At 45.5% G+C, this 55,697-nt stretch carries 61 protein-coding genes and 1 pseudogene; 31 read left to right on the forward strand and 31 right to left on the reverse strand.

The genetic code is table 11. The features are described from left to right. Nucleotides 1–187 precede the first annotated feature (187 nt). Nucleotides 188–1,378, reverse strand: a complete 1,191-nt coding sequence (locus QUB26_RS07425; protein WP_333317317.1) for a WD40 repeat domain-containing protein — start codon at nucleotides 1,376–1,378, stop codon at nucleotides 188–190. A 381-nt stretch (nucleotides 1,379–1,759) separates the two neighbouring features. On the opposite strand from QUB26_RS07425, the gene QUB26_RS07430 reads away from it, so the two are divergent. The 3 genes from QUB26_RS07430 to QUB26_RS07440 are packed head-to-tail and all read left to right on the forward strand — an operon-like array spanning nucleotide 1,760 to nucleotide 3,249. Next, nucleotides 1,760–2,134, forward strand: coding sequence for a DUF1257 domain-containing protein (locus QUB26_RS07430; RefSeq protein WP_333317319.1), 375 nt, complete (start codon nucleotides 1,760–1,762; stop codon nucleotides 2,132–2,134). 46 nt (nucleotides 2,135–2,180) lie between these two features. Continuing rightward, complete coding sequence (locus tag QUB26_RS07435; protein ID WP_333317321.1) at nucleotides 2,181–3,041, forward strand: DUF6920 family protein; 861 nt, start codon at nucleotides 2,181–2,183, stop codon at nucleotides 3,039–3,041. Continuing rightward, nucleotides 3,025–3,249 (forward strand): hypothetical protein, encoded by a 225-nt coding sequence (locus tag QUB26_RS07440; protein ID WP_333317323.1) that lies wholly within the window; start codon nucleotides 3,025–3,027, stop codon nucleotides 3,247–3,249. Before QUB26_RS07435 ends, QUB26_RS07440 begins: the two co-directional genes overlap by 17 nt. Here the strand turns inward: QUB26_RS07440 and QUB26_RS07445 are convergent. Genes QUB26_RS07445 through QUB26_RS07460 form a run of 4 tightly spaced genes read right to left on the reverse strand, consistent with a single transcriptional unit; the run spans nucleotide 3,237 to nucleotide 4,538 of the window. Beyond that, nucleotides 3,237–3,584 carry a type II toxin-antitoxin system PemK/MazF family toxin gene (locus QUB26_RS07445; RefSeq protein WP_333317326.1) on the reverse strand — a complete coding sequence of 116 codons (348 nt, stop codon included), beginning with the start codon at nucleotides 3,582–3,584 and terminating at the stop codon, nucleotides 3,237–3,239. The genes QUB26_RS07440 and QUB26_RS07445 overlap by 13 nt on opposite strands. Beyond that, nucleotides 3,584–3,790 carry a hypothetical protein gene (locus QUB26_RS07450; RefSeq protein WP_333142592.1) on the reverse strand — a complete coding sequence of 69 codons (207 nt, stop codon included), beginning with the start codon at nucleotides 3,788–3,790 and terminating at the stop codon, nucleotides 3,584–3,586. Before QUB26_RS07450 ends, QUB26_RS07445 begins: the two co-directional genes overlap by 1 nt. Before the next feature lie 23 nt (nucleotides 3,791–3,813). Next, entirely contained in the window at nucleotides 3,814–3,969 is a 156-nt protein-coding gene (locus tag QUB26_RS07455) for a type II toxin-antitoxin system HicB family antitoxin (protein ID WP_333317328.1), read from the reverse strand. Between the two features lie 53 nt (nucleotides 3,970–4,022). Continuing rightward, nucleotides 4,023–4,538: a hypothetical protein gene (locus QUB26_RS07460; RefSeq protein ID WP_333317330.1), complete on the reverse strand. Its 516-nt coding sequence runs from the start codon at nucleotides 4,536–4,538 to the stop codon at nucleotides 4,023–4,025. A 355-nt stretch (nucleotides 4,539–4,893) separates the two neighbouring features. Between QUB26_RS07460 and QUB26_RS07465 the strand changes: the two genes are divergently transcribed. The 5 genes from QUB26_RS07465 to QUB26_RS07485 all read left to right on the forward strand — a co-directional run bounded on the left by QUB26_RS07465 (nucleotide 4,894) and on the right by QUB26_RS07485 (nucleotide 7,538). Further along, on the forward strand, nucleotides 4,894–5,316 hold the full coding sequence (locus tag QUB26_RS07465) for a hypothetical protein (RefSeq protein WP_333317331.1): 423 nt from the start codon (nucleotides 4,894–4,896) through the stop codon (nucleotides 5,314–5,316). A gap of 64 nt (nucleotides 5,317–5,380) precedes the next feature. Next, on the forward strand, nucleotides 5,381–5,680 hold the full coding sequence (locus QUB26_RS07470) for a hypothetical protein (protein WP_015177438.1): 300 nt from the start codon (nucleotides 5,381–5,383) through the stop codon (nucleotides 5,678–5,680). Nucleotides 5,681–5,912: 232 nt separating this feature from the next. Continuing rightward, nucleotides 5,913–6,794: a hypothetical protein gene (locus tag QUB26_RS07475; RefSeq protein ID WP_015177437.1), complete on the forward strand. Its 882-nt coding sequence runs from the start codon at nucleotides 5,913–5,915 to the stop codon at nucleotides 6,792–6,794. Between the two features lie 247 nt (nucleotides 6,795–7,041). After that, a complete protein-coding gene (locus QUB26_RS07480; RefSeq protein ID WP_333317334.1) occupies nucleotides 7,042–7,272 on the forward strand; it encodes a hypothetical protein in 231 nt (76 codons plus the stop codon). Further along, nucleotides 7,269–7,538 carry a ParE family toxin-like protein gene (locus QUB26_RS07485; protein WP_333317336.1) on the forward strand — a complete coding sequence of 90 codons (270 nt, stop codon included), beginning with the start codon at nucleotides 7,269–7,271 and terminating at the stop codon, nucleotides 7,536–7,538. Before QUB26_RS07480 ends, QUB26_RS07485 begins: the two co-directional genes overlap by 4 nt. 56 nt (nucleotides 7,539–7,594) lie before the next feature. On the opposite strand, the gene QUB26_RS07490 is transcribed toward QUB26_RS07485, so the two are convergent. Beyond that, nucleotides 7,595–7,765, reverse strand: coding sequence for a hypothetical protein (locus QUB26_RS07490; RefSeq protein ID WP_333317338.1), 171 nt, complete (start codon nucleotides 7,763–7,765; stop codon nucleotides 7,595–7,597). A 49-nt stretch (nucleotides 7,766–7,814) separates the two neighbouring features. On the opposite strand from QUB26_RS07490, the gene QUB26_RS07495 reads away from it, so the two are divergent. Next, a complete protein-coding gene (locus QUB26_RS07495) occupies nucleotides 7,815–8,171 on the forward strand; it encodes a hypothetical protein (RefSeq protein WP_333317340.1) in 357 nt (118 codons plus the stop codon). A 7-nt stretch (nucleotides 8,172–8,178) separates the two neighbouring features. Here the strand turns inward: QUB26_RS07495 and QUB26_RS07500 are convergent, their stop codons facing one another. From QUB26_RS07500 to QUB26_RS07515, 4 genes are all read right to left on the reverse strand, one after another. After that, nucleotides 8,179–8,787 carry a Uma2 family endonuclease gene (locus tag QUB26_RS07500; protein WP_333216945.1) on the reverse strand — a complete coding sequence of 203 codons (609 nt, stop codon included), beginning with the start codon at nucleotides 8,785–8,787 and terminating at the stop codon, nucleotides 8,179–8,181. 5 nt (nucleotides 8,788–8,792) lie between these two features. Next, nucleotides 8,793–8,990, reverse strand: a complete 198-nt coding sequence (locus QUB26_RS07505) for a hypothetical protein (RefSeq protein WP_333317342.1) — start codon at nucleotides 8,988–8,990, stop codon at nucleotides 8,793–8,795. 206 nt (nucleotides 8,991–9,196) lie between these two features. Beyond that, nucleotides 9,197–10,708, reverse strand: a complete 1,512-nt coding sequence (gene ilvA, locus QUB26_RS07510; protein WP_333317344.1) for a threonine ammonia-lyase, biosynthetic — start codon at nucleotides 10,706–10,708, stop codon at nucleotides 9,197–9,199. Further along, entirely contained in the window at nucleotides 10,690–10,857 is a 168-nt protein-coding gene (locus tag QUB26_RS07515) for a hypothetical protein (RefSeq protein ID WP_333243625.1), read from the reverse strand. The genes ilvA and QUB26_RS07515 overlap by 19 nt, the downstream gene beginning before the upstream one ends. A gap of 303 nt (nucleotides 10,858–11,160) precedes the next feature. Between QUB26_RS07515 and QUB26_RS07520 the strand changes: the two genes are divergently transcribed. Further along, entirely contained in the window at nucleotides 11,161–12,390 is a 1,230-nt protein-coding gene (locus QUB26_RS07520) for a transposase (protein WP_333243622.1), read from the forward strand. Nucleotides 12,391–12,412: 22 nt separating this feature from the next. Beyond that, the gene (locus tag QUB26_RS07525) at nucleotides 12,413–12,967 is read left to right on the forward strand and encodes a GNAT family N-acetyltransferase (protein WP_333243619.1); all 555 of its coding nucleotides are present in this window, start codon (nucleotides 12,413–12,415) and stop codon (nucleotides 12,965–12,967) included. A gap of 193 nt (nucleotides 12,968–13,160) precedes the next feature. Here the strand turns inward: QUB26_RS07525 and QUB26_RS07530 are convergent, their stop codons facing one another. The 5 genes from QUB26_RS07530 to QUB26_RS07550 all read right to left on the reverse strand — a co-directional run bounded on the left by QUB26_RS07530 (nucleotide 13,161) and on the right by QUB26_RS07550 (nucleotide 17,672). Next, the gene (locus tag QUB26_RS07530) at nucleotides 13,161–13,730 is read right to left on the reverse strand and encodes a hypothetical protein (protein ID WP_333243616.1); all 570 of its coding nucleotides are present in this window, start codon (nucleotides 13,728–13,730) and stop codon (nucleotides 13,161–13,163) included. A 188-nt stretch (nucleotides 13,731–13,918) separates the two neighbouring features. Then, nucleotides 13,919–14,776 (reverse strand): bifunctional class I SAM-dependent methyltransferase/HIT family protein, encoded by an 858-nt coding sequence (locus tag QUB26_RS07535; RefSeq protein WP_333243613.1) that lies wholly within the window; start codon nucleotides 14,774–14,776, stop codon nucleotides 13,919–13,921. A 109-nt stretch (nucleotides 14,777–14,885) separates the two neighbouring features. Next, nucleotides 14,886–16,583 (reverse strand): Hsp70 family protein, encoded by a 1,698-nt coding sequence (locus QUB26_RS07540; protein WP_333317347.1) that lies wholly within the window; start codon nucleotides 16,581–16,583, stop codon nucleotides 14,886–14,888. Between the two features lie 82 nt (nucleotides 16,584–16,665). Continuing rightward, nucleotides 16,666–17,448 carry an XRE family transcriptional regulator gene (locus tag QUB26_RS07545; protein ID WP_333317349.1) on the reverse strand — a complete coding sequence of 261 codons (783 nt, stop codon included), beginning with the start codon at nucleotides 17,446–17,448 and terminating at the stop codon, nucleotides 16,666–16,668. 11 nt (nucleotides 17,449–17,459) lie between these two features. Next, on the reverse strand, nucleotides 17,460–17,672 hold the full coding sequence (locus QUB26_RS07550) for a DUF2997 domain-containing protein (protein WP_333243604.1): 213 nt from the start codon (nucleotides 17,670–17,672) through the stop codon (nucleotides 17,460–17,462). Between the two features lie 82 nt (nucleotides 17,673–17,754). On the opposite strand from QUB26_RS07550, the gene QUB26_RS07555 reads away from it, so the two are divergent. Continuing rightward, entirely contained in the window at nucleotides 17,755–18,777 is a 1,023-nt protein-coding gene (locus QUB26_RS07555) for a low specificity L-threonine aldolase (protein WP_333243601.1), read from the forward strand. 298 nt (nucleotides 18,778–19,075) lie between these two features. Here the strand turns inward: QUB26_RS07555 and QUB26_RS07560 are convergent, their stop codons facing one another. Both QUB26_RS07560 and QUB26_RS07565 read right to left on the reverse strand, forming a co-directional pair. Next, nucleotides 19,076–19,474: a DUF4112 domain-containing protein gene (locus tag QUB26_RS07560; RefSeq protein WP_333243598.1), complete on the reverse strand. Its 399-nt coding sequence runs from the start codon at nucleotides 19,472–19,474 to the stop codon at nucleotides 19,076–19,078. A 70-nt stretch (nucleotides 19,475–19,544) separates the two neighbouring features. Continuing rightward, entirely contained in the window at nucleotides 19,545–19,883 is a 339-nt protein-coding gene (locus QUB26_RS07565; protein ID WP_333243595.1) for a helix-turn-helix domain-containing protein, read from the reverse strand. A gap of 116 nt (nucleotides 19,884–19,999) precedes the next feature. Here QUB26_RS07565 and QUB26_RS07570 point away from each other — a divergent pair, with 116 nt between their 5' ends. After that, the gene (locus tag QUB26_RS07570; protein WP_333243592.1) at nucleotides 20,000–20,698 is read left to right on the forward strand and encodes a pirin family protein; all 699 of its coding nucleotides are present in this window, start codon (nucleotides 20,000–20,002) and stop codon (nucleotides 20,696–20,698) included. Between the two features lie 107 nt (nucleotides 20,699–20,805). On the opposite strand, the gene QUB26_RS07575 is transcribed toward QUB26_RS07570, so the two are convergent. Next, complete coding sequence (locus QUB26_RS07575) at nucleotides 20,806–21,153, reverse strand: DUF2442 domain-containing protein (RefSeq protein ID WP_333243590.1); 348 nt, start codon at nucleotides 21,151–21,153, stop codon at nucleotides 20,806–20,808. A gap of 189 nt (nucleotides 21,154–21,342) precedes the next feature. Here QUB26_RS07575 and QUB26_RS07580 point away from each other — a divergent pair, with 189 nt between their 5' ends. The 3 genes from QUB26_RS07580 (at nucleotide 21,343) to QUB26_RS07590 (ending at nucleotide 24,112) form a co-directional block, all read left to right on the forward strand. Further along, a complete protein-coding gene (locus QUB26_RS07580; RefSeq protein ID WP_333254278.1) occupies nucleotides 21,343–21,549 on the forward strand; it encodes a hypothetical protein in 207 nt (68 codons plus the stop codon). Nucleotides 21,550–21,710: 161 nt separating this feature from the next. Continuing rightward, nucleotides 21,711–23,354, forward strand: coding sequence for a WD40 domain-containing protein (locus QUB26_RS07585; protein ID WP_333317351.1), 1,644 nt, complete (start codon nucleotides 21,711–21,713; stop codon nucleotides 23,352–23,354). A 113-nt stretch (nucleotides 23,355–23,467) separates the two neighbouring features. After that, the gene (locus QUB26_RS07590; RefSeq protein ID WP_333317353.1) at nucleotides 23,468–24,112 is read left to right on the forward strand and encodes a Uma2 family endonuclease; all 645 of its coding nucleotides are present in this window, start codon (nucleotides 23,468–23,470) and stop codon (nucleotides 24,110–24,112) included. A 73-nt stretch (nucleotides 24,113–24,185) separates the two neighbouring features. Here QUB26_RS07590 and QUB26_RS07595 read toward each other — a convergent pair whose 3' ends face one another. Next, the gene (locus QUB26_RS07595; protein WP_332970604.1) at nucleotides 24,186–24,383 is read right to left on the reverse strand and encodes a helix-turn-helix transcriptional regulator; all 198 of its coding nucleotides are present in this window, start codon (nucleotides 24,381–24,383) and stop codon (nucleotides 24,186–24,188) included. A 172-nt stretch (nucleotides 24,384–24,555) separates the two neighbouring features. On the opposite strand from QUB26_RS07595, the gene QUB26_RS07600 reads away from it, so the two are divergent. The 11 genes and pseudogenes from QUB26_RS07600 to QUB26_RS07650 all read left to right on the forward strand — a co-directional run bounded on the left by QUB26_RS07600 (nucleotide 24,556) and on the right by QUB26_RS07650 (nucleotide 39,772). Beyond that, nucleotides 24,556–24,765, forward strand: a complete 210-nt coding sequence (locus QUB26_RS07600) for a hypothetical protein (RefSeq protein WP_332999805.1) — start codon at nucleotides 24,556–24,558, stop codon at nucleotides 24,763–24,765. Between the two features lie 323 nt (nucleotides 24,766–25,088). Further along, on the forward strand, nucleotides 25,089–26,414 hold the full coding sequence (locus tag QUB26_RS07605) for a transposase (protein ID WP_333243578.1): 1,326 nt from the start codon (nucleotides 25,089–25,091) through the stop codon (nucleotides 26,412–26,414). A 201-nt stretch (nucleotides 26,415–26,615) separates the two neighbouring features. Next, nucleotides 26,616–27,677 (forward strand): annotated as a pseudogene (locus QUB26_RS07610) (ABC transporter ATP-binding protein); the annotation flags it as partial. Nucleotides 27,678–30,195: 2,518 nt separating this feature from the next. Beyond that, nucleotides 30,196–30,996: an ABC transporter permease gene (locus tag QUB26_RS07615; protein ID WP_333052732.1), complete on the forward strand. Its 801-nt coding sequence runs from the start codon at nucleotides 30,196–30,198 to the stop codon at nucleotides 30,994–30,996. A gap of 114 nt (nucleotides 30,997–31,110) precedes the next feature. Continuing rightward, the gene (locus QUB26_RS07620; protein ID WP_333243575.1) at nucleotides 31,111–32,013 is read left to right on the forward strand and encodes an Rpn family recombination-promoting nuclease/putative transposase; all 903 of its coding nucleotides are present in this window, start codon (nucleotides 31,111–31,113) and stop codon (nucleotides 32,011–32,013) included. A gap of 44 nt (nucleotides 32,014–32,057) precedes the next feature. Continuing rightward, nucleotides 32,058–34,088, forward strand: coding sequence for a Gldg family protein (locus QUB26_RS07625; RefSeq protein WP_333317355.1), 2,031 nt, complete (start codon nucleotides 32,058–32,060; stop codon nucleotides 34,086–34,088). Between the two features lie 154 nt (nucleotides 34,089–34,242). Continuing rightward, nucleotides 34,243–34,881, forward strand: a complete 639-nt coding sequence (locus QUB26_RS07630; protein WP_333243568.1) for a DUF4340 domain-containing protein — start codon at nucleotides 34,243–34,245, stop codon at nucleotides 34,879–34,881. A gap of 321 nt (nucleotides 34,882–35,202) precedes the next feature. Beyond that, entirely contained in the window at nucleotides 35,203–36,333 is a 1,131-nt protein-coding gene (locus QUB26_RS07635) for an ABC transporter ATP-binding protein (protein WP_333317358.1), read from the forward strand. Nucleotides 36,334–36,519: 186 nt separating this feature from the next. Further along, nucleotides 36,520–37,650: a spermidine/putrescine ABC transporter substrate-binding protein gene (locus QUB26_RS07640; RefSeq protein ID WP_333243563.1), complete on the forward strand. Its 1,131-nt coding sequence runs from the start codon at nucleotides 36,520–36,522 to the stop codon at nucleotides 37,648–37,650. A 227-nt stretch (nucleotides 37,651–37,877) separates the two neighbouring features. Continuing rightward, nucleotides 37,878–38,789 carry an ABC transporter permease gene (locus QUB26_RS07645; protein WP_333052726.1) on the forward strand — a complete coding sequence of 304 codons (912 nt, stop codon included), beginning with the start codon at nucleotides 37,878–37,880 and terminating at the stop codon, nucleotides 38,787–38,789. A gap of 137 nt (nucleotides 38,790–38,926) precedes the next feature. Further along, the gene (locus QUB26_RS07650; protein WP_333052725.1) at nucleotides 38,927–39,772 is read left to right on the forward strand and encodes an ABC transporter permease; all 846 of its coding nucleotides are present in this window, start codon (nucleotides 38,927–38,929) and stop codon (nucleotides 39,770–39,772) included. A 114-nt stretch (nucleotides 39,773–39,886) separates the two neighbouring features. On the opposite strand, the gene QUB26_RS07655 is transcribed toward QUB26_RS07650, so the two are convergent. Both QUB26_RS07655 and QUB26_RS07660 read right to left on the reverse strand, forming a co-directional pair. After that, nucleotides 39,887–40,705, reverse strand: a complete 819-nt coding sequence (locus QUB26_RS07655; RefSeq protein ID WP_333052724.1) for a fatty acid desaturase — start codon at nucleotides 40,703–40,705, stop codon at nucleotides 39,887–39,889. A gap of 358 nt (nucleotides 40,706–41,063) precedes the next feature. Further along, nucleotides 41,064–41,876, reverse strand: coding sequence for an acyl-CoA desaturase (locus QUB26_RS07660; RefSeq protein WP_333052723.1), 813 nt, complete (start codon nucleotides 41,874–41,876; stop codon nucleotides 41,064–41,066). A gap of 80 nt (nucleotides 41,877–41,956) precedes the next feature. On the opposite strand from QUB26_RS07660, the gene QUB26_RS07665 reads away from it, so the two are divergent. Then, nucleotides 41,957–43,192: a methionine gamma-lyase family protein gene (locus QUB26_RS07665; RefSeq protein WP_333243560.1), complete on the forward strand. Its 1,236-nt coding sequence runs from the start codon at nucleotides 41,957–41,959 to the stop codon at nucleotides 43,190–43,192. Between the two features lie 348 nt (nucleotides 43,193–43,540). Here the strand turns inward: QUB26_RS07665 and QUB26_RS07670 are convergent, their stop codons facing one another. Then, complete coding sequence (locus QUB26_RS07670) at nucleotides 43,541–44,173, reverse strand: Vat family streptogramin A O-acetyltransferase (protein WP_333317360.1); 633 nt, start codon at nucleotides 44,171–44,173, stop codon at nucleotides 43,541–43,543. A gap of 362 nt (nucleotides 44,174–44,535) precedes the next feature. On the opposite strand from QUB26_RS07670, the gene QUB26_RS07675 reads away from it, so the two are divergent. Beyond that, the gene (locus tag QUB26_RS07675; protein ID WP_333317361.1) at nucleotides 44,536–44,997 is read left to right on the forward strand and encodes a GNAT family N-acetyltransferase; all 462 of its coding nucleotides are present in this window, start codon (nucleotides 44,536–44,538) and stop codon (nucleotides 44,995–44,997) included. Between the two features lie 49 nt (nucleotides 44,998–45,046). Then, the gene (locus tag QUB26_RS07680; RefSeq protein WP_333317363.1) at nucleotides 45,047–45,418 is read left to right on the forward strand and encodes a DUF2237 domain-containing protein; all 372 of its coding nucleotides are present in this window, start codon (nucleotides 45,047–45,049) and stop codon (nucleotides 45,416–45,418) included. Nucleotides 45,419–45,782: 364 nt separating this feature from the next. Here QUB26_RS07680 and QUB26_RS07685 read toward each other — a convergent pair whose 3' ends face one another. Next, entirely contained in the window at nucleotides 45,783–47,000 is a 1,218-nt protein-coding gene (locus QUB26_RS07685) for a leucine-rich repeat domain-containing protein (RefSeq protein ID WP_333317365.1), read from the reverse strand. 181 nt (nucleotides 47,001–47,181) lie between these two features. After that, nucleotides 47,182–48,381, reverse strand: a complete 1,200-nt coding sequence (locus QUB26_RS07690; protein ID WP_333238138.1) for a Coenzyme F420 hydrogenase/dehydrogenase, beta subunit C-terminal domain — start codon at nucleotides 48,379–48,381, stop codon at nucleotides 47,182–47,184. Between the two features lie 518 nt (nucleotides 48,382–48,899). Between QUB26_RS07690 and QUB26_RS07695 the strand changes: the two genes are divergently transcribed. Next, nucleotides 48,900–49,460, forward strand: a complete 561-nt coding sequence (locus QUB26_RS07695) for a hypothetical protein (protein ID WP_333317367.1) — start codon at nucleotides 48,900–48,902, stop codon at nucleotides 49,458–49,460. Nucleotides 49,461–49,620: 160 nt separating this feature from the next. Here QUB26_RS07695 and QUB26_RS07700 read toward each other — a convergent pair whose 3' ends face one another. From QUB26_RS07700 to QUB26_RS07730, 7 genes are all read right to left on the reverse strand, one after another. Then, entirely contained in the window at nucleotides 49,621–49,881 is a 261-nt protein-coding gene (locus tag QUB26_RS07700; RefSeq protein ID WP_333151551.1) for a hypothetical protein, read from the reverse strand. 2 nt (nucleotides 49,882–49,883) lie between these two features. Continuing rightward, nucleotides 49,884–50,069, reverse strand: a complete 186-nt coding sequence (locus QUB26_RS07705; protein ID WP_242725046.1) for a hypothetical protein — start codon at nucleotides 50,067–50,069, stop codon at nucleotides 49,884–49,886. A gap of 91 nt (nucleotides 50,070–50,160) precedes the next feature. Further along, a complete protein-coding gene (locus tag QUB26_RS07710) occupies nucleotides 50,161–51,627 on the reverse strand; it encodes a DEAD/DEAH box helicase (protein ID WP_333317369.1) in 1,467 nt (488 codons plus the stop codon). A 773-nt stretch (nucleotides 51,628–52,400) separates the two neighbouring features. Beyond that, nucleotides 52,401–53,711, reverse strand: a complete 1,311-nt coding sequence (rimO, locus tag QUB26_RS07715) for a 30S ribosomal protein S12 methylthiotransferase RimO (protein WP_006633596.1) — start codon at nucleotides 53,709–53,711, stop codon at nucleotides 52,401–52,403. Between the two features lie 257 nt (nucleotides 53,712–53,968). Beyond that, nucleotides 53,969–54,604: a Uma2 family endonuclease gene (locus QUB26_RS07720; protein ID WP_333317371.1), complete on the reverse strand. Its 636-nt coding sequence runs from the start codon at nucleotides 54,602–54,604 to the stop codon at nucleotides 53,969–53,971. 91 nt (nucleotides 54,605–54,695) lie between these two features. Next, a complete protein-coding gene (locus QUB26_RS07725; RefSeq protein ID WP_333317373.1) occupies nucleotides 54,696–54,830 on the reverse strand; it encodes a hypothetical protein in 135 nt (44 codons plus the stop codon). Nucleotide 54,831: 1 nt separating this feature from the next. Beyond that, nucleotides 54,832–55,467, reverse strand: coding sequence for a Uma2 family endonuclease (locus tag QUB26_RS07730; protein WP_333317376.1), 636 nt, complete (start codon nucleotides 55,465–55,467; stop codon nucleotides 54,832–54,834). Between the last annotated feature and the right edge of the window lie 230 nt (nucleotides 55,468–55,697).

Genomic DNA, 55,697 nt, shown 5'->3' on the forward strand with positions numbered 1-55,697 from the left:
GCCCGTCCTTTTTGGACGGGCGGGACGCCCATCCCACAAACTTGTGGAAGTTATTTAATTCTCATTCCTTAATTGCACTTGTCCCATGCGTATCGCCTCTGCCTTCTTCCTTCTTCTTTCTGCCTTCTTCCTTTTTCCCTCTTCCCTCTTTCTTCCATCCGTTACATAATCCGTTGCCGAACTTCCTTCAATTAATTCCCCAAATTTTGACAGTTTTGTCGATACTGCCACTGATAATAGTTTCACCATCGCTGCTAAAAGTAAGACAAGTAACAGAGTTTTGATGTCCGCTGAGAGTATGAATATGTTCGCCGGTACTGGCATTCCAAAATTTGATATTACCATCGGCACTAGCACTGACAACAGTGAGTCCGTCGGGACTAAAGGCGATCGCATTTATCGAGTTAAAATGCCCGGCCAAAGTGATTGGACTATCTGGATTCGATAGCTGCCGCAGTTGAATATTTCTGTCCCAGCCGCCAGTAGCCAAAGTCTGCCCGTCTGGGCTGAAAGCCAGACAATTCGCGTAACCTTTAATTGTTTGAAAGCATTCTCTGCTGCGGAGGTTCCACAGCTTAATTGTACCGTCAGAACTGCTGCTAGCGAGAGTTTGTGCGATCGGGCTAAAAGCAAGACTAACAATTCCTGCTTTATGAGCTCCCCAAGTTAAAAGACTGCCAAAAGTACAGATTAACTTTCCCGTCTCTAAATTCCAAACTTTGATAGTAGTATCTGCCGAACCGCTGGCGATAACTTGACTGTCGGGACTGATAACAATTGCGCTAATTTCCCCTTCATGTCCGAGGGAAGTATGCCGCAATTCTCCTCCTTGCCAAATTTCGATCGCACGATGTTTCGGAGTATTTCTGCTCCTTACAAAAACTTCGCTTTCTTGGCAAAGGATAAAAGTTTCTTGAGCGCGGGGATACTTGTCAACAGTATAGAGTATTTCTCCTGTATCTACATCGCAAATTCTAATTATTTTGCCGTGCAAAGTAGCCGTGCAAGATCCTCCGGGACTAATCGCAACATTTGTCCCAGTTTTCACAGTGCGGATGCAGTCAAAAAGCTTGTAAGGCACGAATTCTTTTAAAGCTTGGCGGACTAGAGGTTCTGTCCTCGATCGCAAAATTAAATAAGCAACTCGCTGCACTTCTGGTGCGGGGTCAAGCAGCGCCTCAATTGCTAAATTTAAACCAGCGCCTCCGTATTTAGGAGCATCTTTAACAGCGGCAATCCGAGCCTCGATACTAGGACTGTTGAAGCGCTGCTTGACTCCGGCGATGCCTCCCAAAACTGCGGCGGCGATCGGGATTTGACTTTGGCCGCCGAGGACGGCATCATATTCTCTGGGTTGGTTAGAATTGTCGGACATCATAGGATTTTAGATTTTAGATTTTGGATTTTAGATTTGAAGAATTGGAGGATTGAAGAAAGCGAACTCACGGATCAATCGGGGCAATTGTTGTCGGATATATCGTATTGTTTAGGTTGCTTACAATTATCGGCTATCATACGATTTTAGATTTTAGATTGAAGAATTGGAGGATTGAAGAAAAGGAACTCAGGGCTCAATCGGGGGAATTGTTATCGGATACTATGATTTGAATTTCTGCACAGATAAATCCGGTGGCTTGTAACCGGGCTGCTTTCGCTGACGCTCAAGCCTGGTTTAATATCGCAACTTATAACTTATTGACTGTTGCAGTTTATAGTATTATAATCAAATTAGCGTTTCACACAAAAATCCGAAAGTGATATGTCACACTTCACAACTATCAAGGTTCAGATCAAGAACGGCGAACTGCTGCATCAAGTGTTGGAAGAGTTGGGTTATCAAGTAGAGTGCAATGTGCAGGTGCGGGGTTATATGGGCGACGAAACTAATGCCGAGTACGTGATTCGGCAATCCAATGGTTACGATTTGGGTTTTCGCCGCAGCGGAGAGGATTACGAATTGGTGGCGGATTTTTGGGGCGCTCGAATTAATCAGCAGGAATTTGTCAATTCAATCAGTCAAAAATACGCGCGAAAAAGTTTGATGGCGGCGGTGCAGTCAGAGGGTTTTCATGTTGAAGAAGAGGAAACTTTGGCAGATGGAACGCTGAGAGTTGTAGTCGGTAGATGGGTTTAAGACTCGCGCTTGATTAGCTCGTTTTTACCTACCAAGAGGAATCACCATGTGGCGATCGGCGATCGTACTAATTATCCTGGCGCTTGTAGTTGGCATTGTTGCCGCGATCGCCCTTGGAACATACCGCTGGCATCTCGGTACCAAGGAACTGCGAGCGAATCTGGAAGCTGCGCGATCACCGATTAAACTTCTGACATTTGATGCGCGGGAAATCGCCGATTTACCCCAGCCCGTGCAGCGCTACTTTCGCGCGGTTCTCAAGGATGGACAACCGCTAATTGCAGCAGCGCGGGTTTCCCACGAAGGCACATTTAACATGAGCGAAACCGCAGAAAAATGGAGCGCCTTTACCTCAACTCAACTGGTAATTACTCAGCGCCCTGGCTTTGACTGGGAGGGGCGAATTGCCATGATGCCCGGTATCAATGCGTTTGTTCATGATGCCTACATTTCTGGCGAAGGCATCCTCCATGCGGCGCTGCTTGGCCTGGTGACTCTGGCGGATATCCGCGGCACTCCAGAAGCGGCACAAGGGGAACTGATGCGCTTTTTCGCGGAGGCTGCTTGGTATCCGACGAGACTGCTGCCGAGTCAGGGTGTTCGCTGGGAGGCTCTTGACAATTCTTCGGCCAGAGCAACGCTACAGGATGGCGACACCGCTGTTTCCCTGGATTTCCGCTTTGATGAAGCAGGGCTAATCGCCAGTATCCGCGCGGAGGCCCGCGCCCGTACAGTTAACGGGGGACTGGTGTTTGCGCCCTGGCAGGGCCGTTTCTGGGACTACGAATTGCGAGACGGTATGCGGATTCCGCTCTCCGGCGAGGTGGCGTGGCAACTGTCTGATGGCTCGCTATTGCCCTACTGGCGAGGCCGCATCACGAATATTGCTTATGAGTTTGCACGATGATTCTAGTTTGTGTTGTGAAGTTGCTTTGCGATTGTTAGATGAGTACGATCGCGCGGATGGCGAATGGATAGATTCTGTACGAGTGAAGATAGATGCTGCTGTTGCCATGTCCGAACATACTCCACCGATAGATGGCGAAACTTTTATTGCAGGGATTTGCGATCGTTTCCGGCAAGTACGCAAGAGTAAACAAGGCTATACTAATTGAAATGCTTGTATGATAGTTGTATTCAATTGCTGCATTTGCTGACTTCCTAACTCGCCCAATCGTCTCAGTATTAATCTCTGTTCAAGGCTGACAATCCGAGTCACTCTAACTTTAGAAGATACTCTTAATCCCGTGCTATAAAATTCTGGATCTGAAGCATTTAAAGCAAATTCATCTAAACTTAGGCTAGTGACATTTTGCGAAGAAATGAAGCAGATCGTAATTTCATCTATGGTTGAACTTGCCCACAGCACTAAAGCCGGACGTAACTTTTTCTGACTCAAATCTGTAAATGGAAATTCAGCTAAAACAATATCTCCTTTTTTTAGCTTCACTAAATTGGCTCTCCATCTTCAAGGGTGTAAATATCAGGTTCGTCGTGCAGGAATTGAAATGCTCCTCCGCTTTGGGCTAACTGGGCTATTTCCGCAGTAGAAGGATAGGGGATGTTACTAAATAGTTTTGCTTTGATTAGCAATTGCTCTTCTTCTGAGAGTGTCTGGATGATTTGTACTAAGGATTCAATGAGTTTTGTGTTCATAGCTGAAAAAATCTGGGGATATTTTATCTTGCTTCAACAAGGCAACCTTCGATCGCTTCATAGAGGTTTTGCAGAAATTCCTCAACAGTTTCTCCCTCAGTTGCACAGCCAGGAATAGCAGGAACTTCTGCCCAGTATCCGCCTTCTTCTGCTTCGTGAATAATAATTTTGATTTTCAATTGATTCTCCTAATTTATTCTCAAAACTTACCTTTTCATTACTGTAGCAGACTTTACTCCTCCAAGTCCACCTGTTTAACCTGCTCTAAAGGTATATCTAGCGCTTCTGCAATTTGTTCGTCGCTCAAGCCAAACTGCCGTAATTTATCAATTGTTTCAATCTTAGTTTGATTTTTGCTTTTCTGCTGCGAGTCGGGATTTTTAGGCTGACTTTTATCGCTGGTAGGAGTGGAAGGATTAGGACAATTGTTAATGTAACTAATACCAATAATTTTTTGATTATTTTTATTACCCAGAGTTGTTATAGTCTGATTTATATGCCGTTCTAGCACGGATTCAAGATTACTTTTCCTAACTGGTTCGCCAAACACTTCAGATAACATTTGTAAAAGTTCGTGACTAGCCTTTTTAACGTGCTGGGAGCTATAATCATAACTTTCTGCAACATCAGCATATCTTTGACGCTTCAGTATTCCCGAAATAATTTTTCGCTGCAAGTTATTTAGACGTTTACCTGTGTTGGTATAGACAGCTTCATCGACAAATTGCAATATCTGAGGACTGTCCATAGGTGGGATGGTGAGATAGGTATGGTTACTATAACAAACTTTTTCCCACTTTTTCCAACTTTTTTGGGCTTCGCATCGGATGTTTAGGAAGTTCCCACTTTTTCCAACTTTTTTTCCTTTACAGTTTTTGTGCGATCGGTCTAGCATGGATGAGTCTGCCATCAGCATCCTACTAGAGTTTTTGCAAATCACCTTAAACCATTTTCTAGCTAAGCCTTCACGCTGCTTGTTACTTCGTCAGCAACCATGATTTTACTGTACCACAAATTAACTCTCGAAAAGTTCGGAAATGCAGTTGGCGGCGATGTATGGATATTTAAGGCCTGATAAAAATTCGTTAGAAGGAAGCAACTCTGTGAAATCTAAGTGGACTGTTTATATCGGTATTTTGCTCTCTGTCTTGGCTATTATAGTAGCTGTCACCACTCCCGAAGTTCGTTATGGTTTGGGACTTGAGACTAATCCATCTCCTAAAAATGCTGAAATCAAAGAGGTTCCTGCTCCTAAAGATGCTGAAATCAAAGAGGTTCCTGTCATCGTTAGAACTGAATCTTCAGCACCTCTTGCAGGTGTTAACGTTGAATTCACATCTCAGAGAGGAATAGCCGCGACAGCAGTTACTGAGTCAAATGGCTACGTCATGGTGAAAATACCTAGCACAAGAGATTTACAAATCACGCTGAGGAAAGAGGGATTTGAAACAATTAGTGAGATAGTAGATCTAAAAGGAGGTTCAGTCGTAACAAAGACATATATATTAAAAAAAAAAACAAGCTGATTTAGGAAATTGCAAAGCAGAGAGTTGCACAGGACGTGCTCCAAAAAATCTTTGCGATCAAGATATGAGTATTTACACTACCGAACTCGTTAGTTTTCCAGAGTTAGGGGAAAAGTTCAAGAATCTGAATCTTGAGATAAAATACTCCGCTAAATGTCATGCTCGTTGGGTCAAACTGCCAACCGTGCCTGGTGCAACTATTTACTTTGAGGGCAAAGATAAAAAACGATTCCAGCCTCTGCGTATGCAAGATGATTATCCAGAACCTCAAGTTACGGGTATGTTGTCTGCAGACATAACAGATATTCGAGCTTGCGTAAGTCGTCCAGGAAAAGAGCCTCTATGCACAGGTTTGGTCAAATAAAGATGGTCGATCGCCCTTAGTTTTTTTAAAGAGCGATCGACTGCTTCTATGTTTGTGAAGCCTATCTAATTAAACCCTTTGCTAGCTTAGATTTTACGCTACTTGTTGCCCCGTCAGCAGCCATAACTTTCCTGTATAACAAATTAATTATCGGAATGTTCGGAAATGCAGTTTGCACCGATGTATGGATATTTAAGGCACGATCAAAAATTAGTTATAAGGAAATAACTCTATGAACTCTAGGTGGACTGTTTATATTGGTATTTTGCTCTCAACTTTAGCTATTATAGTAGCTGTCACCACTCCCAAAGTTCGTCAAATTTTCGGATTTGAAACTAATCAGTCTTCTAAAGATGCTGAAATCAAAGAGGTTCCTGTCATCGTTAGAACTGAATCTTCAGCACCTCTTGCAGGTGTTAACGTTGAATTCACATCTCAGAGAGGAATAGCCGCGACAGCAGTTACTGAGTCAAATGGCTACGTCATGGTGAAAATACCTAGCACAAGAGATTTACAAATCACGCTGAGGAAAGAGGGATTTGAAACAATTAGTGAGATAGTAGATTTAAAAGGAGGTTCAGTCGTAGCAAAGGCATATATATTAAAGAGTACCTCAAAGAGTACCTCATTCTCAACACCGCCAATATCTGCTGATAAACCAACTCCAGTCCCTGTTGGTGCTACTCCTACGGGACTTTCACCCACTCAAATCTCTGCAAAGGAGCCGAAGCCACCAAAAGTCGAGTGTAAAAATTTTGGTGGGACCTTAGCCAATGAGGGTGAATACACAGATATAATTCCTGTTGCAAATAAAGCTGCAAAACCAGTATCAAGATTCTATATTACTAGAAACAGTCCTCGGTCGATTGTGTGTGAAATTCAGAAAAATTTTGGTGAGCTTCCTTTAGCATATGCCTTACCTGAAAATTCGGAATTGGATAGCATAGTAGCTAAAATATACGTTGACGGAAAGTTACGAAAGAATATTGATTTAAATCGTGGTGAAGCATTGAGAGAAAACATAGACATCACAAATGCTTCCACATACAAAGTGGAATTTACTGTGACAGATAAGTCCGACAAAAGTGACTATATTTATGTTCTTCAAAAGTAGCATACTTATCTAACCAGAAGCTAAAAGTAAACAGTTTGTAACTACAAAGGCGATCGCCCTAACCAGAAAACCCAAGTGCGATCGCCCGCAACTACCAAATCGTTTCAACATTAGGAATATCATACCGCCGCGCGATCGCAACTAAAATGCGATCGATCGCGCCTATCTTTCTCAAGCTCCCCTGGAAGTTGCAATTACTACGTTAACCTGCTACCGTTAACATAGACGCATCGTAGGAAAACAACCGATGACACTAACAGAATTACTCCCTACCATTAGACAACTGTCTGCGATCGAGAAACGAGAGTTAATCCGCATTCTAATGGAGGAAGAGGATATCAGTGATGAACAGGTGTGGAAGGATCAATTTGAAGCTACAACAGACGCTCAGTGGGATAGTCTAGCTGAGATAGTACGCCAGGAAATCGCTGCTGGCGAGATTACACCTTTGGCTGACATTTTTCCATCAGAGTCATGAAATCAAGTGTTACTAACGCATTTCGCAAGAAACTTGACCAGCTTCCTGCATCTGTTCAAGAGCAAGCTGCCAAAGCATACGCGCTTTGGAGTTCAGATCCTTACCACAACAGTCTTCAATTTAAACGAGTCAGTCAGCGTCAACTTATTTATTCAGTTCGCATAGGACTAAATTACCGAGCTCTTGGCTTACTAGAAAACGATCGCATCTATTGGTTTTGGATTGGCGCACATACAGAGTATGACGAGTTGCTTCAACGGTTGTAGGTTCGCAATCGACATCCAACAATTAATACGCTCTTCGTCTGCAAATATCCTACGCATCAAGACTGTTTATCCTGCCCAATCGCCTCTCGCTCCGCTTCTAAACCCGACAATAAATCAGTCAAACCTACATTTTCATTTTCCATAATCGTTGCCATCCGATCGATTAGTTGGGGAGCTTGAGGTTGTTTGGGAGCAAGTACAATTAGATTACCTATTTGGAGTAGCACCAGCATATCTCCCTGATTAACATTGAGAGAATCTTGTAATAACTGGGGAATGGTAATTTCCCCTCCCTGTCCTAGAAGAATCGGGAATTGTTTAATTTATACATCCGTTTCTTGTGAAGTTATTGTCACGACTTTAACCTCAGCCTTTAGTGTTAAGTTTCTAAGATTCCTGATTATAGCAAGTTTTAGGCGGTGTAGGTTTTTAGCGATCGCCCTTACCAGACAAAAGTGCGATCGCCCGCAACTACCAAATCGTTTCAACGTAAGGAATATCATACCGCCGCGCGATCGCATCTTAGTTTCGATCGCGCGGCAATTGCTCGATCGCCTGGATGATGCAACTATCAGTCCAACAACCGGACTCACTATTGAGGATGTGCGGAATTTGCGATCTGCTCGAAATTAGAGCCAAGTTATCCACCTGCTTTCAGCCACCCAAAAACCTGCTCCACAGTCAAATCTAATGTTAAAAAACTTGGCACGGGCAACCGATCTTGTCCCGTTAACTCAACTGGTTCTCGTCCGGGAATAAATGCTAAAATAAACCGTTCCTCTGGATCGATTAACCATCCGAGCTGAGTCCCGTATTTCAAACAGTGTAAAATATTACTAATCACCTTAGTTGCTTTCTGGTCTGGGGATAAAATTTCTACTGTCCAGTCGGGATGAATTTCAAAGGAATTCGGAACTTCGCCATCCGCTTCAAAAGTGATTCTATCCCAAGCAAATACTGTAGCATCAGGTACAATAGAACGCCCGCCAAAAGTACAGCGCAATTCGGGAAAAGCAAGAGCAATTCGTTCTGTTTCCCCAACTAGATTAACAGCGTTGCAAAACTTGAGTTGCAAACGAGAATGTTTGCCTTGAGGCATAATCTTTTGGTGAATGCGTCCGTTAATAAATTCACTCGCAGGTTGAGTTTCCGGTAGTTTGAGGAAAGCTTCGAGAGTGAGAGAAATGGGAAGTGCTGCTGTCATCGCTTTGAATTCGGTGTCATTGCCACTCTGCCATAATTTTATCATTAACTCTATTCTGTGTTTGTAGACCGATCGACCTCACCCTCACCCTCATCCTCCAAAATCTCACCCAAATAGCGCTGCACAAACTCCCGCGCTGCATCTATATCGAGCAACTTTAACGCCACAACCATCTTCACAAGCGTGTTGACCGTTGGATCTATCAACTCATTAAACCAACGATAGACAACAGAACTTCGCACACCCATTGCGATGCCAATTTGTTTTGGCTAATGCCATAGGTGTTCAGCACATCTCTCAAAACTCGACCAGCTTTTCCCATGCACCCCATGATGCCATACCAAGTCCGGCTTAAATACTCCCTTTATTTCTTAGTCTGCGGAGGCAGACTTCGTTTGACAAGAAGCGGTTTCAACCGCCTCCTTCATAAACCAAGTAACTTTCCCAAAAACCCCTACCTCAAAAACAACTTATAAGCCGGATTTTGACTCTCATCCCCATACTGATAGCCCAGCGTATCCAAAAAAGCCTGCCATTCCTGCATCTCATCGGGCGGCACCTGAATTCCCACCACAATTCGCCCGTAATCTGCGCCGTTATTTCGATAGTGAAAAACGCTGATATTCCAGTTAGGGCTCATCGAACCGACAAACTTCATCAACGCACCGGGACGTTCGGGAAATTCAAAGCGATAAAACAATTCATGATTCGCTAGCATCGAACGCCCGCCCACCATATGCCGGACGTGCAATTTCGTTAATTCATCATCAGTTAAATCCAAAGTCTTGAAGCCACAATCTTCAAAACTTGCGGCTATCTTCACCGCATCGGCACGGTTTTGAATTTGTACACCGATAAAAATATGTGCTTCTTTTTCATCCGCAATTCGATAGCTAAATTCAGTTAAATTGCGCTTTCCAAGACACTCGCAAAACCTGCGGAGACTGCCAGCTTGTTCGGGAATTGTGACTGCAAAAATGGCTTCGCGGCGTTCACCAAACTCTGCTCTTTCTGCTACAAAACGCAGCCGATCGAAATTCATGTTTGCACCGCAAGCAACAGCAATTAATGTTTCTCCTGCGATTTGTTCCCGTTCGACGTAAGCTTTCGCACCTGCGATCGCCAAAGCGCCAGCAGGTTCTAAGATCGATCGCGTATCTTCAAAAACATCCTTAATCGCCGCGCAAACATCATCCGTATGCACCAAAATAATCTCATCCACATACTCCTGACACAACCGAAAAGTTTCCTCCCCCACTTCCCGCACAGCAACGCCGTCAGCAAATAAACCCACCTGCGACAAACGCACCCGTTTACCCGCTTTCAGCGATTGATTCATTGCATCGGAATCCACTGGTTCGACGCCAATAATCTTAATTTCCGGCCGCAACCGCTTGACATAGGCCCCAATTCCCGAAATCAATCCACCGCCGCCAATTGCCACAAAAATCGCGTGAATTGGTTTTTGATGTTGCCGCAGAATTTCCATGCCGATCGTACCCTGTCCAGCAATCACGTAAGGGTCATCAAAAGGGTGAATAAAAGTCATACCTTTTTCCGCCTCTAATTGGCGCGCAAAGGCGTAGGCATCATCGTAAGCATCCCCATGCAAGACTACCTCTCCACCACGGGCTATCACCGCATTTACCTTCACCTGCGGCGTCGTTACGGGCATGACTATAATCGCGCGAGTGCCCAGGTGGCGGGCGGCGAGGGCGACTCCTTGGGCGTGGTTGCCGGCGGAAGCTGCAATCACACCTTGTGCTAGCAAATCCGGCGACAGTTGCGCCATTTTGTTGTACGCACCCCGCAGTTTGAAGGAAAACACCGACTGCATATCCTCTCGCTTCAGCAAAAGTTTATTGTTGAGCCGTGCTGATAGATTCGGGGCGCATTCTAGGGCTGTTTCTTGAGCAACATCGTAGACGCGGGCGGTGAGGATTTGTACTAGGTAATCGCAAAGCATGGGGTTAGCAGGTTGGTTGATGCCGGATGGTGGGATAATTGTACGGCACTTGTGTTAGTATTTTGCGGGGAATTGGCGATCGAATAGCTGCAAGCTTCACTAACGGGCGATCGCAAGTTTTCAATAATAACTTTTCGCTTTGGGAACATAAGGAGCCTGAAGACTATGAATAATATTTCGTTTTTGCCGTTTACCCCGGTTATAAAATCCAGTTTGTGAGCGTATTAGTCCGTAATCCTTGATTTAGCTAAACAGACGGGAATCCCCACACGCTTGTCGCTTCGATTAGTGTGGGATGAAAGGCGCGGTAGGCGGGTGGATGACTCGTTAAACAAACTCTTTGTTTAACGAGTCTATTTTGTACTTCAATATACTTTACTCATGCACTTGACAGTAAATAAAGTATTCGGGTACAGTAACACTAATTGATATGTACCGACCACGCCCAAGGAATGAGAAGCTCTTACCAATATCGATTACGTCCAACAAAGTTACAAGCCATTGAAATCGACAGATGGCTGTCAATGTTATGCGCTCAATACAATTACTTGTTGGCTGATAGATTCAATTGGTACGAGCAAAACCGTTCTGCCATCAATGCGTGTCGGCTAGTTTGCCATTTACCCGAACTGCGGGATAATCCAGAATATTACAGTCAGAAAAAAACGTTACCTCAACTCAAGAAAACTCATCCTTGGTATGCCGAGATTTACTCTCAAGTTCTTCAAGATGTAGTTAAGCGAGTTAAGGTATCTTTTGATCGTTTCCTAAAAGGTGATAGCAACGGAAAGCGTAGTGGCAGACCTCGATTTAAACCACGCAGTCGTTATCGCACGTTCACTTATCCTCAAGTTAAAGACGGTTGTTTACAAAATAACTTAATTAACTTGCCGATGCTTGGAAAAGTTAAGGTTGTTTTACACCGTTCCATACCTAATGGATTCAAAATCAAAACCGTCTCTATCACTAAAAAGGCTGATGGGTACTATCTTACGCTCTCCCTAGAAGATTCAACAGTTCCTACGATTAAACCAGATTTTAATCCTCAAAAGATTACTGGAATTGATGTTGGGCTAAAGAATTTCTTGACAACCTCTGAGGGCGAAACAGTTGCAATTCCTCAACATTACCGCAAAGCCGGGAAACGTCTGCGAACTATTCAGAAGCGAGTATCGCGTCGTAAAAAAGGTAGCAACCGGAGACAGAAAGCAGTTAAGCAACTGGGAAAATGTCACAAGAAAGTAGCAGAGAAGCGTAAAGACTTTCATTTTAAGACGGCTAACGAGCTGTTGAAAAAATATGATGTTGTTGCGGTTGAAAATTTGAATATTAAAGGACTGGCTCGTACAAAATTAGCTAAATCTGTGTTGGATGCTGGGTGGTCAAGCTTTCTGTCGATTCTAACAAATAAAGCCGTAAATGCTGGTTTGTTGGTAATCCCAGTAAGTGCCTACAATACTTCACAAGATTGCTCTAGTTGTGGCGAAAAAGTACCAAAAAAGCTGCATATTCGTTGGCATGACTGCCCTCACTGTGGGTGTAGTCTAGACCGCGATCATAATGCAGCAATAGGAATCAAAAATAGGGCGGTGGGTCATCCCGTGCTTAAAGCTCAGTCAATGTCCGAAGCAATAGCTGGAGTCACTGAGAAGCCTACACCATACTGTACTAAGTTGGTGTAGGAGTATGTCACTATGTAAATTCATGAACGTACAAATTACAGATTTGCGTGCTGACGACGAGCCAAAAATTCAACAGGTAGCTAGATTAATAGTTGAAGGTTTTAAAGAGCATTGGCCCGATGCTTGGCCCGATCTAAAATCTGCTTTGCAAGAAGTGCAAGAATCTTTAGCAGCCGATCGCATCAGTCGAATTGCTGTCGGGGACAGCAATCAAGTTTTGGGATGGATTGGCGGGATTAAACAGTATGACGGTAATGTTTGGGAACTGCACCCGCTGGTAGTGGGAACAGAATTTCGCGGACAAGGAATTGGTCGATCGCTCGTAGCTGATTTAGCAACAGAAGCTAAAAACCGGGGAGGGCTAGTGCTGTGGGTGGGTACCGACGACGAAGACAATCAAACCACTCTTTCAGGCATCAATCTTTATCCTAACGTTTGGGAACACATCGCCAAAATTAGAAATTTGCGCGGTCATCCCTACGAATTTTATCAAAAAATGGGTTTTGCGATCGTGGGAGTGATGCCCGACGCGAACGGAATTGGCAAGCCCGATATTTTCATGGCAAAGCGGCTGTAAAGTTTAAGCTGTTGAGCATTTAAATAGAATGTCAACAAACAATTCGGTGTCTTGTGGGGTGGGCGTCTCGCCCGCCCTGAATATGAAATTTAAATGCGTGACAGCTTAATGTTGGTTCTAAATTTACTGACTGGTGGCTTGCCAATTCAACACTTAGCAAAATTAGTTGTTGAAAGTTTCCCAGAAAATCGGTCTAGTCTGGACGTGCGAACCCCGTTCGAGGGTCGCTAATAAACAAACCCAGAACTAACGAATCCATCACCGTATCCCAGACAGGAGTCAAACGTTCAGCATCGTCAACCCAGTAATCAAAAGTAATCAAACACTGAACATTAGAACCCAATCCAATACAGATTCGCGAAAAAGCTTCCCGCTGTTCTGGAGGATCGATAAACTTAAATTCAGTCCAAACAATGCGGGCAGTTTGCCGCTTCAATTGGATAATGTCCCCAGGAGCGATCGGATTTCGGGTATCATCTTCAACCACCTTCTGTAATAGCGGCACCAGCGGAAAATCTGCCCAGTTATTAGGTGGTAGCAAATTAAACGAAACCTCCAAACAACAATCATCATCCGGCGGCTTTTTATCCGTAAATCGGAACGACTTAGTATCCGGTTCAAAATGCCAATCTTCCGGCACATCAAAGCGGACTGCACCTCTTCCTGCTACAAAAATTCGAGTTCCAGGCTTTGACTTCCAATTGTGGTTTTCTTTGAGTTCTAAAGTTTCCTTGAGCCATTCTTGCTTTTTGCGCTTAGACATAAACAGAACACCAAATTGCTGCTAATGTGTAGTTTTAGACCTTGCAAACACATTTTAACTCTATTTTGCTCGCGGTTTGCTCAAATATAACAATCCTTACAAAAATTATGAATTCCTCTCTTCTCTATACCTCTGTGTTCTCTGCGCCTCTGCGGTAAAAAATAATTTCTTTGACAATTGGCTAACTTTTATTTTTCACTCTTGGGAATCACATACCTAATTCCCCCTTTATTCCCAGCCGCATCGCCCTTGTAACGGGGGATAACATGAATAGCCGCGTGACTGCGACTTTGACCAGCCTGTTTATTAATATTGATTCCCACATTAAAACCGTCAGGCTGAAACTCTTTACTTAACATCTCTTGTACCTTATTAGCCATAAACCAGCAAGCCGATTGCTCTCGAAACGGCAGTTCAAAATAATTAGCAACGTGACGTTTGGGGATGATTAAAACATGACCTTTGCTGGCGGGATAACCGTCAAACATCGCAAAAGCTGTTGCTGATTCAGTTAGCAAAATTAGGTTTTTATACGGATTGCAGAATATGCAGTTATTAGTGGAATTTCTTTGATGGTTGTAATGCACGTATTTGTAAATTTCGCAAGACTCATCTAGGTGAACTGGCTTAAATGGAAGTTTGACAATGCACTGATATGTAGGTTTTTTGTGGACATAATGTTCTCGAAATCCTTCTTTTTTGATATCCCTTCTCACCGCAAAATACGCATTCCCTCCCGGTTTCAACAGGTGCGACACTTCCATCAGGACATTAGCTTGTTCTTCAGGAAACAAAACATTCAAAACATAAAAACAAATGATTGTGTCGAATTTATCTTCGGGGAATTCCGGGAAATAATAAGGGTCATAACCCGTAATATCGAAGCCTTTTTGCTGCAACAATCTAACATCGCTGCCCAAGCCGCACCCAAAATCTAAAACTTTGCCTTGCAGCAAGTTTTTATCTAATAAAAATCTTGCCGGAAATGACAAAAAAATTCTTTCGATGGCCGTCAGGTGGCTGAATTTATTTTGTTGCTTTTTCATGGCCGCATAAATTTGATTTAAATAAATATTCTTCCCTCCGCGCACCATTCGGACGAGAGTTTGTGTAGTACCGATTTCAAGATCCGAATGTTATCTAAAAATTTTATCATTATTGCAGTTTGGCGATCGCCCCTTTTTCCACCAACACCTTACCAGTCACCAAATCCCGCACCGTCGCCAACAAAACTCGCTTCTCATCCACCTCAAAACTCACCGAAACCCTGTCAATTCCCAATACCCCAGGCGGGTTCAAATGCGCTACACAAACCTGCTGGTGGTGGCTTTCCAAAGAGCGAAAATCCGTCTGTTTGTTGAGCCAACTGCTCGTCATTTGCCCTTTTTCGTTAAAAATAACCTCCGCTTGCGATACCTCTGCCACTTCCCCAATATCTAACCTAATTTCCCTTTGCCCTTCAATTGCCACTTGCAGCGTCAACTCTTCGGAACTTTGACAGGGATACTTCATTTCCTTGCTAAATATCGGCGAATAAGCATAAGCTTTAGCATAAGGTTCCCAGAGGCGAATTGCATAGCTGTGGCGCAAATAATCGTCAACACTCGCTAATTGTGTCAACGCTAAAGCACCGTGCGCCACCGCTTCAAACGGCTTGTCTTTTTGGACTTTTTGCCGCCCAAAATACGAAACCACTAAATTAGATACAGCCGGGATTAAAGAAGTTCCTCCTACCAGCAAAACCTGTTCGATATCTGCTTTGCCGATACCTTTTCCCTGTGCAATACTCAGCACTTCATCTAAACTTTCCCGCAACTGTTCTAACAACTGCCTAGATTCCAGAATTTCTTCAAGCTTGTCTCGGTTTAGCTGCAAGTCGTAAGACATAAAATTTTCATCGTCAAACCAGCTTTCCTTCGCCTCATTAACTTGAGAAAGTTGAATTTTTAATTTTTCCGCTATTTCTAATAAGTTTTGCCAGCCAATTGGGCCGACTTCTGCGCGCGACGAACCAATTTGCCGCAAATAATCTTCGACAATCCAGATGTCAATATCTTCGCCGCCTACATAAGCATCGGATTTTGCCAATACTTCGGCACGTACCCCCCCCAGCCCCCCCTTGGTAAGGGGGGGAGCAAGATTTGTCCCCGCGTTGCTAAGGGGGGAATCGAGATTTCTCCCCCCCTTGGTAAGGGGGGAAGCGAGATTTCTCCCCCCCTTGGTAAGGGGGGGTAAGGGGGGGGTTAGAGCAGTGCGAACTAAACTTAAATCTAAAGTTCCCCCACCAAAATCAACTACTAAAACTAGAGAACCGGGGCGTTTTACTGCATATCCCAGGGCGGCCGCGGTGGATTCATCTATTACCTGAACTTCCGCAACTCCCAAACTTTCTCCTAAGTCGCGAAACCAATCTAGATATCGCTCAAATGCTCCGACTGGTACTGTAAAAATTACTTTGTCGGGCTGTATATTTTGTAAATATAATTGTTTCCAAATACTTGTGATAAACTGTTCTGCTACTAATTCTGGTGTGTAGGTTTCGCTGTCGATATTGCGGGGCGGTGGCTGAAAGTCGGCGGCTAAATTGCGTTTAAAAGCTTTAAAAAAACGGTCGGGCTGGGATTGCCCCAAACGCTGCGATCGCACTTTTTCTCCCAGCACCAACTCTTCGGCATTTTTCACAAAGACTAAAGTCGGCACTACAGAGATTTCTCGAACATCTCCGCTCAAACTATTAGTTTTGAAAATCCGGGAGATATCGCCCAATCTCAAAGTTTCTGGTGTTTGCGTATCCGGGTTGAGAATGCAGACAACTGTGTTGCTGGTGCCGAAGTCAATGGCAACTGTAGTCATGGTGATTTTAGATTTTAGATTTTAGATTTTAGATTTAATTTTTCATTGGCAAGTGTAGTCATAGTGATTTTAGATTTTAGATTTAATTTTTCATTCCCGCTGGCAGGGTGCGACTAACTTTAGCAGGAGTAAGAATTCGTTCTCCCTCCCGATAGCCGACAAACCGAATATAAACTAATTCTCCTTCGGTTATATCCTCAACATCCGGCTGGTGCAACTGCGGATTGTAAGCAGTTTGTTCCCAAGCAGAACCGATTGTTTGAAAATCCCAGCTTGATAACAGGTTTTCTAAGGGAGTAAACAAAGCTGAGAGATTTTTGGCTGGCATATCCGGCTTGGCTTCAGCCATTTTGCGGGCGGCGGGATAGTTGGTTAACAAAGTTTGCAACTGTTCAAAGGTAGCGCGGCGAAAATCGGCAGTTAGTTGAGTTTTTTGCTGCTGCAATTCCGATCGCAGCCGGAAACACTGCTGCCTCAATTCTTCTATTTCGCTGGGCTCAGTTGAGATTGTAGCGGATATTGGCAGTGCGAGCAAAGTGCGATCGAACTCTTGGAAATTCAAATTCAGCACTGTTGCCAGCCGCCTCAGTTGGTCTAGCGTCAGTTTTCCCACGTCTCCCTGCCGCACTAAGCGCACCGCAAAGCGACTTAAGCCTGCTTTTTCGCCTAAGTCTTGCCAATCGAGAATGTCTAGCTGATTCATGCGTTCCCGCAGAATTGTATCGTACTTAAACTCGATCGCATCTCCCGCCTCGGATGCAGCATAAAGGTAGATTAAAATTAGAAAAATGCCCCCAATAGCCAGCGCGAAGCTGAAGGCAGGCACTGTTGTTACATCAACTGTTGCACCGAGGAGCTCAAACATCTTTAACTCTTCTAAACTTGTTTTAAAGTCTGCGTTTGTTCAACGATCACATTTTCTTCGCCTTGGTAATATTCTGGCAGCAAGTCTTGAGATTCTACTTTGCCGAGGGCTTTTTCAATTCCGGCGGTGGTTTCGGTGCAACTAGAACCGGTGGCGTTGAGGACGGTTTCGGTAATTTTGCCGTCTTTGCCGATGCGGTATTCTATTTGGCGGTATTCTGCCATAATTCTTCCTCTTGGTTTAATGCTTGAGTGTTGACTGTTGAGTGTTGAGTTATATTATAGATTCTATTTACCAATTATTCTAATGAATTTTTGTAGCGACAATGCAACCGGGGTTTCGCCGGAGATTCTGGCTGCGATAGCAGCGGCTAATTCCGGTGCTGTGATGTCTTACGGAGATGATGAATATACACAGCGTTTGCAAGTTAAATTTTCGGATTTGTTCGAGACATCGGTGACTGTTTTTCCGGTTGCTACCGGTTCGGCTGCTAATGCTTTGGCCCTGGCGGTTGTTACTCCTCCTTACGGCGCTGTTTACTGTCACGCGGAATCTCATATTAATCTAGATGAATGCGGCGCGCCGGAGTTTTTTACAGGCGGTGCCAAGTTAGTTACAGTAACAGGAAATCATGGTAAAATAGAGCCAGAGACTTTAGGAAAAATACTCGATCGCGCTGGTGCAGGTATCGTCCATCACGTACAGCCTGCAGCCGTCAGCATCACTCAAGCAACGGAAGCCGGCACAGTCTACAATCCAGCAGAAATTTCGCACATTTCGGAAGTAGTTCGCGCTCACAATTTGCACCTGCACATGGATGGAGCTCGCTTTGCCAATGCTGTCGCCAGTCTTGGCTGTTCTCCTGCTGATGTCACTTGGCGCGCTGGTGTAGATATTCTATCGTTTGGAGCAACAAAAAACGGCGCGATGGCTGCGGAAGCTGTGGTATTTTTTAATCAAGAATTAGCAAAGACTTTCCCTTTTTACCGCAAGCGCAGCGGCCATCTTTTCTCGAAAATGCGGTTTTTATCGGCACAGTTGGAAGCGTATATAACGGATGATTTGTGGCTGAAAAATGCGGCTCATGCAAATAATATGGCAGCTAAGTTGGCGCAAGGGTTGGCAGGTGTTGAGGGAGCGAAGTTTTGCCATCGGGTTGAAGCAAACGAGATTTTTATTCAACTTCCCGAATCGATAATTACAGCGGTTTTAGCGGAGGGCTTTCTGTTTTATCGGTGGGATGAATGTACTGTTAGACTGGTAACGGCTTTTAATACTTTGGAAGCGGATGTTATTGCTTTGGTGGAAGCGGTTAAACGACATCAATGATTAAAATGTAGGGGCGGGTTTTACAAATAATACCGGCCAGCTATGAACAATCTAAGAAACCCGCACCCACCTAACAAATAATCCACATCAACCTTGATTTATATTAAATGCAAAAATAGGCGCGGCATTTCTCGTTGGGTGGGGGCGGGTTTGAGAGATTGTGTGTTATTTACAATTATTGTTTGTGAACCCGCCCCTACATTTTAAATGCGAAAAATAGGCGCAGGATTTTTCGTTTGATGGGGGCGGGTTCGAGAGATTGTTGGTTATTTACAATTATTGTTGGTGAAACCCGCGCCTACAATTTAATAGGTTCAGGAATAGGTTCTGCAACTGCGGCTAGTTCGGGTTCAACTTCTTCGAGGTGTGCTTCTAAAAGCGCCAGATTTCTCATGTTTGATTTATAAAAAGCATCGAAGATATCTCCGACTAAAGGTACTGAGCCAACAACGGCTTCTAGACCGATATTGTAAACCATTTTCCCTAGAGTTTTTTGGGGAATGTTGAATCGAGTTGCTAAATAAATTAGGTAGGCGGAAAACGCCGTATCTACGATATCCCCAGCACCCGGAACTAAACCGATAATGGGATCTAAACCAATGCGAAATTTAGTACCGGGGATGCCAATGGCGGTATCCATTAAGCGGCTGAGTTTGCGGATGCGGTTGAGGGTGGCGAGACGCTCTATTTTGTTCATATTATTATTGTTGAACTAGGCTTAAAATTTGAAATCTGTCGGAAGACGGAAAAAACCATCTAGAAACCGCTCATTTTCCATCTTCGCTAATATGCTGAATTCCCCATTCGTGCATGGCATTAATAATCGGTTTGAGACTTTCGCCCAAAGACGTTAGCGAATATTCAACTTTTGGCGGCACTTGCAGGTAAACTTCCCGATGCACGATCCCGTCTGATTCCATTTCCCGCAGTTGCTGCGTCAGCATCTTCTGAGTAATGCCGTTGACAGCTCGTTGCAGCTCGTTAAAGCGCTTCACTCCTGGAAACAACTCCCGCAGAATCAAGACTTTCCAGCGCCCGCCTATCACCTCTAGAGTGCGTTCTACAGGGCAATTTGCCCGATCGACCTTTACTTCTTGGACTTGCATAGTATCTTTTTGGTAAGTATCGCACTTTTAAGTGCGTACTATCCATAATAACTTGACTCGGTTTAAAATAAAAACATCACAGAAACACCCGATAAATTACACTGAGGATTCAGCAAATGATTACCATTAGAAAAAGTGAAGCAAGAGGACACGCTAATCACGGTTGGCTCGACAGTTACCACACATTTTCTTTTGCCGGCTATTACGATCCAAATTATATGAATTTTCGCTCTTTGCGGGTAATTAATGAGGATGTCGTTAGCCCCGGCAGAGGTTTCGGCACTCACGGACACAGCGACATGGAAATCATTACTTATGTATTAGAAGGAGCATTAGAACACAAGGACAGTTTGGGTACTGGTGCAGTGATTAAACCCGGTGAAGTGCAGCGGATGAGTGCAGGTACAGGTATCCAGCACAGCGAGTTCAATAACTCGCAAACAGACCCGGTTCATTTGCTGCAAATCTGGCTTTTACCCGATACAAAAGGCTTGCAGCCGAGTTACGAGCAGCGGGAGTTTCCTTTAGCAGAAAGGCGCGGAAAACTACGCTTAGTAGCGGCACGAGATGCGAGAGATGGTGCTGTCAAAGTGCATCAAGATGTGGATTTGTATGCGGCTGTTTTGGATAAAGACTCGCGGGTTTCTTATGCTTTGCAGCCGAATCGCCATGCTTGGGTGCAAGTTGCTCGCGGCTCGGTTGTGCTCAACGGTTTGACTTTACAAAATGGCGACGCTGCGGCGGTTAGCGGGGAGGCTGAGGTGGTGATTGAAGCTACGGAAGATGCTGAATTTTTGCTGTTTGATTTGGCATAGAATAGCATACGAAATCCCCGGCTTCTCCCAGAAGTCGGGGATTTGAAATTACTCGGCGGTTGAAACCGCTACTACAAAAACGAAGTCCGCCTTCGCGGACTAATAAATTAATCAGCCATCCAAGATTTTGTCCCAAAAATACCTGCTACAAGTTCGGGAATGCCAAAATCAACATCTAAGCTTTCCCAGTGCACGCTACTACCGGAAGGCGGCAGCCAAACATCAGCAAGTTGTTCTGGTGAAGCAGCTTCTAAGCCTTGTGCCAGCTTTGGCGGAAAAGAAAAAATAGCGCCGTTTTTCAGCTTGATAACTATTAAATCTTCCGACTGGTTATACTGCACTGATTCGGCGCGGGGTTCTGTAGCCTCAGCGTTTTTCCATGCTTGCTTGGCTTTTGCTATTTGATCTCGGAGATTTTCCTCAGTTAACTCTTTGTCCCAGTTTCTAAATACCATATATTTCTTGCCATCGGTTTTGTTAAGTTTGGATACTTGATTATTGCCGCATGGGATTGTGTTAAGCGGACTGTGAAGGACATGATACTTAATCATGGGTTACTACTTAGGAAATAAGTAAATAGGAGGAAGAAAGTAAATTTTATTTGTGATATTTTTGCTAAAGTTAAGTGTTTAGGATAAATTTTTATGCAACAAAACCCGATCGCCAGAAAGCATCTTATTGGGAGCCTGATCACTGGTTTAGCAGTTGGCGCACTCGCGGGCGCACCTATCGGCTGGATGGCTAATGGGGAATATTCCCAGCAGCGTTTTGCTAAACTTATCATTTGCCAACAACAAAATAGAGATCAGCCAGTTGCTATTGTTGAGGCTAGGTGCGGTTCCCGATTCTAAATTTTTCTGCTAGCCAGAGGGCTGTGTCAAATATTTTTAGGCTTGTGCGAATGTCGAAAGTTCGATCGCGCAGGCATTTTGGCGTTGTCAACCGTAAATATGCCACAAACCGGATAACTTTTCCGTCAGTTGATATGTGGGTATGTTAAATTGACACAATAATGAATTACAGCAGAACAATTCCGGCTATTTTGAGTGCTACGATCGCCCTGAGTTCGATCGCCCTCATCCCACTGACATCACCTCAAATTGCCCTCGCATTAACCGCCGACAAAGTTAAAACTGTTGCCCAACAAATTACTGTTCGCATCCAGGGGCCAAAAGGCGGTTCGGGAGTAATTTTAGAGAAACAAGGCAGCACATACTATATTCTCACAAACTGGCACGTTGTCGATAAAGCTGGGGATTACGAGGTCGTAACTCCCGACGGCAAAGCTCACTCTGTATACTACAGCCTCGTGCGGCGAGTGCCAGGGATGGATTTAGCCGTCGTACCTTTCAGCAGCACTCAAAGCTACCCCCTGGCTCAATTAGCCAATGCCGCAGCAACTAAGGGAAACAAAGCTTATGTCGCTGGCTGGCCGATATCCGGCGGTTCTCTGAGACAACCGATTTTCATCGCCACGGAAGGTCAGCTTACCGGCCGCCAAACTCCCTGGAACGGTTATACTTTGGTCTACAACAACTTAGTGAGAGCGGGAATGAGCGGCGGGCCGGTGCTCGATGACGCAGGCCGAGTTGTCGCAATTAACGGCATTGTCAGGTTAGAGGAGAACTCTGATAAAATTGTGGCGGCGGGGATAGAAATTAATACTTTCATGAAATGGCGATCGACTATTTCCCTGCCAGTAGTTCCCCAATCTCCTACTGCCGGGAACTCAAAAACTCCGGCGAATAATGCGCCTCGCACGCCCGCAAGTGCGATCGCCTTTGCTGCTACAAATACCCTCAAAGGGCCTTCGGAAGTTGTCAGTTCCCTTGCCCTAGCTTCAGCTTATTTTACTACAGGAAATAGCAACGGCACAATCTCTGTTTGGAATTTTCCCAGCGGGCAATTAAAAACGACCCTGCAAGGACACACGGAAGCCGTAAACGCCCTGGCAGCGAGTGGAGATGGCAAGGTGTTAGCTAGCGGCAGCGACGACAAAACTGTGAAAATTTGGAATTTAGAAACTGGTGCGGTTATACGCACTTTGAGTGGGCATTCCAATGCAGTTTCGAGCGTTGCCGTTAGTCCCGACGGTCAATTTGTAGCCAGCGGTAGTTGGGACAAAATGATTAAGATTTGGAACCCGAAAACAGGAGAGTTGCTGCGGACTTTGACCGGGCATTCTGGGTTGGTGAATGCTGTTGCAATTAGTCCAGACAACAAAACTTTAGCTAGCGGCAGCAAAGACGGTTCAATTAGGTTGTGGAATTTAGCTAGCGGTCAAGCAATTCGCACGATTAGCGGCAAAAACTTGTCTGTTTTGTCGCTAGCTTTTACTCCTGACGGCAAGAGTTTAGCTGCGGGAAATAGCAACGGCACAATCGGTTTGTGGAATGCCGGAAACGGGCAGTTAATTCGGCGTTTAAGCGGGCATACTGACGGGGTTTGGTCGGTGGCATTCAGTCGGGATGGCACTACGCTGGTTAGTGGGAGTTGGGATAAGAGTGTGAGACTTTGGGATGTGCGATCGGGGGATTTGAGAGGTAATTTGAGCGGTCATTCTGGCTACGTTAGCGCTGTGGCGATTAGCAGCGACGGTAAGACTATTGTTAGTGCGGGTTGGTTGGGGGAAATTAAGATTTGGAAAAGGAGTTGAGATTTTTTTTATTTAACCGCAGAGGGCGCAGAGGGCGCAGAGGAAGAGTAGAGAGAACAGGGTTTGCATTTGATTGAGTGGTGTTATACGATCGAGATATTTGGGATAAAAAAATGAGTGGACTAAAGACTAAATTGCCAACTGATATCTGGGTGGTAGCGACATGGGAAGAATTCATCGCGATGGCAGATGACCCAGCTTACAGTAAAGCCAAATGCTATTACCGCAACGGACAAATGAGGATTGAAACTATGTCAGTAGGGCCAGATCGTGCACAGGATAATGCGATCGCACTTTTCGCAATTAACCTATTTTGTACTATCAAAGGTATTTCTGTTAACGGATTAAATAAATGTAGCTACCGGAAAACAGAAGTCCGAGAGTGTCAACCGGATGTATCATACTATATTGGAGAAAGAGCGCAATTAGCACCGAGGGGAAGTTCGATCGCAAGTCTTGACGTTACCCCACCGCCAGATTTAGTCATAGAAGTTGCTGACTCAACTTTGGCTGATGATATTGGTGAAAAACGGTTGCTTTACGAAGAGTTAAAAGTTGCTGAATATTGGGTAGTAGACGTGCAGAAATCTCAAATTATTGCCTTTGCTATTATTGCTGATAATGGCAGTCGGCGGCTTGTGCGATCGGAAGTTTTGCCGGGATTAACTATTGCTGTGTTGGAAGAGGCTTTGCGGCGGAGTCGCACAGAAGATCAAGCACAGGTAGGGGCTTGGTTGTTGGCTCAATTTCAGCAGTAATCCAAATAGAAAGCGATCGCCCTCTCTGCAAAAAAGCGCGATTGTCCAACCTACTCGATCTTAACTCCCCAAGCTAAACTACTAAATCTTCGATCGAGAATTTCAATAAGTCGCACAGGGCTTTCATCTGTGCTGGGTATAGCTTGGGGACGTGTCTGTCGGTTTCCCAGTTGATTACTGTGGATTCCACCACATTACACGCTCTTGCCACTTGTATTCGAGTCAAACCTAGACTTTCACGTCTTTCTCTTAGCTTTTGCCCCAGCGTCATTATATGTCCCGTACTTAGTTCAGTTTATTCTATTTATTCAGTTGACTATATGTAGTTGGTGTCATAACCTAGAGATAGACACAAAGTCTAACAAAAGTCAAAAGCCAGTCCGCGCCCTAGACAAGCATTGAACTGGCTTTGGCTCCAACACTGAATGGAGACAAACTTAATTATGCCCTACAAACAGCGCCTTAACAGGTGGTTGGTTGTTCGCCTGCTTCCCAATATGCAGCGAATCACTGTGGCCCACTTTTTCAGGCATTCCGATGCTGACGGCTATCTGCGGATCGTCCGGCAGTTAATCCCCAAGGCTCAATTTGTGATTGTTTTTAATGCCGATATCAACCTAGAAACAGCGCCTAACAACATCGAAGGCAGCTAGTAGAGGGTTCGGGTAGGCACGGACTCTACTGGTAGGGTGCGTCGGTTGGTAGCGATTCGATGTACATCGGCTAATCATTTCCCCGCGCCGCACCCTACTACCTAGCATTTTGCTTCAACTAGACAGCAGGAGTCCCGCGCTCTACCGCAGGGCGTGAGCGTCGGAAGGAATGCGCGTGAGTGAAGAGATCCACCCCTGACCAAAACCGACAATCTTTAGATGTTGTACGGGAAGGGGTGGTCGAAGAACGAACAGATTCCTGATCCTGCCCCTTGTTTTTACTATCTTCACGAGATACAATAATACCAAAGTTCGTGAAAATAATGTCCCAAGTAATCACCGCCAAGCTAAAACTAAAACTGACTGCCGAGCAAAAAGCTTTGGTGTCTCAGACTGCTTTAGCCTACCGAGATGCCTTGAATTACACTTCACAAGTTGCTTTTGATGCAGGCAAAACCAGCAATGGTGCTAAGTTACAGAAAGCGGTCTACAACGAATTGCGGGTTCGATTTGGGCTGGGAGCGCAAATGGCTTGCAATGTACCCAGACAAGTGTCTGGAACCTATAAGACTCTGTGGACTAAGGTAAAACAATCTAACGATGCTATTGCTAAAGGCTACACGAAGAGACGGTATAAAGGGCTAGACAAAGCCCCCAAATATATATCTCGAACTTGTACCCTAAATTATCAACGTGACTACTCTTTTAAAGCCGAGAGGCAAGTGAGTATCATCACTCTCCAAGGTCGAATAGTGGTCTCGTATGATGGTTACAATAAGCATTTAGATTTAATTGCTAATGGTGCCAGGATTGGAGCGGCTAAAATTGTCTATCAGCGTTCCTCCAAGATATACTATCTGATGGTAAGTATCGAAATAGAAACGCCTAAGATTGACCCACTGAAAATAACTAGAGTCTCTGGTGTTGACGTGGGTATGCGCTACTTAGCGGTGGAAATAGACTTGCAAAATAAGGCTAAATTCTACTCAGGGAAGAATGCTAGACATAAAGCTAACCGCTACCATAAAGCACGGATGACTCTTCAGCGTAAAGACACTCGTTCAGCGAAGCGAAGACTAATCGCTTTGTCTGGGAAAGAAAGACGGTTTATCGCTGATGTAAACCACCTGATCAGTAAGGATATTGCCAAACCTAACACCCTAATTGGACTAGAAAACCTCACCGGAATACGGGACAGGACTAGGAGGAAATCGGGCAGGAAGGCAAGCAAAAAGAGACGTAGAGCTAATCGAAATAAAGCTAAATGGTCTTATGCCGAATTGCACGGGTATATCGACTACAAAGCCAATCTAAATGGTTCGTTAGCAACTAAAGTTCCGGCTCATGACACATCGAAAAGTTGTCCTAAATGTGGACATAGTTCGGATGCTAATAGACCAAACAAAGGACTATTGTTTCGATGCGAATGTTGTAGTCATGAGTTACACGCTGATTTGGTTGGTGCGCGAAATATTGCAATGAGAGCGTTGCTTGTCCGGCAAGACTGGATGAGCACGGGGAGCTTGTCAGCATCCCCTGATGTATCGAGCGGTGAAACCAAAGCCCAAATCCTACAAAGGTTTTCGGAATTGCGGTGGAGTTCAGATACAAGCCCACATCATAGCGGTACTCCGCTTGATGCTGGGTAGTTGACAGTCCGATCGACCCTTATGATAGATTTGGTTCTTGCCAGACTACACTGGAAGACAAAATCAAATTAAAAATTTCGCCATAAATTCGATCGACCCCCCGATCGGGCGGGACTCTCCCCTTCGTGGAACAGGCGTCCCGCCTGTGGTTGGCAAAGTACATCTAAAATCTAAAACCTAAAATCGCGTGACTTCTGACAAATGATTGAAGTAGAACACTTAAGCAAAACTTACGGTTCGACCGCAGCGATCGCGGACGTGTCTTTTTCGGTCGAATCAGGAGAAATTCTCGGTTTTTTGGGACCAAACGGCGCGGGAAAAACCACAACGATGCGGATTTTGTCGGGATATTTGCCGGCATCCAGCGGTACGGCCCGCATCGCCGGCATGGATGTTCACGAAAACTCGATGGCCGTCAGACAGCGCATCGGCTATCTGCCGGAAAACCCGCCGCTGTATCCTGAAATGACTGTGGAAGGGTTTCTGTTTTTTGTGGCCAGGATTAAGCAAGTACCTGCAGGCGATCGCGCGCGACGAGTTACCTCCGCGATCGAACGCTGCGGCCTAATTGATAAACGCAAAGTTTTAATCCGCAAGCTTTCTAAAGGATTTCGGCAGCGTGTCGGTATCGCACAGGCGATCGTCCACGATCCGCCCGTCATTATTTTAGACGAACCAACCGTCGGCCTCGACCCCCGACAAATCATCGAAGTCCGCAATTTAATCAAAAGTCTTGGCGGCCAGCACACAATCATCCTGTCCACGCACATTCTGCCGGAAGTCAGCATGACTTGCAACCGCGTCACCATCATCAATCGCGGAAAAATCGTCGCTGCAGGTACTCCCGAAAATTTGATGGGAGAGTTGGCGGTGGGAGAGGGTTACGAAGTCGAAGTTGAAGGCGAGGCAGATTTGGTCAACAGTCTGCTGTTGCCTTCTTTGGAAAATTTGCCGGGAGTTCGATCGGTCGAATTGATTCCAAGTAATCAATTTTTAGTGAGTCGCTACCGCCTGCGGGCATTGTGCGAACCCGACATAGAACCCGGACGAGAAATTGCTACAGCTATCGTCGCCTCTGGATTTGGACTGTGCGAAATGCGTCGATCTCGCGCTACTCTGGAAGATGTGTTTTTAAGGCTGACAGCGGCTGAAAAGAAACCGGAAAATCTGGTGCACAGCGAACCGGAGGTCGATCTAAATCTGCAAGAAGCGGCAGAAACTCAAGAGTCGATCGCGGATTATCATCAATCCGAATCGCAACCGATAGTCGAAAATCTGCAAGTTGTAGAAACAGTAGAGTCGATCGAGCATCCTCAACCAGAACCGATAGTCGAAAATCTGCTCATTGTAGAAACAGTAGAGTCGATCGAGCATCCTCAACCAGAACCGATAGTCGAAAATTTGCCCGTTGTTTCAGAAACAGTAGAGTCGATCGAGCATCCTCAACCAGAACAGATAGTCGAAAATCTGCAAGTTTCAGAAACAGTAGAGTCGATCGAGCATCCTCAACCAGAACCGATAGTCGAAAATCTGCAAGTTGTAGAAACAGTAGAGTCGAGCGAGCATCCTCAACCAGAATCAGAACCAGTTCCAGAAACCGTACAGCCGATAAAAGGGAAGCATCTCAGTTTGGGTGTCACAGAAACCAGATCATCTTACTCGCTACAGATATCTAAACAAGCAAGCAGGATGCTCACTTTTGTAAAAAACATTTTTTACAAAAGTGAGATACTCCCGATCGAACCTTCTCCACCAGCATCGGAACCAGTTGTAGAAACAGTAGAGTCGAACGAGCATCCTCAACCAGAACAGATAGTCGAAAATCAGCCCGTTGTTTCAGAAACCGTAGAGTCGATCGAGCATCCTCAACCAGAACAGATAGTCGAAAATCAGCCCGTTGTTTCAGAAACCGTAGAGTCGATCGAGCATCATGAACGAGAATCCGAACCAGTTGTCGAAACAGTAGAGTCGAGCGACTATTCTCAACCAGAACCGATTGTCCAAAATCTGCAAGTTGTAGAAACAGTAGAGTCGAGCGACTATTCTCAACCAGAATCTGAACCAATTGCAGAAACAGCAGAGGAAATAAGCGATTTAGAACCTGGAATGCAACCAGTGGCAGATTTTCTGGAAACTGTAGAAAGACAAGAATCGATCGAGCATTCTCAACCAGAACCGATAGTCGAAAATCTACTCATTGTCGAAACACCAGAGTCGATCGAGCATTCTCAACCAGAACCGATAGTCGAAAATCTACTCATTGTCGAAACACCAGAGTCGATCGAGCCTTCTCAACCAGAACCGATTGTCCAAAATCTACTCATTGTCGAAACACCAGAGTCGATCGAGCATTCTCAACCAGAACCGATTGTCGAAAATCTACTTATTGTAGAAACAGTAGAGTCGATCGAACTTTCTCAGCCAGAACCGGTTGTCGAAAATCTACTTATTGTAGAAACAGTAGAGTCGATCGAGCTTTCTCAGCCAGAACCGGTTGTCGAAAATCTCAAAGTTTCAGAAACACCAGAGTCGATCGAACTTTCTCAACTAGAACCGATTGTCGAAAATCTGCTGATTGTTCAAATGGTAGAGCCGATCGAGCTTTCTCAGCCAGAACCGGTTGTCGAAAATCTCAAAGTTTCAGAAACACCAGAGTCGATCGAACTTTCTCAACTAGAACCGATTGTCGAAAATCTGCTGATTGTTCAAATGGTAGAGTCGATCGAACTTTCTCAACCAGAACCCCAACCGATTTTAGATGCACCAAAGTCGATAGAGCTTTCTCAACCAGCACCAGAACCGATTTTAGATGCACCAAAGTCGATCGAACTTTCTCAGCCAGAACCGATTGTCGAAAATCTACTCATTGTAGAAACAGTAGAGTCGATCGAGCTTTCTCCGCCAGAATCAGAACCGATTTTAGATGCACCAAAGTCGATCGAACTTTCTCAACCAGAATCAGAACCGATTTTAGATGCACCAAAGTCGATAGAGCTTTCTCAACCAGCACCAGAACCGATTTTAGATGCACCAAAGTCGATCGAACTTTCTCAGCCAGAACCGATTGTCGAAAATCTACTCATTGTAGAAACAGTAGAGTCGATCGAACTTTCTCCGCCAGAATCAGAACCGATTTTAGATGCACCAAAGTCGATCGAACTTTCTCCACTAGAACCTGAACCGATTGTAGAAACAGTAGAGTCGATCGAGCTTTCTCAACCAGAATCAGAACCGATTGTAGATGCACCAAAGTCGATCGAACTTTCTCAACCAGAATCAGAACCGATTTTAGATGCACCAAAGTCGATCGAACTTTCTCAACCAGAATCAGAACCGATTTTAGATGCACCAAAGTCGATCGAACTTTCTCAACCAGAATCAGAACCGATTGTAGATGCACCAAAGTCGATCGAGCTTTCTCAGCCAGAATCAGAACCGATTTTAGATGCACCAAAGTCGATCGAGCTTTCTCAACCAGAATCAGAACCGATTTTAGATGCACCAAAGTCGATCGAACGTTCTCAACCAGAATCAGAACCGATTGTAGATGCACCAAAGTCGATCGAACGTTCTCAACCAGAATCCCAACCAGTTGTAAAAAATCGGCCAATTAAAAAAAAGCCACAACCGAGTAGCGATTCTCGGCCCGAACAGCCACCTGTTACCAAAAAGCGACCAATAGAAAGAAAAAAACAGGATAGCGACAGCAGTGAAACACCACCCGCAGGCGACTCAGAATGAACCAATTACCAATGCCCAATTACCCATTCCCAATTCCTAAATGTTAGTAATGATTAGTAATATTGTCGCAATTTACCGCAAAGAACTACAAAGCTATTTTGCATCGCCATTAGCCTATGCCATCGCAGCAGTCTTTTGGCTAATCACCGGCTACTTTTTAATAGCCATCCTCCTAGCCCCCGACGGGTTAATTCCCCAAATCGGCCAGCGAGACCAAATGGGAATTACCGAACCTCCCATCGACGTAGCCTACGAATTCCTGCAACTCTTCCTGCGAATCATGGGTTCCCTTTCCTTGTTCGTACTACCCGTACTCTCAATGGGACTTTACGCAGAAGAACGCAAACGTGGAACCTTAGAACTATTAGCCACATCGCCCTTAACAAACTGGGCCGTTGCTACCGGCAAACTCCTGGGAGTTTTAACATTTTATACCACAATGTTGCTGCCCCTGCTGTTCTGCGAGGCGATCGCCCTCAGTTCCTCAACCCCACCCGTACCCCCCGGAGTTCTTCTGCTAGGACACGGCGGCTTAATCTTACTAGCAGCAGGAGTATTGTCCCTCGGAATGTTTATTTCCTCCCTCACCGACAGCACAATTTTATCAGCCATCCTCACCTTCACTCTAGTATTATTTCTCTGGGTGATCGATGCAGTCGCCGTCAGTATCGGTGGCCCCTTCGGAACAGCATTAGGACATTTGTCGCTCCTAACAAATTACACCAATCTTGTCAAGGGAGTTTTCGATACCAGCAGTTTAATTATGTTTGCCAGTTACATCATTTTAGGAGTATTTCTGACCGCCCAATCCATCGATGCCTTGCGATATCAGCGTTCTTAAAAACACTAGACAAGGCCGAGACAGAGAAGGTTATTTTTGCCAAAGTAAAGAGAAGTAAAGAGCAAAGGGAAGGTTATTTTTCCCTGTTAATCATTCTACAAAATACCTCAAACAATGAGATTTATCAATCCCAAAATCGACTTTGCGTTCAAAAAAATATTCGGTTCCAGCGACAGCAAAGACATCCTGATTAATTTTTTAAACGCCATCCTTTATGAAGCACAGCCGGTCATCGAAGACTTAGAAATAATCGACTCCCAACCAGAACCTCAAACTCTCGCAACCCAAGACACACACCTAGATGTCAAAGCCACAATTAACGGCGGCAGAATCGCCCTAGTTGAAATTCAACTAATCAACGTGCCTTCCTTTGGAAACAGAGTTTTGTACAACGCTGCCAAAAGCTACAGCCAGCAATTAACAGGAAAAGAACGCTACGAAAGACTAAAAACAGTAATTTCCTTGAAAATTGCCGACTTTGAAATGTTTGAAAATCAGCCCGAATTTATGTCACGGTTTGTTTTCCAAGAAAAAGAACAACAGTTTGAGTGTCCAGATACTGAAATAGAATTAGTATTTATCGAACTGCCAAAATTTAGCAAGGAATTAGCAGAATTAGAAACAACCGCAGATCAATGGATTTACTTTCTAGAAAATACCAGCACTCTGGAGACAGTACCAGAAACACTCAGTGCCGTTCCCGAAATTCAGAAAGCTTTTAGAATTGCCAGCGAGGAAAACTTCACTCAGGAAGAATTAAATGAATTGCAGAAGCAAGAACTGTGGATTCAAGACCAGCAGATTGCCATAGATGTAGCCAGAGAACAGGTGACAAAAGCTGCTCAAGTCTCGTTAATATTGCGTCAGCTAGTGAAGCGCTTAGGCACAATACAACCGGAAACTGAAAACAGCATCCGTCAATTAGGTATACAGGAATTAGAAGAACTAGGAGATGCCGTGATCGATTTCAACAAGCCATCAGATTTAACAGCATGGTTGCAGGCTAATGCGATATAGAATAACATCCTCCAACCATAATTTTGTCACTCAATATTTACATTATGAAAATTAGCAAAACAAATTGGAAATACGTTTTTTTGCTGGGCCCCCTCCTCATCGCAGCGGGGGTAACAGCAGCACTTGTATCGGGAGTATGGGACCCCCTGACAGTCGGTTTAGTTATTGCCGGAGCCGTAACGATCGCACTTTGGCTGCTATATTTGAGTTACGAACAAAGCTTTTGGGGGCAGCGTTCCACTCAAGCCAGCACCAACGCCCTGATTGCCACCCTAGCCGTCTTTGTGATTCTCGGAGTAATTAACTTCATAGCCGTTCGCTATCCCGTCCGCATTGACTTAACAGAAAGCCAACAATTTACCCTTGCCCCGCAGACTCAACAAATACTGCGAAACCTGCAACAAACAGTCAAAGTTTGGGTATTTGACCCCATCCAAAATCCCCAAATCAAAGAATTGCTGCAAAACTACAAACGCGAGGGAGGCGAAAAGTTCCAATTCGAGTTTGTTGACCCGCAGGCCCAACCTGGAAAAGCGCGGGAATTTAGCATTACCAGCATCGGAGAAGTTTACCTGCAATCCGGCGACAAAAAACAAGTTCTGCAAAAAGGTGGGACTGCTTTTGGTAGCGACCCAAATCAAGGGCTTTCAGAGATAAAACTTACCAATGGCTTAGAAGAAATCCTGAGCACTCGCGTTGCTACAGTTTACTTTTTACAAGGCAAAGGAGCCCGCCCGATACAGGAAGGTCAAGGCGGAATTCAGCAAGCTGAAAAAGCTTTGAAAGATAAATACTACAACGTCCAAACGCTGAATTTGACCGAACGCAAAGAAGTGCCAGAAGATGCAGATGCTTTAATCATTCCCGGGCAGGACAAACCGTTTTCCGATACAGAAATTAAAGCACTAAGAGCTTATCTCGATCGCGGCGGCAGTTTATTATTAATGGTAGACCCGGCAATTGATACGGGATTGGGCAAATTGCTGGAAGAATGGGGCGTCAAACTAGACACCCGTTTAGCCATTGATGCTTCGGGTACTGGTCAAAGATTTGGCCTGGGCCCCACGGTTCCCACAGTCAGGCGCTACGGCGAACATCCGATTACTCAAAGTTTTGGCAACGGTATTTCATTTTATCCGTTTGCGCGTGCTGTGGAAACTTCGCCAGTAGAAGGGATAGAGGAAAAACCGCTGATTTGGACGAGTCAGGAAAGTTGGGCGGAAAGCGATTTAACGACTAAGAAATTGGAGTTCGATCAGAAGACCGATCGACAAGGCCCGCTATTATTAGGTGTAGCTTTAGTTCGATCGTCCACTGACACCACTCCCTCAAAGCCCTCACCTTCACCAACACCAACTTCCCCCTCGCCTTCACCCCAAGCATCGCCGACAGATTCCCCATCGCCGATAGATTCACCCTCACCCACAGATTCCCCATCGCCGACAGATTCACCCTCACCGATAGATTCACCCTCACCGACAATTTCCCCATCGCCGACAGATTCCCCATCGCCGACAGATTCCCCATCGCCGACAGATTCACCATCGCCGACAGATTCCCCATCGCCGACAGATTTCCCATCGCCGACAGATTCACCCTCACCGACAACTTCCCCATCGCCGACAGATTTACCATCACCGACAACTTCGCCAACAGCTTCCCCAATCAGCTATTCGGTGATTGTCTCGCAAGAAGCTACGCCTCCAGCATTACCGACGACTTCGCCAACACCCACAGCATCTCCCACAGCATCTCCCACAGCATCTCCCAGTCCAACCGCAACTCCTTCTGTGCCTTCAGCTTCTAGAAAAACATCGCGAATGGTAGTAATTGGCACATCTCAATTTGTGACTAACGGTTGGTTTGACCAACAACTCAATAGCGACGTGTTTCTCAATTCAGTCAGTTGGTTGAGTAAACCAGACCAGCAAAGCTTTTCTATCAGTCCGAAAAAAGCTACTAACCGCCGCATTAACATGACGGCTATCCAAGTAGGATTGCTGGTTTTAGCTTGGCTAATTTGGCCTTTACTCGGACTGGGAATTGGGGGCGCTATCTGGTGGAAGAGAAGATAAGTTAGTTGACAGTTGACAGTTGTCAGTTGACAGTTGTCAGTTGACAGTTGTCAGTTGTCAGTTGTCAGTTGTTATTAATAACAGACTCCCCAATGCCCAATTCCCAATTCCCGATGCCCAATGCCCAATTCCCAATGCCCAATTCCCAGTTACTATGAAATTGCAGAAAAATACATTTGTATTGATAGCCGTCGCACTTAGCATGACTGGGTTGGTTGCTTTGTTCGAGATGCAAGTGGCTCCTAAACAGGAAGCTGCTAAGGAAGAAAAACAGAAAATTTTTGCTTTTAACTCCGATCGCGTACAATTCTTTACAGTCAAAACTCCCGAAAAAATATTGACTTTTGAGCGAGTTTATGCTACAAAAGGAGGCAAGTCTAGCTGGGAAATGAAATTGCCAGTGCAAGCACACGCAAGTCAGGCATCGGTGGATTTTTTGCTAGACAGGCTGGCAACAGGAAAGAGCGATCGCACGATTAATACTACTGCTGCTCAACTGCCCGAATTCGGTCTCGACCAACCCCAAGCTACAGTCACAGTAAAACTGGACAACCAGGAAACTCACCGCCTAGTTTTAGGCAAAACAGACTTTAGCGGCCGCTTCTTGTACGCTCAAGCCAATCCGCCGGAAGCGCCCCCTCAAAATTCCGCCCAAAATTTGCCCGTGCTGCTAGTGCCTTTTGACTTTAAAAATGCCGTCCAACGACCTTTGTCAGAGTGGAAAAAAGCAGAAGCACCCAAGACCGAGAAACCGCAAAAACCCTCTCCCACGCCAAGTCCTGAGAATAAATAGATGCCCAGTTGATCTGAGATGTTGCACCATTCTCAATAAGCCTTTTATGAACAGGCTTTCCGGCCTGTTCCACAAAGAGTGAATTGTCTTGTGGAACAGGCCGGAAAGCCTGTTGCTGACAATGGTGCCTGTTCCACAAAGAGTGAATTGTCTTGTGGAACAGGCCGGAAAGCCTGTTGCTGACAATGGTGCGCTCTGGGATAGAATTTAAAGAACCAATCCCAAAACCTGTTACATCCAACATTCCTCACCTAAAATACAGAAAAGTCTAAACTTAAACTGTATTTAAGTGGCGTGCATTACCCCCAGGAAAGGGCGAATATGTTTCAGACAGCACTCAACCAAGGTACGACAGCAACGGATACAGCGCTTGACGTTGAACTCCGCAAGGTATTTAAGGTATTTAATGGCGAAACCGCAGTCCGTGGAGTTGACCTCAACATCCGCCAAGGAGAATTTTTTAGCATCCTCGGGCCCAGTGGCTGCGGCAAGACTACGACGCTGCGCTTAATCGCTGGGTTCGAGACTCCCTCGGCGGGCGAATTGATGATTCGCGGCCAGTCGATGACCAACACTCCAGCTTACCGCCGTCCGGTAAATACTGTGTTTCAAAGCTATGCTTTGTTCGGACACATGAATGTCTGGGACAATATCGCTTTTGGATTGCGGATCAAAAAGCTGGGGAAAGCAGAAATTGAAGAACGGGTACGGGAAGTTTTGCAATTGGTGAAAATGGAATCTTTCGCCAACAGGTTTCCCGGTCAAATGTCGGGCGGCCAGCAGCAGCGGGTGGCTTTGGCGAGAGCTCTGGTAAATCGACCGGCTGTTCTGCTGTTGGACGAACCCCTGGGTGCTCTGGATTTGAAGTTGCGGAAGCAGATGCAGTTGGAACTGTCGAATTTGCATCAAGAATTGGGTTTGACTTTTGTGATGGTGACTCACGACCAAGAAGAGGCGATGAGTCTGTCTGACCGGATTGCGGTGATGCACGAGGGCAGGATTGAGCAAATTGGCTCTCCTGAAGAAATTTATGAGTGTCCGCAGACGGCTTTTGTGGCGGATTTTATTGGCGATACGAATTTGTTTGCGGGTACGGTAGAATCGATCGACCGATCGACTATCACAGTTCGCACATCAGCCAATCTGAAAATAATCGTTCAGCAGTCGGATATGTGGAGTGGTGTCACAGGCGACTCTGTTGTGGTCAGCGTCCGGCCGGAAAAAGTATATTTGAATCTCTACCAGCCGGAAGTGTCGGTCAACTGTTTTGAAGGGCGGCTCAAAAATACTATGTACATGGGCACGCACGTTCATTACGTCGTTGAGTTGGCGTCGGGCGATAAAATTACTGTACGCCAGCCAAATACCGGCGGCTCTTTCCCAGATCCGCACACGCCGATTTACGCTTACTGGGGAACTACTGATTGTCTCGCTTTGACCGATCGGAATTAGTCAGTTGGCCGTTGGTAGTTGGTATCAGTCATTAGTCATTAGTCATTAGTCATTGGTTATTTGTTGGTGGTTGGTTATCCTAACAAATAACATAGAACAATTCCCAATTCCCAATTACCAATTCCCCAATCTTCAATCTTCAATCTCCAAATCTAAAATCTAAAATCTAAAATCTAAAATCGAACTGTGCCTCCGACTAACTTACCAATTTCCAGGATTTTCCCGGCTAATTCTACACGCCGTCAGTTCCTAAAAAATTCGGCGGCGACAATTTCCGGTTTAGCTGTTTCGAGTTGTGGCTGGCGACTTGCAGACGTACAATCTGCTCCTCCCGTCAAAGGTGATGCCGACCAACTTTTCATCTATACTTGGGCAGGCTATACCGATAACGCTTTGCTCGATCGCTTTGCCGAAAAAACAGGCATCCGCGTCATCGCAGATGTATTCGACTCCAATGAGTCGATGCTGGCGAGAGTTCAAGCCGGTGGCGCCCGCGCCTACAGCATCATTTACCCGTCTGACTACATGGTGATTCAGATGACGGAACTGGGGCTGTTGAGCCAATTAGACCACTCGATTTTGGGCGGACTCGATCGGCTCAAAAAACAGTTCCAAAACCCCGTCTATGACCCAGGAAACCGCTACAGCGTCCCTGTGAGTTGGGGAACCACAGGCTTAATTTACAACAGCGAACAGCTCAAAGAAGCTCCTGAAGATTGGGACTATTTGTGGAAGCACAAACAGGAGTTAGCAAGGCGAATGACGCTGGCAAATGATGTTCGAGAAGTGATGGGTGCTGCGCTGCGGATGTTGGGCTATTCTCTCAATTCTACGAACCCAGAGCAAGTGAAACAAGCTTATGAAAAGTTGGTTGAACTCAAACCGGCGATCGCATCTTTTACCACTGATGCTTGGCGGCCACAAATGCTGACGGGGGATTTGAAGGTAGCTATGTGTTATTCTTCTGATGCTAATGAGGTAATTCCAGATAATGACAAATTGCGCTATGTTGTGCCAAAAAGCGGTTCTTCTCTGTGGACTGACACTTTAGTAATTCCTAAAGGTGCTCCCAATCCAGAAGCAGCTTATAAGTGGATTAACTTTATGCTGCAAGCGGATGTCGCTGCTTCTTTAGTAGAACGGCTCAGTTTCTCAACTCCTTCGGAAGATGCTTTTAGTTTGCTGACGCCGGAAGTCCGCGAAAATGAAATTCTTTTCCCTTCTGAGGCTACTTTGAAAAATTGCGAAGGTGTGGCTCCGGTAGGAAAATTTATAGACGTGTACGATCGCTATTGGACTCAATTAACCAGCGGCTAATCTTATTTTTGCCATAAATTTCATGTAGATTTCGATTTACCGTGGGGTGGGGGCGGGTTTATGAGATTGTTTATTTTAGGCGATTATTGTAGGTGAACCCGCCCCTACATTACATTTCGATTTACCGTGGGGTGGGGGCGGGTTTATGAGATTGTTTATTTTAGGCGATTATTGTAGGTGAAACCCGCCCCTACAAATCAAAACTCAAAACTCAAAACTATTTATTTATGGCTGTTTCCACTCAAGCTCCCCCTCCTCTTCCTCCCGGTTCTCCCTCGAAGGCTGAAACTGTTTCTCGCTGGTCGGCGTGGGCTGGGCCACTGGCATTGCTCGGCCCTTCTGGCTTGTTGCTGCTTTTATTATTAGTCATACCAACTTTGGTGATTTTTCAGCTTAGTTTGGTGCCGAATATTAAGCCGGGAGACTTGGTGAATCCTTCGGGAATCGGCAATTACCTGCGAGTGTTTGAGCCGCTGAATTTGCAGGTGATTGGTCGATCGCTCTTTTTCGCAACGGGGACTACTATTCTGTGTTTGCTGCTGGGATTTCCCGTCGCTTACTGGATCGCCCTCAATGTCTCGAAAAAGTGGCGGAATTTAACTTTGTTAGGCTTTGTGTTGCCGCTGTGGACTTCTTCGCTGTTGCGATCGTATGCTTGGATTACAATTCTGCGTCCTACGGGGGTTCTCAACTCGCTGCTGGCACTTGTAGGAATTCCTCCTCTGGAATTACTTAATCAAAGTTCCGCAGTTTTAATCGGCATGGCTTACAGTTATTTGCCTTATATAGTGACAATTCTTTACGCTTCTTTAGAAAAGTTAGACCGCAGGTTGCTAGAAGCATCTCAGGATTTGGGCGCCAATCCAGTGGAAACTTTCTGGAAAGTGACAGTACCTCAGACGATGCCGGGAATTGCTGCGGGTTCTTTGCTAGTATTTATTAGCTGTTTGGGCGATTTTGTCGATCCAGAGTTGCTCGGTGGAGCTTCGAGCATGACGGCGGCTCGTTTGATTTACAATCAGTTTTTGGGAGCGACTCAAAATTGGGGTCTGGGTTCGGCTCTGAGTATGGTATTAATCTTTGCAGTGAGTATCGGAATTGCCCTTTTGCTCAAATATGGCGATCGTAATGCAATTTAAAGAAGTCATTAGTCAGTAGTTATTAGTCATTAGTTATTGGTTACTGGTTATTGGTAGCTACTCACAAATAACAACTGACAACAACCGATTACCAATTACCAATTACCAATTAATTACCAATTACCGATTACCGAGAAATGGAAAATACCCCCGAAAATACACAGGAGGACATACAAGCCGATATGTACTTAAAACCTAAATTTAAGGTTTCTTGGCAGGTAATATTTGCCGTTGTGATGTTTTTTTATATGTACCTGCCCATCCTGGTACTCACCTTTTACAGCTTTAACAAATCGCGTTTTAGCGCCGGCTGGGAAGGATTTACTTTAGATTGGTACGTTAAATTATTTAGCGATACGCGGATTTTAATTGCCCTGAGAAACAGTTTAACAGTGGCTGTTTGTGCAGTGGCAATCTCGGCGGTACTCGGCACTTTGATGGCGGTTGGTTTAGCCCGCTACCGCTTTCCAGGCAAGAGTTTATATCAGGGAGTCTCCTACTTGCCGATTATTATTCCAGATATTGCTACCGCAGTTGCTACTCTGGTATTTTTAGCAGCGCTGGCGATTCCTCTGAGTTTGTGGACGATTGTCGCCGCTCACGTTGTGTTTTGTCTGGCTTACATCGCCCTAGCTGTTTCTACTAGATTGGCCGATTTAAACCCGTATTTAGAAGAGGCTGCCTTGGATTTGGGTGCAACGCCTGTTGAAGCTTTTATTAAAGTTTTGCTCCCTCAATTAATACCCGGAATTGTTTCGGGTTGTCTCCTGTCTTTTGTCCTCAGCATGGACGATTTTTTGATTGCTAGTTTTACCGCAGGTAGCGGGACTACAACTCTGCCGATGGAAATTTTTAGCCGAATTCGGACAGGAGTAAAACCGGATATTAATGCTTTGAGCGTGCTGTTGATAGTAGGTTCGGGAGGATTGGCGTTTTTAGCGGAATATTTGCGTGGCCGGGGCGAGCAAAAACGGACTCATTAGTCATAGGTTATTAGTCACCAAAAAACCCGGTTTCTTAAAGAAACCGGGTTTCTGAAGCGGTAAGGTGCGAAGTACGCAGCCTACATAGGTTCTGCGTCTAGGACAGAATTGCTGCTATTTTGCTGCTGGTAATTTCACTTTAGTAGCCAAACCTAGTGCTTCCAAAACTTGAATTGTCATCCAAGTGAAGTCAATCTCCCACCATTCCATCCCGTGACGCGCAGAGTATTGATAAGCATGGTGGTTGTTGTGCCAGCCTTCGCCGTAAGTCAGGACAGCCACCCACCAACAGTTAGTAGAACTATCCTTTGTTTCGTAAGTGCGGTAGCCAAATTTGTGAGTGGCGCTGTTAACAAACCAGGTGCAGTGATAAACGAAAACTAAGCGGACAAAAATTACCCAAACTACAAAGGGCCAGCCGGCTGCTAAGTAAAGCAACACGCCAAAGGCGATTTGAATTGGCAGAAAGTAATTTTGCAAAAACTGGTAAAAGGGGTCGCTCGAAATGTCTTTTGTGCAGCGGGGAATTTCAGCGTGAGCTGGACCTTTATATAGCATCCAGCCGAGGTGACTCCACCAAAAACCCTTTTGGGCATTGTGAGGGTCGAGCGCATTTTGGTCAGAGTGGGTGTGGTGCAATCGGTGCAGCCCAACCCAATCAATTATTCCTCCTTGACAGGCAAGGGCTCCGCAAAATGCTAGAAAGTATTCTACGAATTTTGGTGTCTGAAAACTGCGGTGGGTGAGCAGGCGATGCCATCCGAGAGTTATTCCCAAACCGCCGGTTATCCAGTGCATGAATACTGTTAAACCCACTGCTGTCCAATTGAAGTTACTGGGTAGCAGTGCGAACAAAGCGCCGATATGAAGTCCTGCTAAACTAATAACGTGCTTCCAATTGTATTGGAGTTTTTCTTGCGTTGCAATTGTCATTCTCTTTTTGATTTCTGATGAGATGCCGAGCTAGATTCACACATAATAGTTTGGATTGAGCAGTGAACTTTTTTGCTGCACACTTGCCCAAACTAATAAAGAATCAATGATAGATTTGGGATTAGGATTGAAAAAGATTTACGGTTGTATTTTGAAAATAAAAAATTTGGCTGCCAAACAAAATTTTTTGTTCCCAATTATATTATAACTGATTCTGGTTTTGGTTGGGTCGATCGCACCAGGGGATTCGATCTCTGTTCAACCCAACCTATACCGATCGCAAAAACAGGATTAGCCATTGGTCACCAGCCATTAGTCCAGAACTGATGAGCGACAACCAATGACTAATTGCCGATCGCTATTTTTCTGCTAATTTCACTTTGGTTGCCAAACCCAGCGATTGCAGCAATTGAATTGTCATCCAGGTGAAGTCGATTTCCCACCATTGGAGACCGTGGCGAGCCGAGTATTGAAAGGCGTGGTGGTTGTTGTGCCAGCCTTCGCCGTAGGTAAGGAGGGCAACCCACCAGCAGTTGGTCGAGCGATCGCCCGACTCGTAGGTGCGGTAGCCGAATTTGTGGGTAGCGCTGTTAACCAGCCAAGTGCAGTGGAACACCACCACGATCCGCAGAAACACGCCCCACACCACGAAAGACCAGCCGCCTAATAAATAAAGCAACACACCGAAGACAACTTGGATGGGGATAAAATATGCTTGGAGAAACTTGTATACTGGGTCGTCGCCGATGTCTTTAGTAAAGCGGGGGATTTCCACTCTGATCGGGAGATCCGATAGCATCCAGCCCATGTGGCTCCACCAGAAGCCTTGATTGGAATCGTGGGGATCTGTTTCGGTGTCGGAATGTATGTGGTGTAACCGGTGCATTCCTACCCAGTCGATCGGGCCACCTTCACAGGAAAGGGTACCGCAAATAACTAGAAAATACTCTAGCCATTTGGGTGTTTGAAAACTGCGGTGGGTGACGAGGCGGTGATATCCGAGAGTAATTCCTAAACCACCTGTTACCCAATGCAGGAAGACTGCTAGCCCGACCGCAGACCAGCTAAAATTACCCGGCAGCAAAGCAAATAAAGCACCGATGTGCAGAAAGGCCATAAAGCCTACGACAGGCCAATCAGGAGAAGTTTTTTTGGAAGTTGCAATCGTCATGAATATATTATGTTTACAAACTAGGGGCCGCATCTACGCCATAATGAACAGCGCGCACGCAAAGGGTGAGCGAGGTATAGATGAATAGCGTTTCACGGCTACAGGAAGCAGAACAGGCACTCTTTCAGATTTTTTCTGGTATTGACACTACAGTCAAGCAAAATCTTCAACGAGTCTTAAAAGCTTTTCGCAGCCACCGGGTTGGAGTCCACCATTTTGCAGGGGTTACGGGTTACGGCCACGATGATTTGGGTCGGGAGACTTTGGACGGGGTGTTTGCCGAAGTGGTAGGGGCCCAGGCTGCGGCTGTCCGGGTACAGTTTGTTTCGGGTACTCACGCGATCGCCTGTGCTCTTTTTGGCATCCTGCGTCCTGGTGACGAAATGTTGGCAGTGGCTGGTTCTCCCTACGATACTTTAGAAGAAGTGATCGGCTTGCGCGGGCAAGGTCAAGGTTCACTGCTTGAGTTTGGCATTAGTTACCGTGAGTTGCCTCTAACTCGCGAAGGAAGTTTGGATTGGCAGGCATTGAGCTCTACTATTTCAGCAAAGACTCGCCTGGTTTTTATCCAGCGCTCTTGCGGCTATTCTTGGCGGTCGAGTTTGTCTATTTCTGAGATTGAAAAAATCGTCGCCATAGTCAAACATCAGAATCCTAACACAATTTGCTTTGTTGATAATTGTTACGGGGAGTTTGTGGATGATTGCGAACCTACTGCTGTGGGTGCGGATCTGATGGCTGGTTCTTTAATCAAAAATCCGGGGGGTACGATCGTCCCTGCTGGAGGTTACGTCGCCGGCAGGGCGGATTTGGTGGAGGCGGCAACTTGTCGCTTGACGGCACCGGGAATCGGCAGCAGCGGCGGCGCAACTTTTGATTTGAATCGGTTGCTGTTTCAGGGTTTGTTTATGGCTCCCGGTTGTGTGGGCGAGGCGATGAAGGGCAATCATTTGACGGCTTATGTTTTTTATAAGTTGGGTTATCGAGTGAATCCTATGCCTTTGGCTAGAAGACGAGATGTGATTCAGGCGATCGAATTCGGTTCTGCTGATAAGTTAATTGCTTTTTGTCGGGCTGTTCAGCAAAATTCCCCCGTCGGTTCCTATTTAGATCCGGTGCCGGCTCCGATGCACGGGTATGAAAGTCAGTTAGTGATGGCTGGGGGTACTTTTATTGATGGGAGTACGTCGGAGTTTTCGGCTGACGGGCCTCTGCGGGAGCCTTACGTGGCTTTTTGTCAGGGGGGGACTCATTGGACTCATGTATCGATCGCCCTGGAGGATGCGATCGAGGCTGTGGGCCCCGCTAAGGAATGAGAATTAAATAACTTACAATGCGTGATGGTTCTTGTGGGATGGGCGTCCCGCCCGTCCAGAAAGGGCGGGCTATAAGAGCCCAACCCCTACTCCCCACTTTCAAGAGTGTAAATTATTTAATTCGCAATCCTAAGTAAGTTGGAGGGGCGGTACGGTATGGGGGATACCTGGGTTTGCATGGTGATTTTTGGGGATTTTTTGAGCGCAGATGCAGGCAGATTGACGCTGATGAACGCAGATTAGAATATCTCTCCGGGCTCGGCTGCTGGGAGTTTGCTCGCCGGCGCGATCGCGCCGGAACCTGTACTCAGCATCAGAGTTAAAATTAATATCGCTGTATTTGCGAGTTTACTCAGCTTTTTTGAGTGCTTGAATATCACCTTGCATAATCAAACTGACATTGCGCGAAATCTTGTCTATTTCCCACTCCCACCACCTAATTTCTAATAGTTGTGCTACTTCAGCATCGCTAAAACGCTGTTTGATTGGATGGGCGGGATTTCCACCTGCAATGGTGTAAGGGGGAATGTCTTTTACTACAACGGATTTGGCGGCAATGACTGCACCGTCGCCGATTTTTACTCCGGGCATAATCAGGGATTCATAGCCGATCCAAACATCATTGCCAATGACGGTATCGCCTTTACTTGGCAGTTCCATTAATAAATTCATGGCTGTTTCCCACCCATTTCCAAAAACCGGAAAAGGATAAGTTGAAATTCCGTCGAGTTTGTGATTTGCACCGTTCATTATGAATTTGACGTTGGTGGCGATCGCACAAAATTTACCAATAATTAATCGGTCGTTTCCGTAGTTATAAAGTACATTTTTTTCAAAATTTTCTGGATCTATTGGATCGTCGTAATATGAGTAATCGCCGACGATAATGTTGGGGGATTTAATAAAGTTTTTGATGAAGCATACGCGCCGCTGATCGGCCATCGGATAAGGTCGGTTTGGATCGGGTCCAATTTCTGTCATAAGTTTCAATCCTTATTTGTTAAGCTACTGGATTAATGTAGTGTTAATTCGAGTCAGGTTTGCTTCTAAGGAATGAGAATTAAATAACTTCCACAAGTTTGTGGGATGGGCGTCCCGCCCGTCCACTCATGACGGGCGGGACGCCCATCCAACAATAACAATTAAAATTGTAAGTTATTTAATTCGCGATCCTAATTCTTTAACATAGAGTAATAGAGTTTGTCAAGGGGTGGTAGAGAAATTTTGGGGCGATCGCCCTGCAAGAAATGAGCCAAAATGGTAAAAGACAACATCCATCCGCGTTCTGAAGGGGTTAAAAACCCCAAATTAATATTAAAGAAGCGATCGCAGTGAGATAATTTATGAGAGTACGAACCTACGAAATCGGTGATACCCAACAAATTGTAAAACTGTTTTACGACACCGTACACGAAGTAAACATCCGCGATTACACACAAGCACAAGTAGATGCTTGGGCACCAGCAGATATCGATATTGAAAGTTGGACTAAAAGTTTAAGCAGTAAATTTACTTTCGTAGCAGAAGAGGGCGATCAAATTGCAGGTTTTGGGGAATTAGAAGCAAGCGGCCATATCGATTGCTTTTTCTGTCATCAACATTTTCAAAGGCAAGGAGTCGGCAGGCTAATTTTAAAACAAATTGAGTCAAAAGCCAAAGACTTAGGAATTAACAAGTTATTTACCGAAGCCAGCATTACAGCTCGACCTTTTTTTGAAAGCCTGGGATTTATTGCGATCAGAAAACAAGAAGTAGAACGCAGAGGACAAAAATTCATCAACTTTGCGATGGAAAAAAATATATAAACAACGATTTGTGTAAAATTAGATCGAAGAGTTTTACTCAGGAGTTGCGATGGTGACGGAAGCTACAAATGTGCTGGGCGGAAAATTAGAGACTTGCTGCACTTCGCCAATGACAGGATATTATCGGGACGGCAAATGCAATACAGGTGGTGGCGATTTTGGGGCTCACACTGTTTGTGCTCAACTGACAGAAGAGTTTTTGCAATTCACCAAGTCGAATGGAAATGATTTGAGCACTCCGGTTCCCGAATTTAACTTTCCCGGTTTGAAGCCTGGGGATTGCTGGTGTTTGTGCGCTTCTCGGTGGAAGGAAGCAATGGATGCGGGAGTTGCCCCGCTTGTGGTTTTGGCTGCGACTCACGCCTTGACTTTGGAATACGTTTCTTTGGATGAATTGAAGCAGCACGCTGCTGATTTGTAAGGTGCATCTGTTTGAATTATTTCTGATGCTGACGGGATATTTTTCCTGACGTACCGTACCCAATCGATTTAACCGTAGGGTGCGTCAGTTTGCATAATCTACTCTGGAAGCGAAAATATTTCTACTGACGCACCTAATTCAATGTTCGTAGTGAGGACTCAATTCCTCAGCAGTCAAGGACTAAAGTCCTCACTACAAACTAATACCAATTCTCCAAAATATTGCAACAGTTATGAGTTTTTGCTTGGTTTCCTGAAAGACTGTATGCACCGGTGCGTCGCTGTGAGATAGTCGCTTTTTTTGATAATTTAAGGGTAGCGACGCACCCTACAGCTACTAATTGAAGACAGCAAGATAGCACCAATTAACGGGGAAAATCAGGTGCAAATACTGGGCCGCCGGGAAACATAGGGACTCCCAAACGAGTATCTATCGGGGGGTTGGTTGGTGCTTCCCAATAACAGATAGACTCTGGCTTAAGAGGGCAATTTTTTGGAGCGATCGGATTTTCGCTAAGCCCGATCACAGTCAGTTTAGTCAAAGATTGCAAAGGTTTGATGTCACTAATTTGATTGTTGTTGAGGTCGAGCTGTGTCAGGTTAATCAAAGATGCTAGGGGTTTGATGTCACTAATTTGATTGTTGTCAAGCCTGACTAAAGTCAGTTTAGTTAAGGATTCTAAAGGTCTGATGTCGCTGATTTGATTGTCAATGAGGTTGAGCGAAGTCAGGTTAGTCAAGGATGCTAGCGGTTTGATGTCGGTGATTTGATTGTCAATGAGGTTGAGCGAAGTCAGGTTAGTCAAAGATGCTAGGGGTTTGATGTCGCTGATTTGATTGTCGATGAGGTAGAGCGAAGTCAGTTTAGTCAAGAATGCTAGGGGTTTGATGTCGCTGATTTGATTTCCGTCGAGGTAGAGCCAACTCAGGTTAGTCAAGGATGCTAGCGGTTTGATGTCGCTGATTTGATTGTCGATGAGGTAGAGCCAACTTAGGTTAGTCAAAGATGCTAGGGGCTTGATGTCGGTGATTTGATTTCCGTTGAGGTAGAGATCGGTCAGGTTAGTCAAAGATGCTAGGGGTTTGATGTCGCTGATTTGATTGTCGATGAGGTTGAGCGAAGTCAGTTTAGCCAAGGATTCTAGCGGTTTAATTTCGCTGATTTTATTGTTATCGAGCTTGAGCTGTGTCACGTTGGTCAAAGATTCTAGCGGTTTAATGTCGCTGATTTGATTGTTACCGAGGAAGAGATCAGTCAGGTTAGTTAAAGATTGTAAGGGTTTAATGTCGCTGATTTTATTGTTATTGAGGGAGAGAAACGTGAGACTCGAAAGTTTCTGATTAGCCACATCGCACTCAGTAGTTCCTGCTTCCTTCAACAGCACTTCAACAGTATGTTTAGTTTCAGGACTCAAAGCATCTTTTTCGCGACACCAATCCGCAAATGTTCGTCCACTGTTTCCCGATCGCACTTCTGCTGCTTTCGCCGACACTCCATTTCCAGATAATGCTAGAAGCACACAACAAGTAAGTGCGATCGACCTTGGTAAATTGATATATTTCTGTGCCACTATAAGTGTCATAATCTTATATATCTAATTGAAAGTTAAAGCCATCTTGCACCACAAACACAACCAATAATTGATTCAGTCCTTTTCAAAGGACTTAAGCTTTGAGGCAGGGGTTTAAACCCCTGCCGGACTGAAGGAAAGAGGGCAATATCATGTCCCTGCAAAATACCTCTTAAAAACTCTCCGAATCACCTCACTCAGGCAACTTATACTGTCCCACAATCCGCTTAGCATATTCCGGCACATGAGCCTCCAATTTCTCCGGGTAATTCCGCTTCACGTAGAGATAATTGCGAGTAAAATGAGAATCAATCGAAAACCGAGCATATTCCAAACCCTTCGGCCCAATTCTCTCAATAAACACGCCCATTAACTTCGCCGCCCACATCGGCAAAGTCACTCCTTTTTCATAAGCCGGAATGCTTTGCTGAACCGCTTCTTTTCGGTTTCCCTTAGACATCACCGGCTGAGTATTTAACTGATCCGTTACCAAATCTAACATCTCTTGCCCGGTGTCATTTCGCACCACAATCCACTGCCAGCCAAAAGGTGCTCCCATGTAGCCCACAACTAAATCTGCTAAAGAATTCACATAATCAAAACAGCTCAAACAAGAAGGAGCAAAAACATCTTTCAATTCCTTAGTATTCAAGCCAAAAAACGGCACTTTCTCTTCCGAACCATCTTCGTGTTTGAAGTGAACGTTAAAGTCTTGCATAAACTCATAAGATACAACTGTTTCGGGAGAACGGCTAGTCGTATCGAGAAATTTCTGCAAGCCCGCGCGGCTGACATTATCGACACAGGGAGTTCCCAAAACGTAGAGCTTTTCTAAACCGAGTTTTTTCTCGACTGTTCGCAAGGCTTGAATTTGACAGCCGACGCCAATTACTAACAGCCGCTTCATCCCCGATTTTTCGATTTGTTCTAATACTGAAAGATTGGGAGAGAGTGTTGGTTTGTTGACTTTTGCTGCGAGAATTTCTTCGCGATTTCTAGCAATTATCGGCATCGGTTGAAAGCGGTCTTCTTTAGTATTTTGGACACACACAACGCCTTCTACAATTCCTTTTTCGAGCATTTCAATGGCAATTGTGCTGACGATTCCCGTCCACTGAGCACCCTCGATCGGCTCTTTTTTCCGAGCCGCCATCATGTTTTGACTGACTCCGAAATACCAATCGTCGGGATTGTCGAGATTGCGCGATCGCCCGTGAATCTCTTCTTCTAATTCCGCGATATGCTGTGTTAAGAAAGCACAAGATTCCTTGACATAATGGATGTAATATGTATCGCACAAACCGCACTCGCTGCAAAGTTCTTTAGCGGGGCGGCGGCTACCCGGTTTGAGGGCCTTGGATTTTTGGTGCTTAGCAGAATCTGTTGCGGTCATCTAAATTACTTATTTTATGCAGATATGGCTTTTGTTAGGATATCACAGCAATTTCGGTTGTTACCTCCTTTATTCTTTAGACCTCTTGCAAAAATCCTTTCATCAATTGATGGGACGGGCAAGATGCCCGTCCCACAAGAGTTATTTCTTCTTGTGGGACGGGCATCTTGCCCGTCCTAATTATTTTTGCAAGAGGTCTATTCTGTCAGTCCTCGCAGGCGGACGCAAGCTTGTGGGGGAGCAAATTCGGTTCGCCCGAAATTGGCGGTTTTCACAAGTTAAAAAATATTAGTCAGGATTTACCTAAGTTGCGCTAGAAACCCAGTTTCTTGCTGAATACCTCACTGTTAAACCTAAGATTTCTGGTAAAAACCGGGTTTCTTTGTGTAGTTTGGGTAAAAAAATTCGGTTTCAGAGCATCGCAGTGCGTCCCAGAGTCTTTGTGTAAGTCCTATTAGTATCAATCCGGATCTAGCGGGCGATCGCGCGAATACATTGCCAAATAAAGCTATAAAAAAATGGTAAAAATGTTTGTGACAACAGCCGTCGCTGGCATCATGATGAATCTCGCAATTTCGAGCTTAGGATTTGCTGCTTTAGTTCGTCCGGTTCCTGCTATGAATCAAACTGTTGTGACTCTAGAAAGAATGCTCAGCGCGACACAAAAGCCGGCGGCGCTGAACTATTCGCGCCTGGGGATTGGGGGCGTTCGGTTGGGGATGTCTGTAGAAGAGGCAAAACGTAAGTTGGGAAAACCGCAGCGCGACGAAACTAAACCTGCTGGCCCTGGGATAGGCGGCAAGATTCGCACGCTAACTTACTCAGGATTGACGGTAGCAGCATGGGAGGGCAAAGTTTATTTAGTTTCTACTACCAATCCTAAGTTTCTGACAATTGATGGTGTGAAGGTAGGAGATAACAGCCAAAAAGTAGTTAAAACTTACGGTTACGGGTCGCAATCTGTGCAGGGTGGAGTGACTCGGTTGACTTACAGCAATGACCAAAAGGCTTCTAATTTGATTTGGGAAATTAAGGGCGATCGCGTACATAAAATTCTTGTGAGCACGCAGCTAAACTGAAATATTAAACAACTGTGCAAAAGTCCGGGTTCACAAGTTTGTAGTAATGACTTTATTCCTTATTTATGAGGATTTTTAGCCTTTCTGTGAGTTGACTGGAGGGCTTTTTCCTGATGTACGCGCGTGCGTAGCTATCCCGTAGGGAATCGCCCGCGTCTCCTTAATCCTCTTCATCATCATCCGACAATTGTGTCATTTCCTCAGCAATTAGTGTCTGAAAATCCTCTCCGCAGTGAACGTTGAGATGGATTGCAGCACTCAGGAACTCTGCTAGAATTTCAGCTTTTTGTCGATCGCTCAAATCAGGTAACTGAAGCTGATGGATTAAAGTAATCACATTTTGACACTCAGTACCCAATTCATCAATTAACGTTCTCAGCGTAGAATTAGTTACAGAAATTGTCCGATCGCTAACTTGCATCTTTATTTACCCAATCGTTTTAAAGCTTGCTGAATTCCTTTCTCAAAAGCTCGAATTTCACTTTCCCAATGCCGGATTAAGCCTTCATCGGGAAAATCCTTCTCATATTCCAGTCTAATCTTTTCTTCATGTTCTGCAATCCGCTTGTTCAAGGAACGAAGAGCTTTTTTGTGATTTTTATTCCCCATAGAGTCTCACACCCATAAAAAAAAGTAGAGGTGCGATCGATCGCATCTCTACAGTAATTCTAAATAAGGTGCACATTGTGCACCCTACCAATTAGCGGTTCTGGGGAACAGGAGCACTCGGTGCTCCAGAAAAAGTCGCCTCACCAGTCTTAGCCCGCTTTTTGATCAAGATAGGCTTGACGCTGTTTTCTCCACCAATCGGGGGATCTTCTTGTTGAGCGTAATCCGCGCCCATCCAAGCAGGACGGCTTTGATCGAAAGCCATTTGCAAAGCAGCAGCGGCGATCGCGTGGGAGTCGTACTCCTCGGATAACTGAGACACCAGAGGCAAGAAAGATGCCATCCGTTCGCCAGCCAAAGCTTCGCGAACTTTACCCTGCATTTTTTCCAACTGACGAGCTTCAATTTGCGCCCGTGTCGGAATGTTTCGCACCGTCAAGCTCGATCGAACGTGGCGTTCAATCAAACGTAGTTTGCGGCGATCGACCGGTTGAATCAGCGTAATCGCCGTTCCTTCGCGACCAGCCCGGCCCGTGCGTCCGATCCGGTGAACGTAGCTTTCCACACTGTCGGGCAAATCGTAGTTAATCACGTGAGTCAAGTGATCCACGTCCAAACCCCGCGCCGCAATATCAGTCGCCACTACCCAGCGCACCTGACATTGGCGGAACCGATGCAGCAAGCGTTCCCGCTGTGCCTGATTCAAATTACCGTGATACTCATCAACGCTGTGACCTGCTGCTTGCAGTTGGCTGGTGAGTTCTGCCGCCGACTGCCGAGTCCGCACAAAAATCAGTGCAGATTCCGGGTCTTCCATTTCTAAAATTGGCTGTAGGGCTCTTGCCTTCGACCAGCCACGGGGAATCATGTACACGCCTTGGCTGATGCGCTTTGGCGTTGCTTTTGGCTGTTCTACGGTGACGTTGACTGGGTTGCGTAAATGCCGCGACACCAATTTCCGAATGGAAGCTTCCATCGTCGCCGAGAAAAATGCCGTTTGACGTTCTTTTGGTGCAGCATCCAAGATTTTTTCCACATCTTGGATAAAGCCCATGCTCAGCATTTCGTCAGCTTCATCCAAAACCAGCCACTTTACCTTGTCTAGTTTCAGGCTGCCACGGCTGAGCATATCCAATATGCGTCCGGGTGTACCGACAACGACGTGCACGCCGCGCTTCAAACGCTGCATTTGACGATCGATCGATTGACCGCCGTACACTGTCAGAACTTGCAGAGAGCGACCCACTTTTACCGGGCCGTCGCTGCTGATGCCGCTCAAATCACGGATGGCTTCAGTTACTTGCATCGCCAATTCGCGAGTCGGCGTCAGCACCAGTGCTTGCACCGCAGTTACATCTAAATCAATCCGCTCCAAGATGGGCAACGAGAATGCTGCCGTTTTGCCTGTCCCTGTTTGGGCTTGGCCCACAACGTCGCGACCTGCTAGCAAGTGCGGAATTGCTTGTACTTGGATGGGAGTAGGTTCTGTAAAGCCTAGTGTTTCCAGATGGAGAACGAGTTCTTCCGAAAGACCTAAGCCTTCAAACAATAAATTCATTAATGCTCCTAATAACGAGTCTTAGCCTTCTAAGTTGCCCAACTCGGATGCGGATTTCTGCTCTAGGGCAGGAACTCATAAGAGTTCTTTATGGTGCTGCGCCTGCGCGCACCTTCTTAAATAGCAATCGAGTATAGGGCAGCTCCGTCGATGGTGACTAAATTTACCAATTCGACAGCCGTCTTTGATTTTGTGACATCACCGATACCAACCGCCAGGGGTCGGGTTATAGGCTTCCAACATTCTTAAAACAGGACATTGGACTTCCTTTGAGGTACTTGCAAGCTTTCCCTCTTAGGCATTTTATAGTGAGGATCATGCCAGCCCCACTTCACTACATAGTAGTAACAGGTTGTTTGGTTCAGGCGCTATCCCGCAATCCGTCGCCTGCGGGATTGAGCGGGGGATGGGGCGACCGTTACCGCCTATCCATCTCAACACTCTTTCGGGATACCGTTGTGGTGTAGGGCGGACGGCGAAGCAATCTCAAATTATCCCCGCTTATTTCTGGCTTGTTACCATCATAACTCTTTACATTCAGAAACAAAACATTAAATTCGTTAAAATTTTCCGATGTTCTGTAGAGATTACCGCACCCCGACGGGGAGGGTCGATTGCCAGATAGGGGCTAAAAAAGTTTAGAACCCCTTTGCTACATATCTTTGCACAATTGTGTACTAACCGTTACTTTTGTTGCACAATCCGCTAATCATTTTTGGCTCGTGTCCGGTTTTTGTTCGCCGCACCGTCTCAGGCAACAGTTCCAGCAATACTTACACTTGACCGTAGAGGTCGTAGACATCTGCACCAGTAATTTTCACAGATACGATTGAACCCAGCCGCGCTTCTCCTGTGACGTAGACGAGTCCATCTACTTCTGGGGAAAACCGAGCGGATCTACCAATCAACTCGCCTGTCTCTGGTTGTTCTTGTTCTATCAGGACATCAACTACCTGACCGACAGACTCTTGATTCTTCTTCAATGATATAGGTTGTTGTGCCGCCATTACCGAATTTCGCCGCATTTCCATTATTTCTGCAGGTATTTGCTGAGGCAAGCTGAAGGCTGGGGTTCCTTCTTCTGGCGAAAATACAAAAACTCCTACGTGATCGAATTCATGGCGCTTGACAAATTCCAGCAAGTGTGCTGCGTGTTCGTCCGTTTCGCCGGGGAAGCCAACAATAAAAGTTGTCCGCATCACAGCGCCGGGAAGTGCTGCTTTGAGCCGATCGACTATGGCATCATTGATCCCAGCTTGAAAAGGCCGATTCATCGCCCGCAAAATTTCGGGATGGGAATGTTGCAGGGGTAAATCCAAATACGGCAAAACGTTGGGCGTTTCGCGGATTGCCTCGACAACTTGCGGAGTCAAACCTGTAGGATAGGCGTAGTGCATCCGAATCCAAGGTACATCTACTTCACCCAAAGCCCGAAGCAGTTCGGCTAGTTTCGGTTCGCCATAAATATCTTTGCCGTAGTTGGTGGTAATTTGAGAAATTAAGATAATTTCCTTTACCCCTTCGGAGGCTAATTGCTTAGCTTCGGCGACGATAGATTCGATCGTCCGCGATCGTTGATTTCCGCGCAAGTGCGGGATAATGCAAAATGCACAGCGGTAGTCGCAGCCTTCTGCTATTCGCAGATAAGCGACACCTTCCGATGTCGTGCGGTAGCGGGGAGTAGTTTCGTCAGCGATGTAAGTAGGTTCTGAGGAGACGAGGGAAACTCGATCGCCCTTTTCCACCTGCTGCATAACATTGACGATTTTGTGATAGTCGCCGGTGCCGACAATTGCCACTGCTTCGGGCAATTCGTCCAGCAATTCCTGCTGAAAATGCTGTGCCATGCAGCCGGTGATGACTACTTTTTTATTAGCTTCTGCCAATTCTACCAAGGTGCGGACTGACTCTTCTCGCGCCGCTTGGATAAAACTGCAAGTATTGACTACAACATAATCAGCTAATTCTTCATTAGAATCTACTTGATAGCCCGCTTGAGCCAGCAAGCCAATCATGTGTTCGGTATCGATGCGATTTTTTTCGCAGCCGAGGTGAGTAAATGCGATCGTTGGCTTCGTTGCCATGCAGTAATATTTGCTGTTGCGCTATTTCTAAGAACGTTTTATGATATCACACAATTTGACAACTTGCAATGTTGCATGGATTTGAACCGGGAATTCAGCATCAAAACCAAAGAAACCGGGTTTTCGGAAGTTTCTGCGACTGTAAAGAAGTCTCGCAAAAAAACCCGGTTTCTGACCACCCGTGCGTCAGCCACCCCTTGATGATGCGGTTTGTACTCCATTTGATATCCTTTTGATACCCGATCGTCGCATTCGTTCTAGGTAGGCTCGGCTAGAGGCAGACCGGCTCGAAAAATCTGCTCGGCAGTCAACCTCAACTCTGGGAAAGTCAGCGACTCAACTATGTCATCTCCCCGAAACAGGCTGATTTGATATTCCCCGTCAACTAACTGGTAAACCGAGATAGTAGGTTGTTTCGGATTGCCAATGAAGCGTCTGCCGCCCAAAGCAGCATAATCCACAACCCAATATTCTGGGATACTCAGTCTTTCATAATCGGCTACTTTAACCAGGTAATCATCTTGCCAGTTCGTACTGACTACTTCTACAGCTAGTCGCACTGAAGACCCCATCGTGATGATAGATTCTTTTTTCCAGCGTGGTTCATTTGCAAGTGCGGTTCTGTCTAGGACTATTACGTCTGGTTGATAACCTGCCTCGTCACGGGAAAGCTTGAATAAGCAGTCACCTGGAATTGAGTAGGGTAATTGCAGTCGCCTGATTTCAAAATTGATTTCACTGGAGATGAAACCCGTAACATCGGAATGGTCACCAGTTCCTAAAGGCATTTCAACAATTACTCCGTTGCGTAATTCGTACTTATGGACAGAGTTCTCTGGATACCAAGCAACGAACTCATCAAACGTGATTGTTTTCGATATGGTTTGGATCATGTTGTGATTTCCTCTGTCTGGTGATTAGTATGCGGAAAGCTAAAATATGACACAAGCTTTAGAGACAACGTTGTCTCTAAAGCTTGACAAATTAGACTGTAGCTGATAGTAGTCCGATCGCCCGTCCCGACAAAACAGCACTTGGTACAAAACGCCGATTTGTCACAAAACTGGTGTCCTTTTGTACCCATTTGATATCCTTTTGATACCGAATCGCCCCATTCATTCTAGCTTGGCTCAGTTGCAGGCAGACCGGCTCGAAAAATCTGCTCGACAGTCAACCTCAACTCTGGGAATGCCAGCGACTCAACTATGTCATCTCCCCGAAACAGGCTGATTTGATATTCCCCGTCAACTAACTGGTAAACCGAGATAGTAGGTTGTTTCGGATTGCCAATGAAGCGTCTGCCGCCCAAAGCAGCATAATCCACAACCCAATATTCCGAGATACCCAATCTTTCATAATCAGCTACTTTAACCAGGTAATCATCTTGCCAATTTGTACTGACGACCTCTACAGCCAGTCGCACCGAAGACCCCATCGTGATGATGGATTCCCTATCCCAGCGCGGTTCTCTTGCGAGAGCTGCTTCGTCTAGGACAACTGCGTCTGGCAGGTAGCCCGCCTCGTTGCGGACGGGTTTGAGCAAGCAGTCGCCGGGGATGGAATAAGGTAAGGAGCGGCGGTCAATTTCGATTGATAGTTTTGAACGGATGAAACCTATAACGCGGGAATGGCGGCCGGTTCCTAAAGGCATTTCAACAATTACTCCATTATGTAGTTCGTACTTATGGACAGAGTTCTCTGGATACCAGGCAACGAACTCATCAAACGTGATTGTTTTCGATATGGTTTGGATCATGTTGTGGTTTCCTCTGTCTGGTGATTAGTATGCGGAAAGCTAGAAGATGACACAAGTCTTTTCCGTAAAATACGGAAAAGACTTGACATAGGAAGTGAAGTTTGCTATTTTAGGTGGCCCACAATGTCAAAATACCGATCGCGCCGATCGACTGAATCTAAAAGTATCCACAGAAGTTCTTGATACGATCATTATTTCACCTTTAATGTCGCAAGGAGGCTCACGCTCTA

The organism is Microcoleus sp. B4-C1, from assembly GCF_036705285.1.
GTDB lineage: Bacteria > Cyanobacteriota > Cyanobacteriia > Cyanobacteriales > Microcoleaceae > Microcoleus.

Coding starts and splice junctions, on each gene's coding strand:
- QUB26_RS07425 (WP_333317317.1), bottom strand. CDS start 1,378: ATGATGTCCGACAATTCTAACCAACCCAGAGAATATGATGCCGTCCTC.
- QUB26_RS07430 (WP_333317319.1), top strand. CDS start 1,760: ATGTCACACTTCACAACTATCAAGGTTCAGATCAAGAACGGCGAACTG.
- QUB26_RS07435 (WP_333317321.1), top strand. CDS start 2,181: ATGTGGCGATCGGCGATCGTACTAATTATCCTGGCGCTTGTAGTTGGC.
- QUB26_RS07440 (WP_333317323.1), top strand. CDS start 3,025: ATGAGTTTGCACGATGATTCTAGTTTGTGTTGTGAAGTTGCTTTGCGA.
- QUB26_RS07450 (WP_333142592.1), bottom strand. CDS start 3,790: ATGAACACAAAACTCATTGAATCCTTAGTACAAATCATCCAGACACTC.
- QUB26_RS07460 (WP_333317330.1), bottom strand. CDS start 4,538: ATGGACAGTCCTCAGATATTGCAATTTGTCGATGAAGCTGTCTATACC.
- QUB26_RS07470 (WP_015177438.1), top strand. CDS start 5,381: ATGAGTATTTACACTACCGAACTCGTTAGTTTTCCAGAGTTAGGGGAA.
- QUB26_RS07475 (WP_015177437.1), top strand. CDS start 5,913: ATGAACTCTAGGTGGACTGTTTATATTGGTATTTTGCTCTCAACTTTA.
- QUB26_RS07480 (WP_333317334.1), top strand. CDS start 7,042: ATGACACTAACAGAATTACTCCCTACCATTAGACAACTGTCTGCGATC.
- QUB26_RS07485 (WP_333317336.1), top strand. CDS start 7,269: ATGAAATCAAGTGTTACTAACGCATTTCGCAAGAAACTTGACCAGCTT.
- QUB26_RS07495 (WP_333317340.1), top strand. CDS start 7,815: ATGGTAATTTCCCCTCCCTGTCCTAGAAGAATCGGGAATTGTTTAATT.
- QUB26_RS07500 (WP_333216945.1), bottom strand. CDS start 8,787: ATGATAAAATTATGGCAGAGTGGCAATGACACCGAATTCAAAGCGATG.
- QUB26_RS07505 (WP_333317342.1), bottom strand. CDS start 8,990: ATGGGTGTGCGAAGTTCTGTTGTCTATCGTTGGTTTAATGAGTTGATA.
- ilvA (WP_333317344.1), bottom strand. CDS start 10,708: ATGCTTTGCGATTACCTAGTACAAATCCTCACCGCCCGCGTCTACGAT.
- QUB26_RS07515 (WP_333243625.1), bottom strand. CDS start 10,857: ATGTTCCCAAAGCGAAAAGTTATTATTGAAAACTTGCGATCGCCCGTT.
- QUB26_RS07520 (WP_333243622.1), top strand. CDS start 11,161: ATGAGAAGCTCTTACCAATATCGATTACGTCCAACAAAGTTACAAGCC.
- QUB26_RS07525 (WP_333243619.1), top strand. CDS start 12,413: ATGAACGTACAAATTACAGATTTGCGTGCTGACGACGAGCCAAAAATT.
- QUB26_RS07530 (WP_333243616.1), bottom strand. CDS start 13,730: ATGTCTAAGCGCAAAAAGCAAGAATGGCTCAAGGAAACTTTAGAACTC.
- QUB26_RS07535 (WP_333243613.1), bottom strand. CDS start 14,776: ATGAAAAAGCAACAAAATAAATTCAGCCACCTGACGGCCATCGAAAGA.
- QUB26_RS07540 (WP_333317347.1), bottom strand. CDS start 16,583: ATGACTACAGTTGCCATTGACTTCGGCACCAGCAACACAGTTGTCTGC.
- QUB26_RS07545 (WP_333317349.1), bottom strand. CDS start 17,448: ATGTTTGAGCTCCTCGGTGCAACAGTTGATGTAACAACAGTGCCTGCC.
- QUB26_RS07550 (WP_333243604.1), bottom strand. CDS start 17,672: ATGGCAGAATACCGCCAAATAGAATACCGCATCGGCAAAGACGGCAAA.
- QUB26_RS07555 (WP_333243601.1), top strand. CDS start 17,755: ATGAATTTTTGTAGCGACAATGCAACCGGGGTTTCGCCGGAGATTCTG.
- QUB26_RS07560 (WP_333243598.1), bottom strand. CDS start 19,474: ATGAACAAAATAGAGCGTCTCGCCACCCTCAACCGCATCCGCAAACTC.
- QUB26_RS07565 (WP_333243595.1), bottom strand. CDS start 19,883: ATGCAAGTCCAAGAAGTAAAGGTCGATCGGGCAAATTGCCCTGTAGAA.
- QUB26_RS07570 (WP_333243592.1), top strand. CDS start 20,000: ATGATTACCATTAGAAAAAGTGAAGCAAGAGGACACGCTAATCACGGT.
- QUB26_RS07575 (WP_333243590.1), bottom strand. CDS start 21,153: ATGGTATTTAGAAACTGGGACAAAGAGTTAACTGAGGAAAATCTCCGA.
- QUB26_RS07580 (WP_333254278.1), top strand. CDS start 21,343: ATGCAACAAAACCCGATCGCCAGAAAGCATCTTATTGGGAGCCTGATC.
- QUB26_RS07585 (WP_333317351.1), top strand. CDS start 21,711: ATGAATTACAGCAGAACAATTCCGGCTATTTTGAGTGCTACGATCGCC.
- QUB26_RS07590 (WP_333317353.1), top strand. CDS start 23,468: ATGAGTGGACTAAAGACTAAATTGCCAACTGATATCTGGGTGGTAGCG.
- QUB26_RS07595 (WP_332970604.1), bottom strand. CDS start 24,383: ATGACGCTGGGGCAAAAGCTAAGAGAAAGACGTGAAAGTCTAGGTTTG.
- QUB26_RS07600 (WP_332999805.1), top strand. CDS start 24,556: ATGCCCTACAAACAGCGCCTTAACAGGTGGTTGGTTGTTCGCCTGCTT.
- QUB26_RS07605 (WP_333243578.1), top strand. CDS start 25,089: ATGTCCCAAGTAATCACCGCCAAGCTAAAACTAAAACTGACTGCCGAG.
- QUB26_RS07615 (WP_333052732.1), top strand. CDS start 30,196: ATGTTAGTAATGATTAGTAATATTGTCGCAATTTACCGCAAAGAACTA.
- QUB26_RS07620 (WP_333243575.1), top strand. CDS start 31,111: ATGAGATTTATCAATCCCAAAATCGACTTTGCGTTCAAAAAAATATTC.
- QUB26_RS07625 (WP_333317355.1), top strand. CDS start 32,058: ATGAAAATTAGCAAAACAAATTGGAAATACGTTTTTTTGCTGGGCCCC.
- QUB26_RS07630 (WP_333243568.1), top strand. CDS start 34,243: ATGAAATTGCAGAAAAATACATTTGTATTGATAGCCGTCGCACTTAGC.
- QUB26_RS07635 (WP_333317358.1), top strand. CDS start 35,203: ATGTTTCAGACAGCACTCAACCAAGGTACGACAGCAACGGATACAGCG.
- QUB26_RS07645 (WP_333052726.1), top strand. CDS start 37,878: ATGGCTGTTTCCACTCAAGCTCCCCCTCCTCTTCCTCCCGGTTCTCCC.
- QUB26_RS07650 (WP_333052725.1), top strand. CDS start 38,927: ATGGAAAATACCCCCGAAAATACACAGGAGGACATACAAGCCGATATG.
- QUB26_RS07655 (WP_333052724.1), bottom strand. CDS start 40,705: ATGACAATTGCAACGCAAGAAAAACTCCAATACAATTGGAAGCACGTT.
- QUB26_RS07660 (WP_333052723.1), bottom strand. CDS start 41,876: ATGACGATTGCAACTTCCAAAAAAACTTCTCCTGATTGGCCTGTCGTA.
- QUB26_RS07665 (WP_333243560.1), top strand. CDS start 41,957: ATGAATAGCGTTTCACGGCTACAGGAAGCAGAACAGGCACTCTTTCAG.
- QUB26_RS07670 (WP_333317360.1), bottom strand. CDS start 44,173: ATGACAGAAATTGGACCCGATCCAAACCGACCTTATCCGATGGCCGAT.
- QUB26_RS07675 (WP_333317361.1), top strand. CDS start 44,536: ATGAGAGTACGAACCTACGAAATCGGTGATACCCAACAAATTGTAAAA.
- QUB26_RS07680 (WP_333317363.1), top strand. CDS start 45,047: ATGGTGACGGAAGCTACAAATGTGCTGGGCGGAAAATTAGAGACTTGC.
- QUB26_RS07685 (WP_333317365.1), bottom strand. CDS start 47,000: ATGACACTTATAGTGGCACAGAAATATATCAATTTACCAAGGTCGATC.
- QUB26_RS07690 (WP_333238138.1), bottom strand. CDS start 48,381: ATGACCGCAACAGATTCTGCTAAGCACCAAAAATCCAAGGCCCTCAAA.
- QUB26_RS07695 (WP_333317367.1), top strand. CDS start 48,900: ATGGTAAAAATGTTTGTGACAACAGCCGTCGCTGGCATCATGATGAAT.
- QUB26_RS07700 (WP_333151551.1), bottom strand. CDS start 49,881: ATGCAAGTTAGCGATCGGACAATTTCTGTAACTAATTCTACGCTGAGA.
- QUB26_RS07705 (WP_242725046.1), bottom strand. CDS start 50,069: ATGGGGAATAAAAATCACAAAAAAGCTCTTCGTTCCTTGAACAAGCGG.
- QUB26_RS07710 (WP_333317369.1), bottom strand. CDS start 51,627: ATGAATTTATTGTTTGAAGGCTTAGGTCTTTCGGAAGAACTCGTTCTC.
- rimO (WP_006633596.1), bottom strand. CDS start 53,711: ATGGCAACGAAGCCAACGATCGCATTTACTCACCTCGGCTGCGAAAAA.
- QUB26_RS07720 (WP_333317371.1), bottom strand. CDS start 54,604: ATGATCCAAACCATATCGAAAACAATCACGTTTGATGAGTTCGTTGCT.
- QUB26_RS07725 (WP_333317373.1), bottom strand. CDS start 54,830: ATGAATGGGGCGATTCGGTATCAAAAGGATATCAAATGGGTACAAAAG.
- QUB26_RS07730 (WP_333317376.1), bottom strand. CDS start 55,467: ATGATCCAAACCATATCGAAAACAATCACGTTTGATGAGTTCGTTGCC.